At 41.2% G+C, this 57,671-nt stretch carries 58 protein-coding genes, 1 tRNA gene and 1 pseudogene; 33 read left to right on the top strand and 27 right to left on the bottom strand.

Translation table 11 applies throughout. The features are described 5' to 3' along the window. Nucleotides 1-279: 279 nt before the first annotated feature. Together icd and DBT_RS12920 are read left to right on the top strand one after the other, a co-directional pair. A complete protein-coding gene (icd, locus tag DBT_RS10680) occupies nt 280-1,503 on the top strand; it encodes an isocitrate dehydrogenase (NADP(+)) (RefSeq protein ID WP_067620375.1) in 1,224 nt (407 codons plus the stop codon). Further along, nucleotides 1,469-1,600 (top strand): annotated as a pseudogene (locus DBT_RS12920) (hypothetical protein); the annotation flags it as partial. The gene icd and the pseudogene DBT_RS12920, both read left to right, overlap by 35 nt. A 17-nt stretch (nt 1,601-1,617) precedes the next feature. Here the strand turns inward: DBT_RS12920 and DBT_RS12150 are convergent. Continuing rightward, nucleotides 1,618-1,779 carry a hypothetical protein gene (locus tag DBT_RS12150; protein WP_153304067.1) on the bottom strand — a complete coding sequence of 54 codons (162 nt, stop codon included), beginning with the start codon at nt 1,777-1,779 and terminating at the stop codon, nt 1,618-1,620. A 158-nt stretch (nt 1,780-1,937) separates the two neighbouring features. Between DBT_RS12150 and DBT_RS12750 the strand changes: the two genes are divergently transcribed. The 12 genes from DBT_RS12750 (at nt 1,938) to DBT_RS10620 (ending at nt 11,195) form a co-directional block, all read left to right on the top strand. Further along, on the top strand, nt 1,938-2,222 hold the full coding sequence (locus DBT_RS12750; RefSeq protein WP_083186778.1) for a phosphoribosyltransferase family protein: 285 nt from the start codon (nt 1,938-1,940) through the stop codon (nt 2,220-2,222). A 286-nt stretch (nt 2,223-2,508) separates the two neighbouring features. After that, nucleotides 2,509-4,065, top strand: coding sequence for a bifunctional ADP-dependent NAD(P)H-hydrate dehydratase/NAD(P)H-hydrate epimerase (locus DBT_RS10670; RefSeq protein WP_067620397.1), 1,557 nt, complete (start codon nt 2,509-2,511; stop codon nt 4,063-4,065). A 2-nt stretch (nt 4,066-4,067) separates the two neighbouring features. Then, nucleotides 4,068-4,676, top strand: a complete 609-nt coding sequence (locus tag DBT_RS10665; protein WP_067620370.1) for an epoxyqueuosine reductase QueH — start codon at nt 4,068-4,070, stop codon at nt 4,674-4,676. Further along, entirely contained in the window at nt 4,660-4,881 is a 222-nt protein-coding gene (locus DBT_RS10660) for a DUF2905 domain-containing protein (RefSeq protein ID WP_279614890.1), read from the top strand. Before DBT_RS10665 ends, DBT_RS10660 begins: the two co-directional genes overlap by 17 nt. Then, nucleotides 4,878-5,276: a QcrA and Rieske domain-containing protein gene (locus DBT_RS10655; RefSeq protein ID WP_067620367.1), complete on the top strand. Its 399-nt coding sequence runs from the start codon at nt 4,878-4,880 to the stop codon at nt 5,274-5,276. The genes DBT_RS10660 and DBT_RS10655 overlap by 4 nt, the downstream gene beginning before the upstream one ends. Next, a complete protein-coding gene (locus DBT_RS10650) occupies nt 5,273-6,109 on the top strand; it encodes a cytochrome b N-terminal domain-containing protein (RefSeq protein ID WP_067620364.1) in 837 nt (278 codons plus the stop codon). Before DBT_RS10655 ends, DBT_RS10650 begins: the two co-directional genes overlap by 4 nt. Before the next feature lie 321 nt (nt 6,110-6,430). Beyond that, nucleotides 6,431-7,087 carry a YkgJ family cysteine cluster protein gene (locus DBT_RS10645; RefSeq protein ID WP_067620362.1) on the top strand — a complete coding sequence of 219 codons (657 nt, stop codon included), beginning with the start codon at nt 6,431-6,433 and terminating at the stop codon, nt 7,085-7,087. Between the two features lie 86 nt (nt 7,088-7,173). Then, on the top strand, nt 7,174-7,602 hold the full coding sequence (gene rplM, locus DBT_RS10640) for a 50S ribosomal protein L13 (RefSeq protein ID WP_067620359.1): 429 nt from the start codon (nt 7,174-7,176) through the stop codon (nt 7,600-7,602). A 19-nt stretch (nt 7,603-7,621) separates the two neighbouring features. Beyond that, the gene (gene rpsI, locus DBT_RS10635) at nt 7,622-8,014 is read left to right on the top strand and encodes a 30S ribosomal protein S9 (RefSeq protein ID WP_067620357.1); all 393 of its coding nucleotides are present in this window, start codon (nt 7,622-7,624) and stop codon (nt 8,012-8,014) included. A gap of 6 nt (nt 8,015-8,020) precedes the next feature. Continuing rightward, nucleotides 8,021-9,061: an N-acetyl-gamma-glutamyl-phosphate reductase gene (gene argC / locus DBT_RS10630; RefSeq protein WP_244155354.1), complete on the top strand. Its 1,041-nt coding sequence runs from the start codon at nt 8,021-8,023 to the stop codon at nt 9,059-9,061. Nucleotides 9,062-9,206: 145 nt separating this feature from the next. Beyond that, complete coding sequence (gene truA, locus DBT_RS10625; RefSeq protein ID WP_067620354.1) at nt 9,207-9,965, top strand: tRNA pseudouridine(38-40) synthase TruA; 759 nt, start codon at nt 9,207-9,209, stop codon at nt 9,963-9,965. 21 nt (nt 9,966-9,986) lie between these two features. Then, nucleotides 9,987-11,195 carry a pyridoxal phosphate-dependent aminotransferase gene (locus DBT_RS10620; RefSeq protein WP_067620351.1) on the top strand — a complete coding sequence of 403 codons (1,209 nt, stop codon included), beginning with the start codon at nt 9,987-9,989 and terminating at the stop codon, nt 11,193-11,195. A gap of 94 nt (nt 11,196-11,289) precedes the next feature. Here DBT_RS10620 and DBT_RS10615 read toward each other — a convergent pair whose 3' ends face one another. The 3 genes from DBT_RS10615 to surE form a co-directional block, all read right to left on the bottom strand. After that, complete coding sequence (locus tag DBT_RS10615; RefSeq protein WP_067620348.1) at nt 11,290-11,580, bottom strand: PxxKW family cysteine-rich protein; 291 nt, start codon at nt 11,578-11,580, stop codon at nt 11,290-11,292. Between the two features lie 88 nt (nt 11,581-11,668). Beyond that, a complete protein-coding gene (locus tag DBT_RS10610; RefSeq protein ID WP_067620345.1) occupies nt 11,669-11,908 on the bottom strand; it encodes a helix-turn-helix domain-containing protein in 240 nt (79 codons plus the stop codon). A gap of 93 nt (nt 11,909-12,001) precedes the next feature. After that, nucleotides 12,002-12,787, bottom strand: a complete 786-nt coding sequence (surE, locus tag DBT_RS10605; RefSeq protein ID WP_067620342.1) for a 5'/3'-nucleotidase SurE — start codon at nt 12,785-12,787, stop codon at nt 12,002-12,004. 539 nt (nt 12,788-13,326) lie between these two features. Between surE and DBT_RS10600 the strand changes: the two genes are divergently transcribed. The 8 genes from DBT_RS10600 (at nt 13,327) to scpB (ending at nt 22,112) form a co-directional block, all read left to right on the top strand. Beyond that, nucleotides 13,327-14,301: an NAD(P)-binding domain-containing protein gene (locus DBT_RS10600; RefSeq protein WP_067620339.1), complete on the top strand. Its 975-nt coding sequence runs from the start codon at nt 13,327-13,329 to the stop codon at nt 14,299-14,301. Nucleotides 14,302-14,497: 196 nt separating this feature from the next. Beyond that, nucleotides 14,498-15,220, top strand: coding sequence for an RluA family pseudouridine synthase (locus DBT_RS10595; protein ID WP_067620336.1), 723 nt, complete (start codon nt 14,498-14,500; stop codon nt 15,218-15,220). Nucleotides 15,221-15,246: 26 nt separating this feature from the next. Then, nucleotides 15,247-17,589, top strand: coding sequence for an SF1B family DNA helicase RecD2 (recD2, locus tag DBT_RS10590; RefSeq protein ID WP_161939967.1), 2,343 nt, complete (start codon nt 15,247-15,249; stop codon nt 17,587-17,589). Then, complete coding sequence (locus DBT_RS10585) at nt 17,556-18,581, top strand: hypothetical protein (protein ID WP_067620330.1); 1,026 nt, start codon at nt 17,556-17,558, stop codon at nt 18,579-18,581. Before recD2 ends, DBT_RS10585 begins: the two co-directional genes overlap by 34 nt. Nucleotides 18,582-18,598: 17 nt before the next feature. Further along, a complete protein-coding gene (gene iorA / locus DBT_RS10580; protein WP_067620328.1) occupies nt 18,599-20,281 on the top strand; it encodes an indolepyruvate ferredoxin oxidoreductase subunit alpha in 1,683 nt (560 codons plus the stop codon). Between the two features lie 28 nt (nt 20,282-20,309). Beyond that, nucleotides 20,310-20,894, top strand: coding sequence for an indolepyruvate oxidoreductase subunit beta (locus DBT_RS10575; protein WP_067620325.1), 585 nt, complete (start codon nt 20,310-20,312; stop codon nt 20,892-20,894). 329 nt (nt 20,895-21,223) lie between these two features. After that, complete coding sequence (locus DBT_RS10565) at nt 21,224-21,508, top strand: DUF5052 family protein (protein ID WP_067620319.1); 285 nt, start codon at nt 21,224-21,226, stop codon at nt 21,506-21,508. Nucleotides 21,509-21,587: 79 nt separating this feature from the next. Continuing rightward, the gene (scpB, locus tag DBT_RS10560) at nt 21,588-22,112 is read left to right on the top strand and encodes an SMC-Scp complex subunit ScpB (protein WP_067620316.1); all 525 of its coding nucleotides are present in this window, start codon (nt 21,588-21,590) and stop codon (nt 22,110-22,112) included. Nucleotides 22,113-22,182: 70 nt separating this feature from the next. Here scpB and eno read toward each other — a convergent pair whose 3' ends face one another. Further along, nucleotides 22,183-23,457, bottom strand: a complete 1,275-nt coding sequence (gene eno / locus DBT_RS10555; RefSeq protein WP_067620313.1) for a phosphopyruvate hydratase — start codon at nt 23,455-23,457, stop codon at nt 22,183-22,185. A gap of 815 nt (nt 23,458-24,272) precedes the next feature. On the opposite strand from eno, the gene DBT_RS10550 reads away from it, so the two are divergent. Then, nucleotides 24,273-24,464, top strand: a complete 192-nt coding sequence (locus DBT_RS10550; protein WP_067620310.1) for a CooT family nickel-binding protein — start codon at nt 24,273-24,275, stop codon at nt 24,462-24,464. Beyond that, nucleotides 24,461-25,867 (top strand): threonine synthase, encoded by a 1,407-nt coding sequence (gene thrC / locus DBT_RS10545; RefSeq protein WP_067620307.1) that lies wholly within the window; start codon nt 24,461-24,463, stop codon nt 25,865-25,867. Before DBT_RS10550 ends, thrC begins: the two co-directional genes overlap by 4 nt. Before the next feature lie 140 nt (nt 25,868-26,007). Here the strand turns inward: thrC and DBT_RS10540 are convergent, their stop codons facing one another. Continuing rightward, complete coding sequence (locus DBT_RS10540; RefSeq protein WP_067620304.1) at nt 26,008-26,961, bottom strand: DnaJ C-terminal domain-containing protein; 954 nt, start codon at nt 26,959-26,961, stop codon at nt 26,008-26,010. A gap of 37 nt (nt 26,962-26,998) precedes the next feature. Here DBT_RS10540 and DBT_RS10535 point away from each other — a divergent pair, with 37 nt between their 5' ends. After that, entirely contained in the window at nt 26,999-27,904 is a 906-nt protein-coding gene (locus DBT_RS10535; RefSeq protein ID WP_067620301.1) for a S66 peptidase family protein, read from the top strand. Here the strand turns inward: DBT_RS10535 and DBT_RS10530 are convergent. Then, nucleotides 27,862-28,482 (bottom strand): class II aldolase/adducin family protein, encoded by a 621-nt coding sequence (locus DBT_RS10530; RefSeq protein WP_067620298.1) that lies wholly within the window; start codon nt 28,480-28,482, stop codon nt 27,862-27,864. The two genes, DBT_RS10535 and DBT_RS10530, sit on opposite strands and share 43 nt — an antisense overlap. Before the next feature lie 222 nt (nt 28,483-28,704). On the opposite strand from DBT_RS10530, the gene DBT_RS10525 reads away from it, so the two are divergent. From DBT_RS10525 to mnmG, 4 genes are all read left to right on the top strand, one after another. Next, on the top strand, nt 28,705-30,546 hold the full coding sequence (locus DBT_RS10525) for a DUF3373 family protein (RefSeq protein WP_067620295.1): 1,842 nt from the start codon (nt 28,705-28,707) through the stop codon (nt 30,544-30,546). 284 nt (nt 30,547-30,830) lie between these two features. Next, nucleotides 30,831-31,088, top strand: coding sequence for an FmdB family zinc ribbon protein (locus DBT_RS10520; RefSeq protein ID WP_067620292.1), 258 nt, complete (start codon nt 30,831-30,833; stop codon nt 31,086-31,088). A gap of 67 nt (nt 31,089-31,155) precedes the next feature. After that, nucleotides 31,156-31,243, top strand: a tRNA-Leu gene (locus DBT_RS10515). Between the two features lie 163 nt (nt 31,244-31,406). Continuing rightward, nucleotides 31,407-33,281 (top strand): tRNA uridine-5-carboxymethylaminomethyl(34) synthesis enzyme MnmG, encoded by a 1,875-nt coding sequence (mnmG, locus tag DBT_RS10510; protein ID WP_067620290.1) that lies wholly within the window; start codon nt 31,407-31,409, stop codon nt 33,279-33,281. 5 nt (nt 33,282-33,286) lie between these two features. On the opposite strand, the gene DBT_RS10505 is transcribed toward mnmG, so the two are convergent. From DBT_RS10505 to DBT_RS10480, 6 genes are all read right to left on the bottom strand, one after another. Further along, the gene (locus tag DBT_RS10505; protein ID WP_067620287.1) at nt 33,287-33,697 is read right to left on the bottom strand and encodes an EamA family transporter; all 411 of its coding nucleotides are present in this window, start codon (nt 33,695-33,697) and stop codon (nt 33,287-33,289) included. Nucleotides 33,698-33,716: 19 nt separating this feature from the next. Further along, a complete protein-coding gene (locus DBT_RS10500) occupies nt 33,717-34,586 on the bottom strand; it encodes a radical SAM/SPASM domain-containing protein (protein ID WP_067620283.1) in 870 nt (289 codons plus the stop codon). After that, complete coding sequence (locus DBT_RS10495) at nt 34,552-35,730, bottom strand: glycoside hydrolase family 99-like domain-containing protein (RefSeq protein ID WP_067620280.1); 1,179 nt, start codon at nt 35,728-35,730, stop codon at nt 34,552-34,554. The genes DBT_RS10500 and DBT_RS10495 overlap by 35 nt, the downstream gene beginning before the upstream one ends. A 122-nt stretch (nt 35,731-35,852) precedes the next feature. Then, entirely contained in the window at nt 35,853-36,557 is a 705-nt protein-coding gene (locus DBT_RS10490; protein ID WP_067620277.1) for an SDR family oxidoreductase, read from the bottom strand. Between the two features lie 18 nt (nt 36,558-36,575). Next, on the bottom strand, nt 36,576-37,586 hold the full coding sequence (locus DBT_RS10485; protein WP_067620274.1) for an SPL family radical SAM protein: 1,011 nt from the start codon (nt 37,584-37,586) through the stop codon (nt 36,576-36,578). Beyond that, nucleotides 37,587-38,474 (bottom strand): 5'-methylthioadenosine/S-adenosylhomocysteine nucleosidase family protein, encoded by an 888-nt coding sequence (locus DBT_RS10480; protein WP_067620271.1) that lies wholly within the window; start codon nt 38,472-38,474, stop codon nt 37,587-37,589. Between the two features lie 17 nt (nt 38,475-38,491). Here DBT_RS10480 and DBT_RS10475 point away from each other — a divergent pair, with 17 nt between their 5' ends. Next, nucleotides 38,492-39,418 carry a DUF3108 domain-containing protein gene (locus DBT_RS10475; RefSeq protein ID WP_067620268.1) on the top strand — a complete coding sequence of 309 codons (927 nt, stop codon included), beginning with the start codon at nt 38,492-38,494 and terminating at the stop codon, nt 39,416-39,418. A 9-nt stretch (nt 39,419-39,427) separates the two neighbouring features. On the opposite strand, the gene DBT_RS10470 is transcribed toward DBT_RS10475, so the two are convergent. Then, the gene (locus DBT_RS10470) at nt 39,428-39,871 is read right to left on the bottom strand and encodes a hypothetical protein (protein WP_067620265.1); all 444 of its coding nucleotides are present in this window, start codon (nt 39,869-39,871) and stop codon (nt 39,428-39,430) included. Nucleotides 39,872-40,222: 351 nt separating this feature from the next. Between DBT_RS10470 and DBT_RS10465 the strand changes: the two genes are divergently transcribed. Further along, entirely contained in the window at nt 40,223-40,789 is a 567-nt protein-coding gene (locus DBT_RS10465) for a nicotinamidase (protein WP_067620262.1), read from the top strand. After that, nucleotides 40,770-42,101, top strand: coding sequence for a nicotinate phosphoribosyltransferase (locus DBT_RS10460; protein WP_067620259.1), 1,332 nt, complete (start codon nt 40,770-40,772; stop codon nt 42,099-42,101). The genes DBT_RS10465 and DBT_RS10460 overlap by 20 nt, the downstream gene beginning before the upstream one ends. Here the strand turns inward: DBT_RS10460 and mazG are convergent. The 11 genes from mazG to DBT_RS10405 all read right to left on the bottom strand — a co-directional run bounded on the left by mazG (nt 42,088) and on the right by DBT_RS10405 (nt 54,081). Further along, on the bottom strand, nt 42,088-42,855 hold the full coding sequence (gene mazG, locus DBT_RS10455) for a nucleoside triphosphate pyrophosphohydrolase (protein ID WP_067620256.1): 768 nt from the start codon (nt 42,853-42,855) through the stop codon (nt 42,088-42,090). The two genes, DBT_RS10460 and mazG, sit on opposite strands and share 14 nt — an antisense overlap. Before the next feature lie 551 nt (nt 42,856-43,406). Next, nucleotides 43,407-44,573: a TDT family transporter gene (locus tag DBT_RS10450; RefSeq protein ID WP_067620252.1), complete on the bottom strand. Its 1,167-nt coding sequence runs from the start codon at nt 44,571-44,573 to the stop codon at nt 43,407-43,409. Between the two features lie 27 nt (nt 44,574-44,600). Further along, nucleotides 44,601-45,929, bottom strand: a complete 1,329-nt coding sequence (locus DBT_RS10445; protein ID WP_067620249.1) for a TolC family protein — start codon at nt 45,927-45,929, stop codon at nt 44,601-44,603. Between the two features lie 28 nt (nt 45,930-45,957). Beyond that, a complete protein-coding gene (locus DBT_RS10440; RefSeq protein WP_067620245.1) occupies nt 45,958-47,226 on the bottom strand; it encodes an HlyD family type I secretion periplasmic adaptor subunit in 1,269 nt (422 codons plus the stop codon). Nucleotides 47,227-47,633: 407 nt separating this feature from the next. After that, nucleotides 47,634-48,008 (bottom strand): YidH family protein, encoded by a 375-nt coding sequence (locus DBT_RS10435; RefSeq protein ID WP_067620242.1) that lies wholly within the window; start codon nt 48,006-48,008, stop codon nt 47,634-47,636. Nucleotides 48,009-48,579: 571 nt separating this feature from the next. Beyond that, nucleotides 48,580-48,825, bottom strand: a complete 246-nt coding sequence (locus DBT_RS10430) for a DUF5395 family protein (protein WP_067620239.1) — start codon at nt 48,823-48,825, stop codon at nt 48,580-48,582. A 1-nt stretch (nt 48,826) separates the two neighbouring features. After that, the gene (locus DBT_RS10425) at nt 48,827-50,302 is read right to left on the bottom strand and encodes a putative sulfate exporter family transporter (protein ID WP_067620236.1); all 1,476 of its coding nucleotides are present in this window, start codon (nt 50,300-50,302) and stop codon (nt 48,827-48,829) included. Nucleotides 50,303-50,317: 15 nt separating this feature from the next. After that, on the bottom strand, nt 50,318-50,470 hold the full coding sequence (locus DBT_RS12145) for a hypothetical protein (protein WP_153304066.1): 153 nt from the start codon (nt 50,468-50,470) through the stop codon (nt 50,318-50,320). A 172-nt stretch (nt 50,471-50,642) separates the two neighbouring features. Continuing rightward, nucleotides 50,643-50,921 carry a hypothetical protein gene (locus DBT_RS10420; RefSeq protein ID WP_161939965.1) on the bottom strand — a complete coding sequence of 93 codons (279 nt, stop codon included), beginning with the start codon at nt 50,919-50,921 and terminating at the stop codon, nt 50,643-50,645. A 777-nt stretch (nt 50,922-51,698) separates the two neighbouring features. Then, nucleotides 51,699-52,487 (bottom strand): TorF family putative porin, encoded by a 789-nt coding sequence (locus DBT_RS10410; RefSeq protein ID WP_067620227.1) that lies wholly within the window; start codon nt 52,485-52,487, stop codon nt 51,699-51,701. Between the two features lie 577 nt (nt 52,488-53,064). Beyond that, a complete protein-coding gene (locus DBT_RS10405; RefSeq protein WP_067620224.1) occupies nt 53,065-54,081 on the bottom strand; it encodes a sulfurtransferase in 1,017 nt (338 codons plus the stop codon). 186 nt (nt 54,082-54,267) lie between these two features. Between DBT_RS10405 and DBT_RS10400 the strand changes: the two genes are divergently transcribed. Beyond that, on the top strand, nt 54,268-55,167 hold the full coding sequence (locus DBT_RS10400) for a LysR family transcriptional regulator (protein ID WP_067620221.1): 900 nt from the start codon (nt 54,268-54,270) through the stop codon (nt 55,165-55,167). Between the two features lie 130 nt (nt 55,168-55,297). Here DBT_RS10400 and DBT_RS10395 read toward each other — a convergent pair whose 3' ends face one another. Both DBT_RS10395 and DBT_RS10390 read right to left on the bottom strand, forming a co-directional pair. Then, nucleotides 55,298-56,059, bottom strand: a complete 762-nt coding sequence (locus DBT_RS10395) for a Tll0287-like domain-containing protein (RefSeq protein WP_067620217.1) — start codon at nt 56,057-56,059, stop codon at nt 55,298-55,300. 593 nt (nt 56,060-56,652) lie between these two features. Then, nucleotides 56,653-57,671, bottom strand: a 1,019-nt coding sequence (locus DBT_RS10390; RefSeq protein ID WP_067620214.1) for a sigma-54 interaction domain-containing protein, incomplete at its 5' end; no start/stop codon positions are given.

The following is a 57,671-nucleotide window of genomic DNA, read 5'->3' as shown; positions in this document are numbered from 1 at the left end:
ATTTTCCTGTAACTAGATTTTTTGAGGGGAATAGATTTCCAGAAAGGAATCAGGCTGAAAATTTATATTTTTTTGACATCCTTGAGGATTTTAAATATTATCTAACAAGCGGTTAAGAGATTCACTCTCTCTATTTGAGGCTATTAAAATACCTGTAAAAACACTAACTAAGTATTAGACAGGTATAATTTTGGGCCTCAAAAAAGGCTAATTTGAATTTGACTAAAGCCAGGACTTGTTTTAGTTTCTGCCGAATCCAAATTCATAAGGAGTGAGGCCATGGAAGCACAAAAGATTACCCTTAACAATGATGGAAGCATTGTTTGCCCAGACAATCCAATCATACCCTTTATTGAAGGAGACGGTATCGGCCCTGACATATGGAGGGCCACCCAAATGGTCATTGATGCCGCTGTAGAAAAGGCATATGGCGGAAAGAGAAAGATCCAGTGGCTCGAGATCTACGCTGGAGAAAAGGCCAAGGACAAGACTGGTGAATGGCTCCCAAAAGAGACCCTAGATGCCATCAAGGAATATGTAGTTGCCATTAAAGGACCTCTTACAACACCTGTTGGAGAGGGCATCAGGAGTCTCAATGTCACCTTGCGCCAAGAACTCGATCTTTACGCCTGCGTAAGGCCAGTAAGGTACTTCAAAGGGGTTCCCAGTCCTGTAAAGCACCCTGAGGCAGTGGACATGGTCATCTTCAGGGAAAACACTGAAGACGTATATGCCGGGATCGAATGGCCTCAGGGAAGTGATGAGGCAAAAAAAGTAATAGAGTTTTTAAAGGATACAATGAGGGCAAATGTCAGGGAAGATTCTGGTATTGGCATTAAGCCAATAAGCATATTTGGCACAAAAAGGCTTGTAAGAAAGGCCATAAATTATGCCCTCAGCAATGGTAGAAAGAGTGTTACCCTGGTCCACAAGGGCAATATCATGAAGTACACAGAGGGAGCATTCAGGAACTGGGGATATGAACTGGCAAAGGAAGAGTTTGCCGACACCGTAATCACAGAGCAGGATCTATGGGAAAAATTCGATGGCAACCTCCCAGAGGGAAAGATAGTTATCAAGGACCGAATTGCAGACGCCATGTTCCAGCAGATACTCTTACGACCCAGAGAATACGACGTCCTTGCCATGCCAAATCTAAATGGTGATTACATGAGTGATGCATTGGCAGCACAGGTAGGCGGTCTTGGGATGGCTCCTGGGGCAAATATCGGAGACGGATACGCCCTATTTGAAGCCACCCATGGGACTGCGCCCAAATATACAGGGCTAGACAAGGTCAATCCAGGCTCTCTAATCTTGTCTGGGGCCATGATGCTCGAATACCTTGGTTGGACCGAGGCAAGGGATCTTGTACACAACGCCCTGGAGGCAGCAATTGCCAAAAAGCGTGTGACCTATGACTTAGCTCGTCAGATTGAAGGGGCAACAGAGGTAAAATGCTCTGAATTTGCAAGCTCAATTGTGGAGTCCATGGACCAATAAGTATTTAAAAAAAGTAGTTTTAAACTTAATTATACCGCCACGGTGTGCAAACTGCGGTAAGTATCTAGATGTCTTTTGTAATGAGCCCCTTTGCAGTAAATGCAAAGGGGCCATTCATTCAATTGCCCCTCCCCTGTGTGCCTTGTATGCGGAATACCTTTTAGATCCCCGAAAGGACCAAACAGGATCTGCGGAAATTGCATAAAAAATCCGCCGCCTTGGGATAGCCTTAGAAGCCTTTTCCTCTATTCTGATACCATAAAGAGTCTTATCCATGCTTTTAAGTTCAATGGAAAGTGCCAGGCCCTACGGGGTCTTCAATATCTGGCTCAAGATTCCTTTAAGAATCTCAACTTAGAGGCAGATATCGTTTGTCCGATGCCCCTTTCTAAAAAAAACTCAGAGAACGCGGCTTTAACCAGTGTCTTGAACTCATCTATGGGATCAACGCAGTTCAACAGGACAAAATTGATCCTTTTTGCCTCAAAAAGATCAAAGATACCCCTGCACAATCTGAACTTTCTCGAAAAGATAGACTCAAAAATGTCAAAGGAGTCTTTTGGGCAGATCCCAAAAGGATAAAGGGAAAAAGTGTGCTCTTATTTGATGATGTCCTTACCACTGGGGCAACCTCAAAAGAAGCCACTCTTGCCTTGAGAAAGGCTGGTGCAGCCTCGGTCCACGTAGTAACCTATGCACGGACATTGAGTAAAGTTTAAACCTAAATCCTGCAATTGGCGAGTTTGCCCAAGATTCGAGGCGCGAGGGGCGAAGGCGTACTTTGGTACTACGAGCCCCGAGCAACAAAGAAGATTGGGCAAAATCGCCAATCCCGAAGGGCGGCAAAAGGGGCAAAACCAAATGGGTTCCATACTCATTTAAACAGTGAAGTTTAAAGCTATGGTTTTTGTCAAGCAACTGGCTGATATAATGCTTAAAAAAATTTTTGCCCCCTTTTGCCGTGCAGGATTTAGGTTAAATACAATATTTGTTAAGGAGATCGCTATGAAGGCCGTAAATACAAGCCAGATGCAACGTCTTGATCGAGAAGCCATAGAGGACTATGGAATTGCTGGCCTCATACTCATGGAAAACGCGGGAACAGGTGTGTTCGAGGCTATCCAGCGACACTATCCCAGTGAGCTCAAAAAAGGCACGCTCATTGTCGCTGGCCCAGGCAACAACGGAGGGGATGGTTTCGTAGTTGCACGGAAACTCCATCAAAAGGGATATCCCCTCGAGGTCTGGATCCTATCGAGCAGAGAAAAATTTAAAGGTGATGCCCTTGTAAATCTGAAGATTATTGAAAAACTGGATCTCACCATACGATATATTCTGGATGAAGATGTGGCCAGTGCTACTAAAGAACTAAATAGATTCGGCTTGATCATTGACGCCATATTTGGAACAGGCCTTAAAAGACCAGTTGAAGGAAGATTTAAGGCCATAATCAATGCAATAAACGAGGCTCAAATTGCCACTGCTTCTGTAGATATCCCCTCTGGTCTTTCATCAGACACGGGGCTCCCCCTTGGTACCGCTGTAAAAGCAGACCTGACTATTACCATGGCCCTTCCCAAGATCGGACACATCCTTTCTCCTGGTGCTTTTTACACAGGAGAGCTTGAGATAGTGGATATCGGAATCCCTGTTAAAGCAATAAAAGATGCTGATATTAAAGGAGAACTTCTAGACAAAGACACTATAAAGGGACTGATGAAAGAAAGGCCGCCATGGGGGCACAAAGGCACCTTTGGACACGCCGTAATAGTAGCTGGCTCCAGGGGAAAGACAGGTGCGGCAGCACTTGCAGCTCACGGCGCCCTCAGGGCCGGGTCCGGCCTAGTCACTGTTGCGTCTCCAAAGTGTGCACAAGATACCATTTCAAAAATAATTCCCCCTGAAGTCATGACCTTATGGCTCTCTGATGCGGCTCAAACTGGAGAAGTCAGCGAAAAGGCCAGGGACGAACTCATTGAATTCCTCGAGAAAAAGAAATCAGTGGTACTTGGCCCTGGTATAGGACTGAGCCTTGCCTCAAAAGAGCTTCAAAAATGGCTCATAACTGAATGTAGACTTCCAATGGTTATAGATGCAGATGCCCTCACCACCCTTTCAGAAGACCTTTCTATATTGAAAGAGAAAAAAGCACCTAGAGTCCTAACACCGCATCCAGGAGAGATGGCAAGGCTAATGGGTTGTTCCACCAGTGAAGTACAGGAAAACAGATTACATATGGCCACCAGCCTTTCAAAAGATACAGACTCAATAGTCGTCCTTAAGGGTGCGAGGACCATAATAGCAGAGCCTTCAGGGAGATTCTCTGTCAATCCAACGGGTAATTCAGGAATGGGCCAGGGAGGCATGGGAGATGCTTTATCTGGAATTATTGGTGGTCTTCTAGCCCAGGGTTACACCCCTTATGATGCAGCGCGAATCGGTGTATACGTGCACGGCCTTTGTGCCGACATCCTAAAAAAGGTTAAAGGTCCTTTTGGATTCACTGCAACAGAACTGTGTGAAATACTCCCAACAGTTTGGAAACAATTGGTAGGATGCTAAAGATGACTTCGAACAAGATCTTACTTCATATATGTTGTGGTCCATGTGCTATTTATCCTGTTAAGGTATTGAGAGAAAAAGGAATTCAATTTACAGGTTTCTTTTTCAATCCAAACATCCATCCGTTCAGGGAATATGAGCAGAGAGTTCAGGCCCTTGAAGAAATTAAAGAAATCCTTAATTTCTCTGTAGTATTTCACCCAAAGGGCTATGACTTCGAAGAATGGCTAAAAGAGGTGACCAGTGCTGGGCTTGAGCGTCCCAAGAGGTGTCATGCATGCTATTCAATGAGACTTATAGTAACTGCCCTGGAGGCAAAGAGGCTTGGTTTTAAGGTTTTTTCCACTACTCTGCTTTACTCTGTATACCAGGATCACCAAGCAATAAAACAAATTTCAGAGAAGATATCTGAAGAAATTGGAATTGAATTCTTCTATGAGGATTTTAGAGAGGGCTGGAAAGAGGGAAAGGATGAGGCAAGACGGATAGGCATCTACATGCAACCATATTGTGGATGTATTATAAGTGAAAAAGAACGATACCAAAAAAGAATAGATAGGATGAAAAAGCGCTTTAAGGAGGAATACGAGGCATATGAATCCATTGTTTGAAATGGGAAAAGTACTCATTTTTTTGGGTATCATACTAGTCGTTGTTGGGCTTATTTTCTCTTTTGGCGCTAAGATCCCTTTCCTTGGTAGACTACCAGGAGACATAGCATATCATAGGGGCAACTTTCACTTTTACTTTCCCCTGGGCACCAGTATTCTTTTAAGCGTTGTTCTCACTCTAATTATGTGGCTATTAAGAAAATGAATAGAAGAGTCCTCCTAAAAACAGGCATATTTGCACTACTTGGATATCCTGTCTTTGCTTTCATTGAAAAGAAAAGATACAGACCGCCGTTTAAGATCCGAATATTCAAGAAGTTAAAGCCTGGAGATTCACTCATACAGGATGCATTCGTTCTCTTCGAAACACCTACTGGGCCAATTGCGGTCTCAAGGCGCTGTACGCATCTTGGATGTATCTTGAAATATTCAGAGTCAAATAAAAAATTCCTGTGCCCATGCCATCAAAGCATGTTTGAATGGGATGGAAAATACATAAAGGGACCTGCAAAAAGAGATCTAGAAACCTTTGAAGTCAATAAATTGACTGGGAATGAAGGCGGCTATGAGATCATCATCCCGAGGTCAAAGCACGTATGATCCAAACCCTAACAAAAAGATCTGGCGAACTGTGCCTAGCAGCACTATTTGTGTCAGGACTTAGTGGCTTTATTCTCGCCTTTCAATACGATCCATCTACACCCTTTGTCTCTACGGTATCAATAGATGCTCTTCTACCCTTTGGACGATTTCTAAGATCCCTTCATTTTTGGTCCAGTCAGAGCTTTTTTCTCCTTCTCATCTGGCATGCCTACAAAAACATCCCAGAGACCGACAGAATTGGCAAAACTTCAAAGGGAATTCTTTATTGGATGGTCCTGACCTCCACCCTCTTTTTTGGGGTATATGCCCTGTTTTCTGGATACATCTTGAGATTTGATCAAACCGGACAGGATGCTGCTCGCATTGCCGAGCACCTCTTTTTGACCATTCCAGGAATCGGAAATGCAATTGACAGGTTCCTTCTAGCCCTAGCCGATGAAGGAGTCAACAGGGTCTACGTAGTACACATCTTTTTTACCTTTGTACTCTGGCTATTGGGCACATGGTACCATTTGGGAAGGACAATACTTAGAGCCGATGTACTCTTCATCACTTTTTCGCTCACTATCCTTTTTTCATCCCTTGTTCCTGCCCCACTTGATCCAAAAGATATCACAATGGATTTGGTAAAAGGGCCGTGGTTCTTTTTAGGCATTCAAGAACTACTCAGATATCTTCCTCCCTTTTGGGCAGGAGTTGTATTTCCCGGTGTTTCAATAATATCATTTGGCGCACTATGCATACGAAGGGCAAAAAAAGTTGCAGCCTTTATACTGATTTCTTGGTTAATCTCTTATATGCTTTTGACAGTTATTGCTATTCTACGGTAATATTGATAATAGACTTTGCCCTTTGTACTTTGTGTAGTCAAAAATTTAACCTAAATTATGCAATTGGCGAGTTTGCCTAAAATGCAAGGCGGACCGGAAGCAGACGTACTAGGGTACTTCAAGCCCCTGACAACGCAGAGCCCCGGTTAAAATCGCCAATCCCTAAGGGCTGCAAAAGGGGGAAAAAATACATGATTTTGTTTCACCCAAAAGGTGAAAGTTTCCCGATACGCTATGAGCGAGCAACAACTTTGCTCAATAGAAAAAATCATTTTTACCCCCTTTTGCCGTGCATAATTTGGGTTTAAAAATGGGGACTGAATGCTGATGACCAACTTCATTGAAGCATTATATGAATTTTATGATGATTTTTTAAAAGGATATGCCTTTTCATGTGCGGCAGGCTGCAGTACCTGCTGCACGACAAATGTAGTGACCACAACCATGGAAGTAGATTATCTAATGGAAAAAGCTGGTAACCGCGTTAGAGATGCCTTAAGAGAAATTGATTTAGATGATACATTTGGTTACAGGCCATCTATCTCCATCAACGAAAGTGCTAGTTATTATCTTAAGGAACAATATCCACCAGAAGATACTGGAGTTCACACAAAGGGCATCTGCCCCCTACTCTCCCAAGAGGGATTGTGCAGTGTATACCAATTTAGGCCTTTTTCGTGCAGGGCCATGACGTCGACCAAGCCGTGCGATCCAGGAGAGGGGGCTGAAATGGATCCATTTCTCATTACTGTCAACCTTTCTATTCAGCAAATTATTGAACATGTCGACTCAAAAGGCTTTACAGGAAACCTATGGGATGTCGTCAATTACCACGAGACCAAAGCTACCCTTAATCTTATAAGAAATAGGCCATTTCCTGGATTTCTCGTCCCTCCACAGGAGAGAGGAAGATTCTTGGCCTTCACAAGAAGACTCAAAAAAAGGACTGGAATAGAATTGATGCTTCAAACCCCTTGACATTTCATCAGTTTTCATTTAGAAGACTTTGTCCCTGATAAATTTAGGAACAAAATGTAATTTTACATTAGAGGCAGGAGAGCCCAATGAAAACGCCATTACCACAGGTAGATAAGATAGAGAGAAATTGGTACGTAGTTGATGCCCAAAATAAAGTTTTGGGTCGACTCGCAACTCAAATTGCAATGAGACTGAGGGGTAAACACAAACCCATCTTTACACCTCACCTCGATACTGGCGACTTTGTCATAGTCGTCAATGCAGAAAAGGTGCGCCTCACCGGCAAAAAGCTTGAGAAGAAAATGTATTACAAGCATACTGGCTACATCGGAGGTTTAAAATCTTTTACTGCCAAGGAAATGCTTAAAAGAAAGCCGGAAGAGGTAATTAGGCTTGCTGTAAAGAGAATGCTTCCCAAGAATCGTTTGGGAAGAAAGCAGCTCAAGAAGCTCAAGATCTATAGCGGTCCAAATCATCCTCATGCAGCACAAAAACCTCAACCATTAAATATATAAATTACGAGAGGAAGAGTAAATGGCAGATATACGCTATTACGCAACTGGGAAAAGAAAGAGTGCAATAGCAAGAGTCTGGATCTTTCCAGGTGACGGCAAAATGGTTATCAATGGCAAGGACTTTGACGAGTACTTTGACGTTGATACCGCAAGGATTATTGCACAGCAGCCATTTGTAGTAACTGGTACCCTGGGCAAATATGATGTCTTGGCAAACATCAAAGGCGGCGGGAAAAACGGCCAGTGTGAAGCCCTAAGACATGGAATTGCCAGGGCACTCTTGCAGGCAAATGAGGAATTCAGGCTTCCTCTCAAAAAGGCCGGTTTGCTTACCAGAGATGCCAGGGTCAAGGAGAGGAAAAAATACGGTCTTGCTGGTGCCAGAAAGAGGTATCAGTACTCCAAGCGTTAAAGAACAGTGGCTATTCAGTGTGCCATAATTGGCGGCTCTGGCTATACCGGAGGGGAACTGCTTCGTATTCTTTCCACTCATCCAGGAGTGGAAATTACATGTGTAACCTCGCGGAAATACGCGGGGATGCCGATATCTGCTCTTTTTCCCAGTCTTCGAGGGATTGTTGATATAAATTTTGAAGACTATTCACCAGAGTCTTTAAAAGAGAGGGCACAGATAGCGTTTACGGCAGTTCCCCATCAGGCAGCAATGCCTGTTGTGAGGGAGTTACTGGATGCTGGCCTAAAGGTCATTGATCTTTCTGCAGACTTTAGATTGCACGATGCCGACGTATACGAAAATTGGTACGGTGAACATAGTCAAAAAGAATTATTAGAACGCGCAGTTTACGGTCTTCCTGAAATCTATAGAGAAAAAATAAAAGCAGCAGAGCTTGTGGCAAATCCAGGTTGTTACCCCACAAGCGCTATTCTTCCACTCTACCCCATTCTGAAAAGAGGCATTGTAGATTCTAACGGCATAATTATAGACTCCAAATCAGGAGTAAGCGGAGCTGGACGGACAAGTTCTTCCGCATTCGGCTATTCTGAGGTCAATGAAGGCTTCAAGGCCTATAAGGTCTGCGAACACAGGCACACACCAGAGATAGAGCAAGAACTTTCCATGGCATGTGGCGCCCCCTTGACCCTCAATTTTACGCCTCACCTTGTGCCAATGACAAGGGGGATCCTAACAACCAGCTATTCTAAACTTAAAGAGGATGTGGACGAACAGGAGCTAATTGATATCCTGAGGGATTTTTATAATGAAAGTCCCTTTGTAAGGGTACTTGATCAAGGCCTCTTCCCAGACTGTCATAATGTGCGCGGAAGCAATTTCTGTGACATTGGGGTAAGGGTATGTAAGAGGACCAATACACTCATACTCATTTCTGCAATAGACAATCTGGTTAAAGGTGCATCAGGCCAGGCAGTCCAAAACATGAACATAATGGAAGGCCTTGATGAGACCATTGGTCTACAGAGCCCACCTCTTTTCCCATAACCATGTTGAGGGTTCTATGTTCTACGTTCTATGTTCCTTCAACTCAAAACTCAAAACCTCTGAAATGCTCAACACTCAAAACTTCCAAACGCTCTTTCTTCCGCCAACTCAAAACTCAAAACTCAAAACTCAAAACTTCTCTTAAATGGGCTCGTACACTCGAAACATACGGCTCCACATCCAGTACCTTGGTACAAACTATTTTGGGTGGCAAAGACAGTCAGATAAGAGAACAATCCAGGGAGAACTGGAAAAGGCGTTAAAACGACTTACAAAGGAAGATTGTAATATTATCGGCTCTGGCCGTACCGATGCCGGAGTCCATGCCATTTGTCAGGTAGCAAATTTTAAAACTAACTCTACCATTCCTATCACAGGTTTTTTAAAGGGTCTCAATAGCATTCTTCCTGAAGATATTGCCATTGTCCATGTAGAGGAAGTAGCCCTTGATTTCCATGCGAGAAAACATGCTAAGAAAAAACTCTATCTATACCGCATTTATGAATCTGAAATCAGGCTTCCAATGCTACTCAATAGGGCCTGGATGGTCCGGCCACCTCTAAACAGGGACGCAATGATTGAGGCATGTCACTTCTTTCTTGGTACTCATGACTTTAAGGGCTTTCAAAAGACTGGTAGTTCGGTAAAAACAACTGTAAGAACCGTAACAAAGTGCGAAATTATTGACTCAACAGTGGGAGAAGAAAGATTTCTAGAAATACGAGTTGCTGCAAATGGTTTTCTGCGCTATATGGTCCGAAATATTGTGGGACTTTTGGTGGAAATCGGGAGAGGAAAGAGATCACCGCATGATGTCAAGGATGTTCTTGATGCAGGTATTCGTCTTTTTCACTGGCAAACGGCTCCACCATATGGACTCTATTTAAAAAAGGTCTATTATTGAGAAAAAGGAGGCCAACAGAAAATGAGTTCGAATTTAGAGCTATCACAGAGGGTAAAAGCCCTAAAACCAAGCCCAACACTCGCTACTGATGCCAAGGCCAAGACACTTAAGGCCCAAGGAGTAGATATCGTAAATCTGAGTGCTGGAGAGCCAGACTTTGATACTCCCACCCATATTAGAGAGGCTGCCAAAGAGGCAATAGATTCTGGCTTTACTCGCTATACTCCTGTAGGTGGTATCCCTGAACTTAAAGCTGCCATTTGCATGAGACTTGAACAAGACTATGGCCTAAAATACAACGAAACAGAAGTCATGGTCTCTACTGGTGGGAAACAGGTACTTTACAATTTAGCTCAGGCAATTTTGGACCCAGGTGACGAAGTCATCATACCTGCACCCTATTGGGTATCCTATCCACCAATCGTTGAACTTGCTGGAGGTGTTCCTGTAATACTTCCAACTGAACCTTCAGATAACTTTGCAATAAACATAGACAAATTAGCTGATCTCATTACTTCAAAAACAAAAGCTATAATCTTGAATTCGCCATCAAATCCAACTGGTGCGATCTATGATCAAGAGACCGTGAAAAAGATAGCATTACTTTCTGTAGAAAAGGGCATCTATATCATAACTGATGATATCTATGATCGAATAAGATTTGACGGAAAAGAACCTTATAACTGTGCTAGCCTAGTTCCAGAAGCACGACAAAATTGCCTTATAGTAAATGGTGTTTCAAAGGCATATGCCATGACCGGTTGGCGAATTGGTTATCTTGCTGGACCAGAAAACGTAGTAAAAGCATGCACAAAGATTCAGAGTCAAAGCACCTCAAACCCCACCTCTGTTGCCCAAAAAGCAGCGGTGGCAGCTCTCACAGGGCCACAGGATTGCGTTTTTGAGATGCAGAAGGCATTTAAAGAGCGCTGCCATGCATTCGTAGAGAGCTTAAGAAATATTCCAGGGATCAGCTGCCCAATGCCAGACGGCGCATTTTATTGTTTCCCTGACATGAGCGCATTTTATGGGAAAAAGACCCCAGAGGGCAATATTATCAAGGGCTCATTAGACTTAGGAGATTACCTCTTAGAACATGCCAGAGTAGCCTGTATCCCTGGAATAGCCTTTGGAGACGACAGGTGTATAAGATTCTCCTTTGCAACAGATCTGCAGACTCTGAATAAGGGGTTGGAACGAATTAAAAACGCACTGGAAAAACTTTCTTAACTGGAGTTTGGAGTGCGGAGTCTGATGTATGTCACTCCGCACTCGACCCTGATATTCAGCCTTAAAAAGTCAGTACTAGCCCAGTCTGAAATTATTATCTCATTCTTGCAGCCCTCTTGGCAGCCTTCAATGGGTTTATCTTCTTTCCTGACTCGTCTTTTTCTACTTCGCGTTTAACGTGGGTGGCAAAATTACAGGGCCCCTTACGCCATTTCATCTCTGGATGGGGGTAAACTGAACAAAATTTACCAGTCTCATACTCAACCACCTTGGCACAGCCTTCACACTGTTCCACTATTGTGTAGCATGCGCCACCCTCAAAACTGCAGCCATGCCTAGTCATAAAATTACAATTAACTCCAGGTTTATTGGTCTGACATTCCACGTCAATGCTCCTCCTAACTTGATGTGATTTTCTCAGCTAATTACACGAAATAAGCAAAATCTTCAAGGAGCTTTATAGAGGGGGGTGACTATTTTTTCCCTTTTTTTCCCTTTAACTGCTCTATAAAGGCATCCACTGGATTTTTGCGTTTTGCTGTCTTCTTAGGTATTGGAATACCTTTCTTTCGAAGTTCTGAGACAATCTTTGCGACTTGAAACTTGCTGAGTCCTCTCTCTTCAGCAATTTCCTGAGCAGTCATTTCAGCATAATTTTCATAGACAAATTTAACATCTTCAACATTATAAGGTCTGTTCCTTTTTCTTGCCATAATACACCTCTCTTTTTTATTTAATTTTAAATTGGATAAGTTATTATTTTAGTGATAATGTTTCAAAATTTATTTGTCAAGGATTAGATTTTACTAGATTAACAATTCTGTTTCATCAAGAGAATCAAAAGTATTTGGAAGCTCAAAATTTCCTAAATGTTCATAGGATGTTAGATCATATTTTAATGGAGTGATAGTAATAAATCCATTATTTAGAGCAATACTATCAACATCCTCTCCTTCAATTACTGCAATTTTTTGACTGGCTTGCCAATAATAAACATTTCCTCTTGGATCTATTCTCTTATCAAATTCTTCTTTATATGGCGAAAGGCCTTGCTTTACCCATTTGAAACCACGTATTTTATTTGGTGGCACAGCTGGTATATTTACATTTAATGCTATGCCTTTTGGAAATGAAATAGCTGTTGCCCATTTCACGAGTTTTAGTGAAACAAATGCTGCAGTACAAAAATCAGGATCTTTCAATGTATTTAAAGAAATAGCCATGGATGGTATTCCGAGTATGGCCGCTTCTGTGGCGGCAGAAACAGTTCCTGAATATAAAATATTTATACCAACATTTGCACCAATATTGATACCAGATACAACAAAATCAATATCCTCTCTTATAATCTCATGTATGCCCAATTTTACGCAGTCAGCAGGTGTACCATTGATAGCCCAACCAAAGTGATGACCGTTTCTCTTAATTTTCCGTACTCGTAATGGGTCTACAAGGGTTATGGCATGTCCGACTGCGCTTCTTTCAGCGTCGGGGGCAATTACATATAAATTGAAATCTTCTCTTAATGCCTCATAAAGGGCACATAATCCATGGGCATGAATGCCATCATCATTCGTTAGAAGTATGTTCATTGACTACTTTGACTGTTTCCCTTTTTCTTTGATTCCTCTTTTTCTAAAAAATATATGATACATGACTGTCTAAACTGACAATAATCATGTGGATGCCTACAGCCTTTTGAAATTTGAGCATCACAATTGTCTTTTTGACAAAACCCTATTTCTTGCATTTCTCACTCCGTAGGTTAAATAGTGTAAGATTAGGAGTGTTAATTTTGAATCAATAGATAGCACCTAGTATTAGGAGAGTAAAGTGAAAAACCTAAATCCTCCACGCTGAACGGGATAGAATATGGATTTTAATATTAATAACAGAACGTTAAACAATCAAGTCTTAAAAAGAAAATTCTCTCTTTTAAAAGAAATGGTCTTTGTCACACACTCTCCCCTTCCGCGCCATCATGGGTTGTCGATTTTGCCGAATTTCTCATGTTATCAATTAGTTAAATGCCAATGCGATATCTATGCACCTTTTAGTTCTATGGGGGCGGGCATTTCGACAATTGAAGGATTTAGGGAACAAGCTTTTTTTGAAAGGAGGTAAAAAATTTATGGAACAGGCGAATTTGGTGATAATCGGAGCTGGACCTGCAGGCATTGCCACTGCAGTTGAGGCTAAAGAGGTTGGGATTGAAAACGTAATCCTTTTAGAAAAAAAGGGACACATTTGTGATACAGTGGTAAGCCTATACCACGAGGGGAAAAGGGTGGATCCAGTCTATAGAAAAGTGAAGGTAGAACCTCTAGGAAAACTCTCTTTTGAAACAGAATGTAGAGAAGAATTCTTAGAGCGTATGAAAAAAGTGGTCGAAGACCATAAACTCGATATACGCTACTGGAACGAGGCCCAGAAAATAAAGATACTAGAGGATTCGTTCATAGTCCAAACAGGCGGTGAGCTTGAAGTTAAGGCCCCAATAGTAGTAGTTGCTATTGGGGTTTTTGGTAAACCTGTAAAGCCAAGTTATCCAATTCCAAAAGAGATAAAAAACAAGGTCTTCTTTGCCCTTCCAAAAGAACCCCTAAAAGGAAAGAAGATACTAGTTGTAGGGGGAGGAGACACTGCGGCTGAAACCGCTTGCTTCTTGTCAAATGACAATTCCGTTGATCTATCCTACAGAAGAGAAAAATTCTTCAGAATCAATCCCACCAACATGTGTAGCCTGGAAGGATGTTGCGATGCAGGAAAGATCAACCTCTTGATGGGGACAGACATTGAGGGATTAGAAGGGAAAGGAGACAGGATTTTAGTACATTTCAAAGATGGAAAAGGCCAAGAATATGACGCTGTCTTTTACTGTTTAGGCGGAATGACTCCAAGGACATTCCTCGAGGGGGTTGGGGTGGAATTTGAGGGCAATAAGCCCAAGATCGATGAGTATGGAGAGACCAATATTCCAAGGCTTTTTCTAGTTGGAGATCTTGCACTCTTAAAAGGCAGCATCATGGCGGCATTTAACACTGGGAAAAAGACTATTGATGGAATAGTCAAAAAATACAAAGATGTTGTAGGACTTACAACTTAAATGAGGTTTGCAATCAGCATGTCTGTGGAGTCAAATTAACCAGTAGAAAAATATTTCATTTTTTTCAAAATACCCCTCAGTCCAAAACACCAATTTCCCTCTCTGGTCCTCTGGCCAGAGAGGGAAATAGTACATTAATCTGAGGCTTTCTTTATATATATAAAAAACCCCAAACAAGTGAGTGGCTATTTAAAAGATGCAACAAGTAAACACTGGCGAACATAATTCGGTTCTCTGCGATCTTTTACGCATTATTTATGAAGATAATCACCTAATAGTAATAATAAAACCGCCTTGTATGCCTTCTGTACCAGACATTTCAGAAGATCTTTCAGCCTATGAATGGGTTAAGACCTATATCAAAGATATTAAAAAAAAGCCGGGAAACGTGTATCTTGGAATATTTCAGAGGCTTGATAGACCTGCATCAGGGATACTTGCCTTTTCAAAGACTTCAAAGTCCTCTAAGAGGATGACAGATGCCATGAAAAAGGGCCTTATAAAAAAGCAATATTTAGCTCTAACAGAGGGTACGCCTAAAAAGACTGAAGGTGAAGAAACCCTCTGGTTAAAAAAAGATCGTCGAAAAAATGTGGTAACTATTGGTCGGAATGGAAATGGACAACGTGCTGTGACAAAGTGGAAGGTGCTTAATATCAAGAATAAAAAGACCCTTTTCTTAGTAGAACCAAAGACTGGCAGACCCCATCAGATAAGGGTTACACTCTCACATCTTGGTTGCCCCATTCTTGGAGACGTTAAATATGGGGCAAGTGCTCCGCTACGGGATCGTTCCATTGCACTCCATGCCACAAGGCTCTCTTTTCCTCATCCAACCCGAAAAGAGCTAATGACTTTTACAGCCCTTCCCTACAGATCACCATTTCCAAAAATCAAGGAAGATGAGGTCAGCTTTTGACCATGAAAAGGATTACCGAAGACTCTATGAAACATATTACAATAAATGCCAGGGTAGAGCGTGTTACCTACCAGAATCCTGAAAATGGTTACGCTGTACTTAAAGTAAGACCCAAACGGGGGAGTCTTTTCACCGCTGTAGGTTATATTCAAGAATTAGCGAACCAGGCAGGACTTGAAGGGACTGAATTTGCCTTTACAGGCTTTTGGAACACGTCAAAGTACGGCAGGCAATTTGAATTTCATTCAGCCCAACTCGTTGGAAGCGAACTCCTTTTTTTCCTGACAAAGGTAGTAAAAGGCCTTGGAGAGCGGCTAGCAAAGGATCTCATCAGAAAGTATGGGGAAAAAGCTCTAATCGACATTATGGAAAGGCGTCCAGAGGAACTCCTAAATGTTAAGGGAATAAAAGAAAAACGCCTTTCCATGATAATGAAATCCTGGCAAAAACATAAGAGTCTGAGAGAACTGTCGAATTATCTAGCCTCTAGTGGAGTAAAGCTTACACCTAACCTCCTCATCAGGATTTACAATCACTTTGGAGAAGAGGCAGTAAAGATCCTTAGAGACAATCCCTATAACCTAACAGAAATACGGGGGATAGGATTCAAGACTGCAGACAAGGTTGCCATGGGGCTTGGGATCGGGCCGACGTCCATTGAACGGATCGGAGCAGCAATAGAACATGTGCTCGCAGATAACGCAGAGCAAAATGGACACTCCTTTCTTGAAAAGGAAATAGTAGAAAAAGAGGTAAAGGAACTCTTAAATCAAAACTATCAGAATCCCCAAGATGAAAGCAGCACCCCAATCCCAGGCAAAGATATTGAAAAAGCATTCAATACTCTGATATCAAAAGGGAAAATAGTCATAGACGATGATAAAGTAGGACTCTATTCCTATAGGTTCATGGAAGAGTGGCTCAGAGACTTTTTTCTTGAAAAGAGTAAAGAAACAAAACGAACTATCATCCCAGAAGATGATCTCAACGAATTTATTCAAGAATATGAGGATAGAGAGGGGATTGAGCTTTCCCAGGAACAAAAAGAGGCCCTTCAAAGGATTGCCACTGAACCAAGACTCCTATTTGGGCTAGCTGGCTATGCAGGAACTGGAAAGACAACTGTTTCCAGAGCAATCCTTGAACTCCTTTCTCGCTTTTATGCCAGCGCCCAGGATATCATCTCATGCGCCTTCACTGGCATGGCATCATCAAGGCTGAGAAAGATCACGGGCTTCGATGCCATGACAATTCATAGTCTGTTAAAATTTAAAGGTGAAGGCCAGTTTGAGCACCATGAAAAAAATCCACTCCCCCATAAAGTAGTCCTCCTAGATGAGGCATCAATGGTAAATCTCACCCTCATGTACAGACTCTGTAAGGCCCTCAAAGAGGACACACTTTTTATACTCGTGGGGGATCCTGCCCAGCTTCCGCCTATAGGAGCGGGAAATTGCTTTGGAGATGCCCTTCAAACAGGGCTCATTCCATCTGTTACCCTAAAACGCATTTATAGGCAGAGTGAAGACAGTGTATTGACGGTGTTTGCAAACGAAATTCGCATGGGAAAGGTGCCCAATGGCATAGAGCAGCCTGGCTGGAAAGACTTTTCCTATGAACGCATCGAGCCACACAACATTTTTGTTGCCAAGGCCAAAAAGGCAGATGACAAGACGCTGAAACGCCTGAGAGAAGAAAACAATGAGGCGATTTTTAAACGGATACTTCAGCTTGCCAGATTCTACAAAAGCGCCCTTACACACCCTGTGTGGGAATTTCAGGTCCTTACCCCCATGCGTGTTGGCCAGTTGGGTACAGAGACTCTAAACTTGGCTCTACAGAATGTCCTCAACCCCAAAGGGGACAAGCCAAGCATAAAGGTACGGGGAATCGAACTCAGAAAAGGAGACAAGGTGGTCCACCTTCAGAATAGAGATATGCCTGTAATGCCTTGGGGAAAATGGCAAGAGGCCAAGGGCGAATTCAATTCATATGAATTTCAGAGGATATTTAATGGCAACGTAGGACTTGTAGTTGACATCAAACCAGATTTAGAGGAATTTTATGTAGTCTATCCTGAAAAAATCGTGGTCTGCTATGATTTTGACCACCTGGGGGACATCGTAGAACTTGCTTACGCCCTAACAGTCCACAAGGCACAGGGAAGTCAGTACCGAATAGTGGCAATTCCCCTTACAAACTCGCACTTTATAATGTTAAATAACAAATGGTTTTATACTGCCATTACGAGAGCAGAGGAAAAGGTATACATAATAGGACAAGAGTATGCACTCAAGCGGGCATGTACAAACAAATCTAGCATAAGGAGAAAAACATGGCTGAGTTTAAACACACAAATTATACAATAATAACAATATGTTTTACAGTTATCCTCTTTGCATTTCTTTTTTCAGGTTGCGCAAAGAAAACTGGAGTAACCGCCCAAAAATCCGCTAATGCCAAAGAACAAAGGACTGTCTCAGAGGATAAAGAACTTGAGAGAATGGAGCAGGAAATTCAGGATTCTCCTTTTCTCATAACTGCTGAATACTTTAGGAAGACCGCTGGCAAAGGGGATAATATAAAGCTGTTCGGGCCGACAAAAAAGGACAAGGAACTCGAAGAACGTCTTCTCCGCCTAGAGCAAAGGATGAAAGGACTCCCCTATAGAACCAAGGATTCAAATGGAATGCCTGTTTTAAGGAGAAAGGTAGTGCTCCTTTCACTCCTTGGAGATCTGGGCCTTGAGGTCCTAACCCGTCTTCCCCAGGCCCTGCGATCCACCGACGGAGTAATACCTGTGGATACATCTCGCCTATCACGTCTTCTGGAATCCCAAGGCCTTAGTGTTGGAGACCTGGTAAAGACATCTGTAAGGCGCGAGGTCGCAAACCTTGCAGGTATCCAGGCATATATTCTCGTCTCGTTCCCAAGCGGAAAGCCGATTCAAGGGAAAAAGTCTTTACTCAGAATAGATGTAATTCATGCAGTGGAAAGCGTGCTAATAGGTTCCTACCTAGCCACTATAGATGATTTTGACAAAGTCGCACCCAAGATCTCCCGAGACATTGTACAGGCTACAGAATGGTCTTGTAGGATCATAAAAATTGACGAAAATTCAATTTATTTGAATGCAGGACGACTTTCAGGAGTTCAACCTGGTGATAGATTCCAAGTTTATGGTAAAGGCGCAGAGATCTTCGACCCCGTGACCAAGAGATCTCTGGGATTTGCACCAGGCAATTTTAAAGGGGTAATTGAAGTGGAAACCCTGTTTGGATCAGATGCCTCCAGAGCAAAGATTATTTCTGGGGGTGGATTTAAAGTTGGAGATCAGGTAAAGATACTGGAACTTTCATAAAGGGAGGGGAAATAAAGATGCATCCATTACTCCAGGACAATCCCGGCCACAAGATGCTCCTTCTTGGAAACGAGGCAATCGTTAGAGGAGCCATTGAAGCAGGCCTTAAGGTGGGGTCCACATACCCTGGAACCCCGTCGTCAGAGATTGGCAACAACCTTTTTTTGGCCTCACAGGATGAGAACGCAGGATTTTACTTTGAATTTTCCACAAACGAAAAGGTTGCAATGGAAGTGGCAGCTTCTGCTTCGGCAGCTGGCCTTAGAAGTCTAGTATGTATGAAACACGTAGGGCTAAACGTAGCATCAGATGCGCTCATGACCCTTTCATACATAGCGACAAAGGGCGGAATGGTCATCGTTACAGCAGATGATCCTTCGATGCATTCAAGCCAAAATGAACAAGACAACAGGATTTTTGCCAAATTTGCAAACCTGCCAATGCTCGAGCCAAGATCTCCTCAAGAGGCAAAGGATATGACCATAGAGGCCTTCGAGCTTTCTGAGCGCCTTGAACTGCCCGTAATCCTGCGAACTACTACTAGAACTGCCCACGTAAGAGGGCCTGTAACCTTTGGGGAACTTTCCAAGGATACTGCATCTATAGGAAAGTTTGAAAAAGATCCTAGGAGATGGGTACCAGTACCTGCCGTTGCCAGGGTTAGACACAAGGTACTTTTGGAGCGCATGGATATTGCGAGTTCACTCTGTGAAGAAAGCAGATTTAATCATGTAATAGGCAATGGTAAACTCGGCATAGTGAGTTCAGGTGTTGCCTCAAATTATGTGGCAGACTGCATAATGGAGCTTGGTCTAGAAGATAAGGTTCGTTTTCTTAACCTGGGCTTTACCTTTCCACATCCAAGGAAAACGATAATCAACTTTTTGAATTCAGTTGAAAAAGTACTCGTTGTTGAGGAACTCGAACCTTTTATTGAAGATGCCATAAAATGCATAATGGTTGAAGAAGGGATACAGAAAGAGATCTTTGGAAAGGCAAGCTCACACTTTTCAAGGTGTTATGAGTTTGACCCAAAGATGGTAAAAAAGGCCATTTTAGATGTACTTGAATTAGACGAACCTGACCAAAAGACACTCCCTGATCTTTCATGGGTGCCTGAACTCCCCATGCGCCCACCATCACTGTGTAAGGGCTGTCCCCACAGGGAAACCTACAACGCAGTAAAGGAAGCCCTAAAGGCCATTGGTAAAGAAGAGATAACTATTTATCCTACTGATATTGGTTGCTATACCCTTGGATTACTACCACCCATAAATATGGCAGATTATCTCATTTGCATGGGTTCAAGCGTAGGGAGTTCTTGTGGCTTCTCTGTGGCAACGGAACAAAAAATTGTGTCATTTATTGGAGATTCCACCTTCTTCCACTCAGGTATCTCTCCATTAGTAAATGCAGTACACAATGGTCATAAATTCTGCCTCGTAATTCTGGACAATAGCACAACTGCTATGACTGGACACCAGCCCAATCCTGGTATCCAGCTCAAGCCACAGGGTTTTGACAATCCAACGGTCCCTATCGAAGACGTAGTAAGGGGATGCGGGGTAAAGACTGTCAAAAAGATCAATCCATATAAGAAGAACGAGGCAGTGGAAATCCTTAAAGAAGTCCTTCAAAAGGATGAACTCTCTGTAGTGATCTCAGAATCCCCTGTGTGCCTTGTATTTAAAAAGAGTTAAAAAGTAATTCTCAACAATGGAGGGAAAAATGAATCCTTTACGCATATTATTTACCGGAGTTGGCGGCCAAGGCACCCTGACTGCATCGAGTCTTCTTGCTCAAGCTGCTCTTATCGAAGGTAAAGAGGCCATTTTAAGTGAGGTACATGGAATGGCCCAAAGGGGAGGTGTCGTAGAATCCACTGTAATGTTGGGAGGGCTAAAAAGCCCCCTGATATCACAAGGAGAAGCAGATATACTAGTTAGTTTCGAACCACTCGAAGCTATAAGGGCCCTTAATAAATGTCACAGCGATGCAACTATTATTACAAATATCACTCCAATAGTACCTTTCACTGTGGAATTAGGAGGCCCATCCTACCCAGACGTTGAAAAAAATATCGAGAAAATGAGGACAGTCTTCAAAAACGTCATAGCCATTAATGCAGATGACCTGGCCAAGGAAGCAGGGACTCAAAGGGCAGTAAATGTCGTGCTATTGGGAGTGCTACTTGGAACAGGCCTTGTGCCAATATCACCGGATTCCATGAAGGCCACTATCCAGCAAAGGGTGAAGCCCAAGTTCATAGAGGCAAATCTCAAGGCGTTTGAGCTTGGATTCAGTGCTGTGTAGCTACACGGTTGCTTTGCCAACTCGCTCGCCTATAGTCATGGACAGACATCTTTTCTGGCCATGACTATAGTAGCGATCATAACAGCCTTTGGAGGCTCTTTTTCTGAATTGAGAAAATTTTGGAGTCTGAGTGAGAAGCGAATTATTTGACTAAATTTCTTTTGAGTTTGATCAACACCATATTCAAGCTCGTTGATCAAAAAACATTTATTAATATCTTGAGCAGGACAGGATCTCTTTAACAAATAATCCAGTTAAAAAGGGACTGTCCTGCTTTTTACAAAAAATAATTGGCATCCAGAAAAAACTACACTTAGGAGGTCATTAGCGTGAATTCATTATTTTTTAAACGGGGCTTCTTTCTGTTCATTTTAGTTATTGCCTTGATCACAACATCTGGGTGCACCGAAAGGCAACGAAAGAATCTCAAGCACTTCAAATCCGATATTATTGGTCTAAAAAGAAAAGTCACACTCTATGATGCTCAGGGCAAGATCATTAGACAGTGGCAGGGAAGATTTAAAATTGAAATCCAGGGCAACTACATCTCTTTTATAGACGATAACGGTAAGGATGTGAAAATAAGCGGAACAGTTGTGGTGGAAGAGCTTTAGTCTCGAATAAAAACTGTGAGGACCGAATTCCAGCTATTAAAAGACGCTATCTTAGAGTCTATTTATTATTGTTATCCCTATGAGTAATTATAGTCTTGAGGCAATAATCGAGGCATTATTATTTGCCAAAGGGGAGGTATTGTCCTTTAATGACCTAGCAACCATCTTAAAGAGTAGGGATCCACAAATAACAAATGAACAAATTCGACAGGCTTTTTCATCACTGTCTAGAAATCTTGAATCTCAAAATCGAGGAATTGAATTAATAGAGGTCAAGGGCGGATTCAGGCTACAGACAAAACCAGAACTCAAAGACTGGATTCAGGAGATAAGACACCTCGAAGCCCCAAGACTAAGCAAGGCCTCTATTGAAACCCTTTCCATTATTGCCTATAAGCAACCTATTACAAAGGCCGAACTCGAGGAAATCAGAGGCGTGGACTCAAGCGCTCCATTGAGGTTTCTATTGGAAAAAGGTTTAATACGTATTTCAGGGAGAAAAGAATGCCCCGGACGCCCGCTTCTCTACAGGACGTCCGGGAAATTTTTGGAACTGTTTGGACTTAAGGATTTAAGAGATCTTCCCAAACCCAAGGAGGCCTAATCCCATAAGCGATCAAAGCCAGTACTATATTGCACTGGACATACATACAGTGCCTAAGGAACTAGAACGCTTATAACGGATTTTCAAAGATTGCAGCCCTTCCAAGCTCGCACTCTATTTCAAATAGCCTATTATATTTTGAAAGCCTTTCACTTCTACATGCAGAGCCTGTCTTGATTTGGCTTCCACCCATGGCCACTGTAAAGTCTGCAATAAAGTCATCTTCTGTCTCACCGGACCTATGAGAGACCACAAAATTCCATCCAGCTTTTTTACAGAGTTCAATGGCCTCGATTGTCTCTGTTACCGTACCGATCTGGTTCAGCTTTATGAGCACTGAATTTGCTGCACCCTTTTCAATACCCTTCTTAATAAATTCAGTATTGGTCACAAAAATGTCGTCTCCAACTATTTGGACCCTGTCTCCTAACTCCTTTGTAATGAGTCCAAAACCATCCCAATCATCTTCTGCCAAGCCATCTTCAATACTAATCACAGGATACTTTGAAGCCCACGCCTTGTAGAGCTCAACCATCTCTTCTGCAGACTTTTCTCCTTCTCCTGAACGTTCAAGCACGTACTTTCCATCTTTGTAAAAGGAACTTGCTGCGGCATCAAGGGCTATTGCGATGTCTTCACCTGGCTTGTATCCTGCCATTTCTATGGCCTTTACTATAAGTTCAACTGGCTCTTCATTGCTCTTCAATAGATTTGGAGCGAATCCTCCCTCGTCTCCTACACTGGTTGGATTGCCAGATTCCTTGAGAAGTTTTTTTAGTGCATGAAAGGTCTCTGTACCGTATCTCAGTGCCTCCTTAAAATTTGGAGCCCCAATAGGCATAACCATAAATTCCTGTAGATCAACAGAACTATCAGCGTGTTTTCCACCGTTGAGGATATTCATCATAGGTACAGGAAGGCGCCTGGCATTTACCCCACCAAGATAAGAATAAAGCGGGATGCCAAGACTTTTTGAAGCAGCTCTAGCAACTGCCATAGATACAGAGAGGATTGCATTTGCCCCCAAACGCCCTTTGTTATTGGTACCATCAAGCTCAATCATGATTAGGTCGATCTCCGCCTGAAGCCTTGCATCCATACCCTTGAGTCTAGGAGCAATTATGTCTGTCACATTTTCTACTGCTTTCAATACACCCTTTCCATTATATCTGGATGGATCTCCATCCCTCAGCTCCACTGCTTCATTTTCACCTGTGGATGCGCCAGATGGTACAGATGCTACTCCAACACTTCCATCCTCAAGGATTACCCATGAACGAACCGTTGGATTCCCTCTGGAATCCAGGATCTCCATTGAACGAATTTCTTTAATAGTGGTGTTCATCTTCTCCTCTCCTTATAAAAGGACAATTTTGAAATTTGGTATTTGCTCACAGGGTACCGCATCTACTGCGTTGTTGGCCACTCGACGTACAGGGAGTACGACTTCGTGCCCTCCGCCTTGCATCTACGGTACCCTGTAAGCAAATACAAATCAGCACTTTACCCCTTATTTACAGAACTTATCCTGGAACCAATTATGAAATTTGTGGTTATTGTTATACTTGTCTCCATTAGTGCAGTCAATCCTCTAAATATTTCTCTGAATATTTCATATAAATCCGAATATCGAAATTCAAAAACATGCACTTTGGAAGTTTTGAGTTTTGAGTGTTGAGTTTTCAGGGGAAGGAAAAACTTAGCAGGCCTCAGTAGCTTCTACCTTCTACCTTCTACCTATTTGGGGCTTTGGCCCCGCTTTCTTATGGAGTTTTGAGTGTTGAGTTTTGAGTTTTGAATTGAAGGAAAAAAGACCTTTATAGAAGTTTTGAGTGTTGAGTAAAAGGAAAAACGTAGCAGGGTTCAGAAGCTTCTACCTTCTGCCTTCTACCTTCTACCTATTTGGGGCTTAGGCCCCACTTTCTTATAGAGTTTTGAGTGTTGAGTTTTGAGTTTTGAGTTGAAGGAACAATCCATTATTAGTTTTGAGCGTTGAGTGTTGAGTTTTGAGTTGAAGGAACATTGAACCTTGAACTTTTTACTTTGACACGTCCCTGGGGTATTTCTAGTGGAATTGACTATAATGTCAACTTGGCTTAATCTTCTTTAAAAAGAGTTTGAGTTCTTCAAAAAAATTAGAGACAAAAAGAGGCAGCATAGATGTGTCAGTCAAGTGTATTTTTGATTAAAGATGGCAATGAACAAGAAATCCTCAAAGACGCCATACTGGTTGAACCAGTAGAAGATGGTGTTAAGATTCAGGCCCTTTTTGAGGCACCGCAAGTGGTAAAGGCAAAAATTGAAAAGATCGATCTTTTGAAACACAAAATAATATTAAAAGAGGTCCCATGAAATACATAAGTACAAGAGGCGGCATAGATCCTATTGACTTTAGTGATTCAGTAATGATGGGCCTTGCAACAGATGGAGGCCTTATTTTACCGGAGAACATACCTACAGTTTCTGAGGATACCCTTAAACACTGGGCACGGCTTCCATACCAAGATTTGGCCTTGGAAGTAATGAAACTATTTGCCTCAGACATTTCCGAAGAACTGCTTGAAGATCTTATTAAAAGATCCTACAGCACTTTTGACCATGCAGAGGTAACACCTGTAGTCGAATTTGGAGATCTTTACATACTAGAACTCTTTCACGGTCCAACGTATGCATTTAAAGATGTAGCCCTCCAGTTTTTGGGAAATCTCTTTTCTCATCTACTTTCCCAAAAAGGTTCTTTTATGAATATCCTTGGGGCCACCTCTGGAGATACAGGAAGTGCTGCAATCTATGGGGTAAAGGGAAAAGACAACATAGATATCTTTATACTCCACCCCCATGGAAGGGTAAGCCCTATACAGGCCCTTCAAATGACTACAGTTGAAGACGAAAATGTCTTCAATCTCGCTATAGAGGGGAACTTTGACGACTGCCAGACAGTGGTTAAGACCATTTTTAATGACCTTGATTTTAAAAATACATATAGACTTGGGGCGGTCAATTCTATTAACTGGGCCAGGGTCCTTGCCCAGGTGGTCTACTACATATACGCAGCACTAAAGCTCAGAGAGGCAGGCACTGAAGATCCTATTCACTTCTCAGTACCTACTGGGAACTTTGGAGATATCTTTGCAGGGTTTGTGGCAAGGGAGATTACAGGAGATCTCATCGGAAGACTAATTCTTGCCACAAATGAAAACAATATCCTTACACGCTTCGTCCTTGAGGGCAGATACCAAAAGGGCAAAGTAGTCCCCACTTTAAGCCCCTCTATGGATATACAGGTGGCAAGTAACTTTGAAAGATACCTTTATTATCTCTTCGGTAGAGATGGTAAAATAGTAAAATTGACCATGGACGAATTTTCTAGAACTGGGATTATTACCATTGACAAGGAACAACTGTGTTTAGTTAGAAAGACCTTTTCAAGCGCATCAATCAATCAGGATGAAACCGTTGATACTATTAGACGATTCTATAAACGTTATTCCTATGTCATAGATCCACACACAGCTGTAGGCGTAGCAGCAGCCCAGAGGCTAAGGGCTGAACTACCTCCTGGACCAATTGTGTGTCTTGCCACTGCTCATCCTGCCAAATTCCCAGGGGCAGTTAGAAAGGCAATAGGGAGGGAGCCTCAAAGACCATATGGACTCCAGGGGCTTGAAGGTAAAAAGCAGAGATATAAGGTTTTGCCTCCAAATGTCGATGAAGTAAAAAAATATATAAAGTCAGTGGGTCTCAAAGACCTTTAACCCCAAATTATGCACTACAAAGGGGGCAAAGCTGCACTGCAGATTCTAGGATTATGCCCTGACAAGCTCTGTCAGGGCATAATGGATCTGTCTAAACTCAGTAGGGGTAAACTCAGATAGGCTACATTCAGTTTACGTCTCTATAGACCAACATTTTTCAACTCTTCTAAAACTCGTTTTTGTTCTCTAGTCAGTCGCTTTGGTACATCTACTTTGATCTTTACGTAACCATCACCCTTTACGCCAAATTTGCCAGGAAGTCCCTTACCTCTAATCCTTAATCTTTGTCCGCATTGAGTTCCAGGAGGCACCTTTAGTTTTACAATTGATCCATCATAAAGTGGGACCTCTATTTTGGTACCAAGACACGCCTCTGAGAATGGAATGGTCTTTTCAAGTTCCCAATCAAGGCCTTCTAATTTGTACGGCTCATTGGGATCATGCTTAACTAACAGGTATAGGTCCCCTCTGCCTCCAGGTCCAACAGCACCTTTTCCAGGGATCCTGATCTTCTTCCCAGGCTGAATGCCCTTTGGTATTGTGACGGCAATCTTTTCTGGGGCGTTTCCAGTCCTAAGAGATATAATCTTCTTGCCGCCACTGACCATTTCCATAATAGTCAAAGGGAGTTCAAGGACTACGTCCTGGCCTTTAGGGTTTGCATACTTAAATGAAGGATCCCCTGTAAAGCCATATCCCCCTTCCCTATTGGTTTCGAAGATCTGACTGAACACGTCATCAAGGCCAAATCCATGGCCTGTTCCGCCGAAAAAAATCCTGCTAAAGCCTACCCCGCCAATACCTAGGTCCTTAAAGAGGTTGGTAAAATCAAAGTCTTTAAATATATCTTCCCTTGAAAAATGCTGGTGGAACTCATTGGTTCCAAAGGTATCATACTGACGCCTCTTTTCAGGATCACTCAAGACGGCGTAGGCCTCATTGATTTCCTTAAACCTTTCTTCTGCTTCCTTATCACCTTTATGCCTGTCGGGATGATATTTTAAAGCCAACTTTCTAAAGGCCTTTTTTATTTCTTCTGGCGAAGCGTCCTTTGAAACACCTAGTATCTTGTAATAATCTTTTCCTTGCGTCATAGTCCTTTTTGTTCAACCTCCAAAAAGGAATTTTGCTGTGAAGAATCTAATGCTGAAAATGACAGAGTCAAGGACCCTTAGGACCATCCCATTTTGGCCATCTAGCCCATCAGATTTACTTGAAGAGGAACTCGACCTTATAAAAACATACCTGCCATATGTGGAACTCTGTGTTCACAAAGATCTTTTACCATATCCACCAAAAGGCCTTCCCTTTCTAGCCCATGAAGAAGATTTTCAATTCAAATCCTTTTTAAGACTGATATCCAAAAATGGAATTAGCGTGCTGTGGGCAGTACGGGGAGGATATGGAGCTATAAGGTGGACACCCAAACTCCTTAAAGAGAAATTGCCCCAAAACATACCAATGGTGGTTGGTTTCAGTGATCTAACGTTCCTCCATTTAGCCTTAACAAGACTTGGATATCAATCAATACATGGTCCCCTTATAACGACCCTAAAAAACACCGACACGAATTCCATTAAGGCACTTGGTCTAGCCCTTCATTCTAATAAATTTCCAAAGCTTTATGGTGAATCGCTTAAGGGAGGAAAATCACAGGGGAAGTTAGTGGTTGGCAATCTCACATGTCTTGGCACATCTATTGGAACACCCCTTGAACCACAATGGGACAATGCCATTATTGCCTTTGAAGACCACAATGAAGACCCATACAGAATAGACAGAATTCTCTCTCAATTCTTACACGCGGGAATTTTTGAAAGAGTCAATGGGGTAGCAATTGGGACCATTACCCCAAGAAAAAGAAATGACAATAAAGATGTAGAGACAATGAAGTTCGTACTTAGAGATAGATTATCTTCTCTCAGTTGCCCAGTAGTTTTTGACCTTCCATTTGGTCATGGCAGCATGAATATGCCCCTTCTAGTCAATGGCGACTATTTCTTGGACGGTGATTCAGGTATACTGATGAAACTTTGAGGCCCTCCAAGAAGATGAGTAAAAACCGTCACCTTAGAACAGTTCTCTAGGGACTCCATGAGCATAAAGGCTTCCATCAGATCACAGCCACATGTTACAACCCCGTGATTCATTAAAACGCACACACGTGAATCCATGAGGGCATCAGCCACCTTGTCAGCAAGATCTTTGGAACCAGGAGCAGCATAAGGAATTACACTGACCTTGCCAATAACCTCATGTGCCTCGGTTAGAATTGGAGGATCATTCACCTCTTTTCCAGCGAGATACAGTGCAGTCGTCCATGGGGGATGAGCATGAACTATACCAAACACATCTGGACGCCTTTCATAAACCCTAAGGTGAAGCTCCAATTCAGAGGTTGGCTTAGGACCAGATAACACACGTCCTTCATGATCTACTACTACAAGGTCATTAGGCTCCATGAGTCCCTTATGGTATCCACTGGGTGTTACGATAATTCTATCAACACCCTTTATTCTTATACTCACATTTCCATCGCCGCCTGAAATTAAGCCTCTGTGGTAAAGTAACTGAGATATTTTGCAAATCTTTTTTCTTACTGAAATATAGTCCATTTCCCTCAAAAACCTAAAGACTTTCATTAGTACACTAATGAAACCTAACTTATCGTTATCACTATGTAAATAGCCAAATATCAAAAAAAAAGATGCTTGACAGATAAAAGTTTTAAATTAAGCTTTCTTTGAGAAAGATTTCATAAAATCTTTTAGATCATTGGGGTGAAAAATGCAAGGTCACTCCTTGCAAAAAAACAAAATCAAACGGAGGGGTTACTTATGAAACATTTTCTCATTGGGGTATTGTTTTTCTGCTTAGTCATTCCCCAAATGGCCTTTGGAGGAGGGGCTGCAGCTCCTAGTACAGACGAATTGCTCCAAAGAATTGAGGAACTTAGCAAAGAACTCCAAAGGGTAAAGCAACAACTCAAGGAAGTAAAGGCAAAGCAGGACGAACAGGAAGAGGTTGCAGATACAGTTGAAGAACTTGCCGAGAAAATGGAAAGCGTAGCAGTAGATGGTACTGGCCGCTTTGATCTTTCTGGGGATTATAGATTTAGACTGGATTCAACAAGGGCACATATAAAAGGCTTTTGGGATGGTAAGTTACTCTTTAGTCCAATCAGCTCTGCCTTGAACACCTTTTCAGCAATGGATGCTCAGACCCTCGGTACCACTATGCAACCTGCTCTTGCTTCACTGCCACAGGATCTCCAGGTCCAGTTAGGTCAACTCATGGGCGTATGGGACCAGCTGGGCGAAGAGGCCAGAAAGGCAGCGCTCTTCAGTATGCTGGGAGCCCTCAATGATGAGGCGAGAATCGGACTATTTCAACTAGCCGGAATCGATCCAAATGACGTCAATGCTGCAAAATTTTCCAGCAGAGACATTAGAAATGATACACTCTATACCAATAGACTCCGCTTTAACATCCAAGTAAAGGCCACTGAAAACATTAAATTCAAAGGTCGCCTTGCCATGTACAAGGTCTGGGGCATGGAGACTTCAAGTGTTACAGCAGTGCCCTTTGGGATGAACGGCTTTATCTGGGATCCCAATATCTCTAGACGTCCAAATGACAACACCCTCAGAGTAGAAATGGCATATGTCAACTTCACCAACATATTTGGCCTACCTATGTGGATTTCAGTAGGACGTAGGCCTACAGTTGATGGCCCACCACTTCAGCTCAAGTACAACTATGACAAGAGGTATGCAACACCTGTTGCCCTCGGTGTTGACTGGACCTTTGACGGCGCTACCATTGGATATATGTACACCGATCCATGGCCTGGTAAGATCCGTGTATGCTACGGAAGAGGTTATGAATCAGGATTCGGTGATGCATATGACTTGTTCGGCGGCAATCGCTTAGATGATACTGATCTCTATGGAATTAGCTGGGATGTGATCAACGATCCTGACCGCGAAATGTTTGCAAATATTCAGCTCTTCAGAGCAGCTGATGTGCCCAATTATATGGAATTTTATTCACTGTTAGTGGTAAATCCCGCTGATCCAAACAATGCCCTCAACAACATGGATTTCCTCACAAACGGCCTTTTTAAAGGCTATCAGGTAGGAGACATTTACCACGCAAGCGGTGTCTTTATGCACAAATTCAGAGGAATTGATTACTTCATCAGTGCTGGTCTCAGCCGTACTGACAGCAATTTTGTTGATCCAACCGGCCTATTCCCAGGTCTTTTGAATGCTCCTGGCGAAAATGACAATCACTGGGGCTGGGCTGCATACGTGGGAGTCAGAATTCCAGTTGAACAGCTCAACAGCAAGATCGGACTTGAATACAACCATGGATCCCGTTACTGGATCAATTTTACCCCTGCAGCTGATGACCTGTATTTGTCCAAGCTTGCCACAAGGGGTGATGTTGCTGAGGTTTACTGGATTTGGGATATACCAGATACACCTCTTAGCAAATACGGCAAGGCCTTCATGAGATTCGGCTATCAGTACTACTGGATCGACTACACAGGAAGCGGCAACTGGATGGGTAAACCAGTGGATATGGATGACCTCGACAATATGCTCAATGCCCAGCAGTTTGCCCCTGTGGATAGAATGGATAACTTCTACATGACCTTTGAAGTTTACTTCTAATTGGTGTATAAATAATAGCAAATAAAAAAAAGGGAGGGGGCTTGACCACCTCCCTTTTTTTGTTCATTTCCACTCTCAGGCCAGTGCAATCCCCTATAGGAAAATGTAATTACGCTCCCTCCAGATAACCAAAAGCCTTGGACCAATGTGACTAATAAGACATGACAAAACTTAAAAAGTCGAATACCATAGCTTTAACCCCTTGCAAAATTTAGGTAAAGTTCAATTTTATCCTTAAATACAACATTGATCCTAAAGACATTTTCTTTTCAGGAGGATGTAAAATGCCAATACATGAATTTAAGTGTGAAAGTTGCGACTATGAGTTTGAACTCCTTATAATGAATAAAGAAGAACTAGAGGCTGTACGGTGCCCAAAGTGTCAGAGCCCTGAATGTAATAAACTTATGAGTGCGTCAAATTTTTCCGTTGCTGGTGGAGGACAAGGTTCTTCCCGTGCTGAATCCACAGGTCCCAATGTAAAACAACATTCCTGCGATACAGGAAGCTGCACCAGTTTTAATCTACCAGGTTACAAATAATTTTCTAAAAGCCTATAAGAGGGCCTTTTCAGACACAATTTTTTAGGGTAATTTATGGAACCCACAAGCCCGGGTGGTGGAATTGGTAGACACAAGGGACTTAAAATCCCTTGGAGCTTTGCTCCGTGCGAGTTCGAGTCTCGCCCCGGGCACCAATTTTATTTGAAATCCATTTCTTTAAATTAGAGAATACGGCCGCTTTTCTCTTGAGTAAAAATGATTCAGTTTCTTTGGTTCCATAGAAACCATAGGACGGTCTTTTTAAGAATGGATTAAAACTTTCTTCTCACAGACTCTTAACGGACTTCAAACTTAGCAATGAGTATATATCCAAAGGAATATGATGTAATAGTAGTCGGGGCTGGACATGCCGGATGCGAAGCCGCTTTAGCTGCTAGCAGACTCGGCGTAAAGACCTGTATCCTCACAATCAACCTCGATGCAATCGGTGCCATGAGCTGTAATCCCGCTATTGGTGGTCTTGCCAAGGGGCATCTTGTCCGGGAGATAGATGCCCTTGGAGGGGAGATGGCTAAAAATATCGATGAAACCGGCATCCAGTTCAGGCGCTTAAATATGTCCAAGGGACCTGCAGTAAGGGCAAGGAGGGCCCAGGCAGATAGACTTTTATATAGACTTAGGATGAAACAGGTCCTAGAGCAACAAGAGAATCTGGACATCATTCAGGCAATGGTGGCGCACCTTCTGGTAAAAGAAGGCCGTGTGTATGGAGTGACAACCACCATTGGCCAAGAAATCCATGGCAAGACCGTTGTTGTCACTACAGGAACATTTTTAAGAGGCCTCATTCACATTGGACTACACAACTTTCCTGCTGGCAGGCTCGGCGACCCACCCTCAAACAAGCTCTCACAGTCTATTAAAGATCTGGGTTTTGAGATGGGCCGTTTGAAGACGGGGACGACCCCTAGGCTACATGCAAATACAATAGACTACACGAACCTCGAGATGCAGCCAGGGGATACACCTCCTCCCTTGTTTTCATTTAGCTCAGATCCCAAACCAGTTGATCAGGTCCCATGTCACATCACATACACAACAGAGAAGACCCACGCAATCATAAAAAAGGGAATTGAGCGTTCTCCACTATTTACAGGGATTATAGAAGGGGTTGGAGCAAGGTATTGTCCATCAATAGAGGACAAGGTACACCGTTTCCCTGAGAGGCCAAGGCACCAGATATTCTTGGAGCCTGAGGGAAGAGATACTGTAGAGGTTTACCCCAACGGCATTTCCACAAGCCTACCAATTGACATACAGATTGAAATGGTGCGTTCTATCCCTGGACTCGAAAATGCAGTCATACTGAGGCCAGGATATGCTATTGAATATGATTATAGTGATCCAGTGCAACTTCGTTCAACCCTAGAGACTCATCTTGTGGAAGGACTCTATTTTGCCGGCCAAATTAATGGCACAAGTGGTTATGAAGAGGCAGGAGCACAGGGCCTGATCGCCGGTATAAACGCCGCACTAAAGGTTAAAGAAGAGCCTCCACTCGTTATCAAACGCTCAGAGGGCTACATTGGTGTGCTTATTGACGACCTTGTTACCAAAGGGACCAAAGAGCCCTACAGGATGTTCACATCGCGTGCTGAATATAGGCTCCTTTTAAGGGAAGACAATGCTGATTTGAGGCTCATGCCAATAGGAAGAAAGCTTGGTCTAGTTGGCGATGATGCCTGGAGAAAATTTGAGAGGAAAAAGGAAGCCATCGAAAAAATTTTAAAAGAGCTCTCTTCAATACGTCTATATCCTGATCACGACACAAATGTCTGGATTGAATCCCTAGGTTCCTCTCCAATTAAGACACCTCTTAGCCTAAGAGAACTTCTAAAAAGGCCTGAAATCGGACTCGATCAGGTAAAGGAAAGATATACTTTTCTTAAGGATTCTCATGAAGAAGTCCTCTCCCAAGTAGAGACAGAGATAAAATATGCTGGATACATACAGCGCCAGATCCACGAAATCGAACAATTGAGACAGTTAGAAGCCCTTAAGATACCCTCAGACTTTGATTATTCGACTATTCCAGGGCTTTCCACAGAGGTAAAGGAAAAACTCTCAAAGGCCAGGCCAGAGACTCTTGGAATGGCATCCAGGATTTCAGGGATTACCCCAGCTGCCCTCTCAGTTATTAGGATATATCTTAAAAAACAAGGGATTGGATAGTCCGTTCACGAGCTCATTAGATAAATTGCAAAAAGGGCTATTGCCATTCCCACGAACTGACGAAATGTTATGGGCTCTTTTAAAAAAATGGCACCAAGGATTATTGTGATGAGGGGATAGAGGGCTGTTAGACTCACCACAACTGAGACAGGTCCTCCCTTAGTGGCTTTAAAGAAAAATAGGGTCCCTACCATTCCAGAGATGCCTGTAAGAAACGCAAACAAAAATCCTTTTGGGCTAAAATCGACCTTAAATCCCATAAAAAGGATGGTAGTGATCCCAACACATAAGGCACCTACAATTTCATAGACAAGGGCACTTTCTGGGCTTATTTCTTTTACCGCCAATTTTGGGAAAAACCCCCAAAAACCATATAACAACAATGAGAGCACCGCATAAAAAAACCATATCTTCATTTTATACTCCGAGTCCTGGTCATTTTTCTAAACTCAACCTTTGAAAAGACCTTAGGAGAGAACCCGATGGACTTTTTAGTTCTTCATCACATCTTGAGCAAAGCTCAAAGTGTGGCCTTCTTGAAAAAGCCATTCTCCTCACCTTGAAGATCTCATCTTGCCTGGATTCAAGTACATTGATCATGGATGTCTCCCCTTTTAAATCGTGACAGCACGAAAGCATATCGCCGTTCCAGGAAAAAAATGCATGTACTTTAAAGAGCCAACACATACCATTGGGCTCTGAAGCTACTCGCAAGGGGAGTCCATTTTTTAAATTTCCTCCTCTTGAATGACACCTCCTTACCCAAACATTTATTCCTCTTTTCTTCCAAAACGAAATAAATTCTCCTCGTTCCGAGGAATTCATACTTGTAAGGAGTCCAGACACCCTGAGACCAAATCTCTTGGCCTTTGAAAGTTCATGTAATATCTTGACCAGCTCTACAGAGTCTTCAAAAGATGCCCCTGGTATCAGTGACTCAAAGACTGTCTTTACTATGCTAGGAAATGAAACAGTGATTACACCTGGTTTGACCCTGGCTAAGTCCTCTAAAGCGCCCTTTCTTTTTATGAGACTCAGTGGATTTATTACAATGCCATTCTTAATGCCTTCATCATTCAATTTTTCAATATATTCAAATAAACTTGGGTGTAACAGGGGATCTCCCATACCAGAAATAGTGACCAGTGCATCCCATGTCCGTATAAAATCCTTTATTTGATCAAAGACCACTCTATCCATCATGCCCTTAGGACGCAAAATTGCATCTCTTGGGCACATCAGGCAATTATTTTCACAATAATTTGTTATCTCAAGATCTATTGAGTGAGGTATGAACTCCTTCAATTCTCTGTTTTGCCTCCAGAACTCCTCTTAGCCAACCAAAACCAAATCTTGAACAGGGTTCAAGATAATGCCCTTCACTCCATTCATTCATTGAGGCCACGAAACTAAGACCAATAGGATTTTCCTTTAAAGAAAATTTTAAGGCCTTAACAAGGTACTTTGAAAAGAGTTCTGGGCTATTTCCTAAAACTATAGGCCACCAGGGATAACGTTTAGGACGCTTCTTTTCAAAAATGGCGCCCCTTGGAGTGGCATCCCATCCAGTAGCAACACTTGGAAAATATGGCATGTTTGACCTCTCCCTAAAAAGCTGCCACTGGCTGGACCTTTCTATCATAAGTTCTTCATAGTCTTGTACATATGGCCCTTTCCAGTGGGGAAGAAATACATAATGGGTTATGGCATCGAATCCTGCCTCCTTATATAAGGCCATAAAATCTGGTTGGCCCTTTGACGAATTGAGCACAGGGTTTACAGCAATGATATAGAGCCCACCTTCATAGCCACAGGCAGCAAGATACCTCTTTGCTTCTAGTATGGCAGTCCTTGCGCTGTCTATTCCGAGTTCTCTCAAGAAAAAAGTGCTGTCAAAGATGAGGAAAAGAGGTGCCCCTTTAAATTTAACATAATTTCGTCTTCTGAAATACAATTTTTCAAATGTTTTTATGAGGTTTAGAAAATCGTCAATATCGGTGGTAACCCTCCTCGATTCCTCGATGACCTCTTTAGGCCTGATCTTTACAGGAAGGACCTTTCTAGGGAGCCTGTTTGCCCACATTACGCAAAAGGGAAAGCCTTCTGCCCCCCCATTTTTCAAAAAGGCGTCATCAAGAGGAGCTTCAAAAAAACGTTCTCCTCTTGACCAAAAGGCCCCAAAGCAAAAAAAATCTATGCCAAAGCTCCTAGCAAGAGACTGTTGTAACCTAAGGGTCTCAGGCCGTCTATCATCGTATGGCCCTAAAAGAGGGATCTTTGGTTGGTCGTGGCCATCAAATCGAGGTGGGGCATTGAGAACGAGCTCCCATTCTGTCCAATTTGGACCAAGGTGTTTTTCCCTTTCTTTTAATGGATGCCAACCAGTATAATAATATGCACCTATTATTGGTCGCTTCGAATAGTAAAAAAGATCCATTGGTTCAACCACTCACATGATCATTAATTGCCTTTGTGGCCCCCCATGTCGCTACCAAATCCGTGTTGCACAATGGCAAGTCTTCTTCCAAACGCTTTTCCCCTTCAACTCAAAACTCAACACTCAAAACTTTTTTAAGGTCTCTTTTCTATTTTGAAAACCTGTGGTTTTATTACAATCTCCTGTACCACTACAGGTTCCCTTGAAAAACATGCAAATTCCACTGCATCGGCTACGTCCCCTGGCTCGAGATAGGATTCTGGGTCTTTAATAAAGGGGCCAAAGGATAGGGAATCAAAAAAGGCGGTATTGGTAATATCTGGGGTTATAGTGTGAACCTTTAGACCTGACCTACGATTTTCTTCAAAGATGCTCTTTGCAAAGTGGCTGAGCCCCGCCTTTGTTGCGCCATATACGGCTCCCATTGGGCTTGGACCAGTGCCAGCTACAGAGGAAATGAAGACTATATGCCCTCTGTTTGCACGAAGAGTTCCAAGAAAGAGCCGAGTGAGCAAACATGGGGCAAGGAGATTTACGTTTATCATCTCTTCTATTTGAAGAGGGCTAAGGGAGTCATGATGGCCAAAATGGCCAATACCCGCATTGTTTATAAGCACCTTAACCCTCTTTTCTCCTTCAAGTACACGCCTGGAGGCCCTTAGAATGTCTTCTCTATTTCTTAGGTCACATGCTATAGGTTCATAATTTGATTGATCTTTAATAGGGGCTTTATCAGGTTCTCTAGAGAGTCCGTAGACTTTAAAGCCCCTTTTTAAAAAACGATTCGCCAGCTCAAGACCTATTCCGGATGATGCACCAGTGATCACACATGCCTTCATTATGGCCCACTATGCTCCTTATCCCTGCATGCCGACAATTTTTATTTTTTTCTTATCTACATAATGAAAAAGCATTCTTCTCACTTCCTCAATCAACTTGGATGTAATGGCCTCAGGATATGAAAAGGTATCATCTATTAATTCATAAGGATAGTGTAAAAGAGCGGATGACGGAAATCGCTGTCTGGCCTTTTTTAGATGCCCCTTTGCCATCCTAAAGATACCGACTTGGACCTCTTCCACGCCTTTTGGATCTAAGAGCGAAAATGCATCATCAATACACGCCCTATAATGCCTATCCCAGGCATCTACATATAAGATTGGATCGATACAGAGTCTGACCCTCCACCCCATTTCAATAGCCCTTTTAGCAGCATTCAGACGGGCCTTTAAAGGAGGTGCACCCCTTTCAAATGCCTTTTGAATTGCATTTGGAGTAATGGTCCAAGATAAAATGAGGTTTTTCAATGGAGGTCTATTCGACAGACTTCCTAAGATACCTGCCTTGGTCCTGAGTTCAAAAAGTGTACTAGGGCACTCACTTACAAAGTCAAGCCATGGATCAAGGCAGTGCAGTACAGGGTCTAAGAAAATGAGGTCTGATTCATAGGAGAGGGCCACAAAGTGTGCCTCATATTCGTCAATATCATGCTGCAAACCTTCAAACATCTCTTTGAAATTCACAAAAAATACGATATTTCCAGTGGGATACATCCCCCTTAGAAAACAATATTCACAATTCATTGGGCAATTCATCAAAGGAAGGGCGTAGAAATCTCTTTGGACTCCATTGGTATCTGTTAGAGCCTTACACCTCTTTGACCCCTTATAAAGAAAAGGAGGACGTTTGGCAGCGAGTATGAGGCTGGGACTCTCCTTTTGAAGATGATATTCTTGCCTTTCTCTTGAAAAGACGTCTTTATAGTGGCTTATGATCACACTTGGCGTACTATCTCGCCTCTTTTCAAGCAAATCTTTCACGTAGGAGTGATCCTCTAAAGCCTTTTCCACATATATTCGCTTAAACATTTAGTTACTACTCAAAATGATTGGAATTGTCTGAAGCCTATCTTTCAATTCTCTTAATAGGCGTTTTTGAAGACGCTTGGAGCGCAATGACTCAATGGATTCTGCCTCAAACGTCTCTATAATATATCTTTTTGCTGTGTCATTTAATTGTCCATACCTCAAAAGCCCCTTTAATTGGGAAATCATGGTCTTGGAAAAACCAAGCTCTTCAGCTTTATGAATAATTGATGTAAAAGGCCCTTTGATTTCTTCGCCAAGATTCTTTTGAAAAGGCATTTTTGAAAGGACACACCGAATATTCTCTAAAAAGACGAAGAGCTCTCTGACCCTGTCTTCTATAAGTCGGGTCAGTTGATCTCCTGTAACGCTCGACGGTGAAAGGGCATCCAATACCACTTTAAGGACATGGGTTCTGGAAGGAGGGAGGAAATATTCTGATGCACTTAACATCCCATATGCCTCCATATCCACTAAATCATGGAATTTAAATGGAGATTCTCCTCCCTTTGCTACAGGTTGGATGCTTGATATGAGGCTCCCCTCCTGAAATGGGTGTTGAAAGAAGATATCTGGATGAAATGTACGTTTCCCCATTATACCCGACACTGTGTGACAGAGGATGAGATCCCCTATTGCAAATCGTTCTTGACCGATTGGTGTCACCCCGCAACTTCCCACATTTATAAGGAAGTCAACGGTTCCATCCAGTCTCTCCAGGAGCTTTGAGGTAAATATTGCAGAGGCCAGACTACCCACACCAGTCACACCCAAAAGGATGTCATCTGAGGCATAGACCTTAAACCTACCCCAATTTTCCGAAGATCTGAGTCCCAAGGCCTTTACAAGGGGAGCTGCTTCCTTATAGAGTGCACATATAATTACGATCATATAAAGAGAACCACCAAATGAAAAATTTTTTGACTGCTCTTAAACTCAGACAAAGCTCCTTTATCCTAAAGCTCGTACCAGTAAGCGCTCGCATGGCACCCTCAATACTGCTCATATGGCCTGATGGATGCAGTTCTGTTGGGCGGGGCCCAGACAACAAAGCCGACGGGGTTCCATATAAACACTTACAAAACTATGTGGTATTGCTCATTATTTTAATAGGCCTTTTTGTCCCATCAATCTTAAATGCGAGCACCACCACGACTAAGACTATAACCTCACCTCCTGAGTTTGAAAGATTAAAATACAGGATCTCGTGGCAAGGGCTTTTAAAGGTTGGTGAAGGAACAATTTCTCTCCAACACAAAACCAAATCATATCTACTTGAAATGACCGCAAAAAGCATTCGCGCCTTTGATCTTTTTTTTAAGGTACGCGATTATTTTAAGTCCGTTGTACCAGAAGATTTCTCATCTTTTTCCATCTATGAAAAAAGAATCAGAGAAGGCCGCTATAAACGTCATGACCTAGTATATTATTCTCCACAAGAAGAAAAAGTCACCTACAAAAAGAATTCAGAACCCATGCCAGAACTGCATGCGTCTCCTCCTGTCTTTGACCCATTCTCTATCCTTTTTGCCTATCGCTTTACATGCGACAAGAATCATGAGTCGTGCACCCTTAGTGCAACAGACGGAAAACACCTCGATAAGGTAATAATTAAAAAGATAAAACGAGAAAAATTAGAAGTGCCCTTTGGATCTTTTGACTCAATAAAGGTTCAACCCATCTGGGAAAGAATGCATGGAGTGTTTAGAAAGAAGAAAGGAGGCCACATATATGTATGGTTTGATTCGCGACCTCCTTTTATTCCTTTGAAGATGGAAGCAGAAATATTTATTGGAAAAGTAGTAGCAGTTTTAATAGATTATGAGTCTCATTAATCTAGATTTTTAGGCAATTAACGCCCTTCTCCACCCTTCTTTCTTGAGCCTTTCAATACGTGCATTTGCCCACCGACTCATCTCCTTGAAATAGCGTTTTGGATCATCTTTTAAAATAGCTACTATCTTTTCTTTCTCCTCTTTTATATCATCCTGTTCTCCAGGATACATTTCTCTCCAGGTTGCGTACCCGTTATCAAAAATAAATTCAGGAGTCACTTCTTCTGGATCAATACCGAGTTTTTCTTTAATGAGTGCATGGGAAAGTACCATGTCATAATGAATGACCCAACCATTATCGTTTAACATCGTCATAGGATCAAAGTGAATATCTTGTGAACAGTCTGGACAATATAAGGCACTGATACTTTCTGGAATCAGTATATTGTCCCTGAGATTAAAGAATGCATCTCTTTTACCGCATTGACAGGTTATCTTAATTTCCACACACATGATAAAAACTCCTTTTTAAGAACTATTATCAATAGTATAAATGAATATTCTGATCAAGTAAAGCCCCATTTGAAAATTAAATCTTAATAGGCCAACCCTGGACCGGATTTAATGAATGAGACATCAGATTGTTTTGTTAGCTAGATCGAAACATGAATATACAAATACACTCTTGCAGACTCATAAGACTATATATATCATTTTGGAACCTAAGGATTCATTTGGATCTTTAAACGAGGCACTTTTTTCGGCCCATTGGCCAGAGAGTAATATATCTGTATCCATCTTAATAGGTCTGTGGATCATTAGTTTAACTTAGGTACACAAAAATAAGAGAAAAGGAGTTTTTTAGTGTCTCATTTAGCCATAAAAGATCACGATGCCCTTTTAATAGTAGACGTTCAAAACGACTTTCTTGATTCTGGAGCCCTTCCGGTCCCAGAAGGTAACAAGGTGATCCCAGAATTAAATCAGTGGATTGAAAGAGTGTCTGCCAAGGATTTACCCATATTTGCCACGAGGGACTGGCATCCCCCAAATCATACATCTTTTAAGGATTACGGTGGGATTTGGCCGCCCCACTGCATCCAGGAATCCCATGGGGCAGAGTTTCCAAACACCCTGGCATTGCCCAAATCAGCCATAATCATATCCAAGGGAACTGATCCCAACAAAGATGCCTATTCAGGATTTGAGGGAACAGATCTCGGTCCTCTGCTCACAAAGATGTCTATAAACCGACTTTATATTGGAGGACTTGCCACTGACTATTGTGTTAAAGCCACTGTAATCGATGCCCTTAAACTTGGGTTTGAAGTCGTAGTGATTAGATCAGCAATAAGGGGGGTTGATGTAAACCCCGGGGATTCAAAAAAGGCCATAGAAGAAATGGAAAAAAATGGTGCAGAATTCATTTGATTCTCCCCTATTAACAGATCTCTATCAGCTCACAATGGCCCAGGTATATGTAGAGAAGGGCCTTACGGGTACGGCCTGCTTTGAGTTTTTTGTCAGAGAATTACCTGCGGAAAGAAATTTTCTTGTAGCCTCTGGGATTCAAGAAATCATCAATTTTTTAAAAAATTTCAGTTTTTCCTCAGAAGACCTAAAATTCCTGGAATCAACAGGCCTATTTAACAAAGATTTTCTTGAATATCTCTCCGAACTACAATTTAAAGGTGACGTTTATGCCATGGACGAAGGTACTGTCTTCTTCCCCATGGAACCAGTTCTCCAGGTAAAAGCCCCTCTTCCACTAGCACAACTCCTTGAGACAAGGATAATAAATGTCCTACAGTACTCGATCCTCATCACCAGTAAAGCGGCCAGAGTTTCATTGGCTTCAAGAGGAAAAACCGTTGTAGATTTTGGACTCAGACGTGCCCACGGAGGCGAGGCAGGACTTTTGGCAGCCAAGTCATCATACATAGGCGGCTTTAATGGCACGTCTACAGTACTTGCTGGAAAACTCTACGGTATCCCAATATTTGGGACCATGGCACACTCATATATTCAGGCCCATAGAAACGAGCTTGAGGCATTCTTAAACTTTGCAAGGACCTACCCCCAGAGGCCAATTTTCCTTGTAGATACATACGATGTGAAACAGGGAGTAGAGACTGCTATTAAGGCCACTCAAATACTAAAAAAGGAAGGCATTAATCCCTTTGGAATTAGGATAGATAGCGGAGACCTTTCTGAGGAATCACGCATGGCAAGACTGCTTCTTGATGAAGCCGGTTATAACGACATCAAAATAATTGCCAGCGGTGACCTCGACGAATATTCAGTGGCAAGATTGGTAGAATCCAATGCCCCAATTGACGGTTTTGGAGTAGGGACAAGAGTGGTCACTTCAGTAGATGTACCTTATTTAAACTGTGCCTACAAACTCGTTGAATATTCGGGTAAAAAGACCTTTAAACGCTCCAAGGGCAAGGCAACCCTTCCTGGCCAAAAACAGGTAATAAGGCACTTTGACGAAAATGGAGGCATGATCTTCGACGAACTAGTCCTTTGTGATAAGACTATGAACACATCAGCCACTGCCAAGTGCCTACTCAAGCCTATCGTCGAACAGGGGAAAGTAGTTAATAGTGCCTTCGCCATTGAAGATGCAAGGCAACGACTTAGGACATCCTTGAATATGCTTCCGAATCACTTAAAGGCCCTTCACAAAGCCCCTGTCTATGAGGTACGTATCAATCCAAAACATTTTAATCTTTCTTGACTCTTGCCCACACCTCGTCCATAAGCTCAATATCTGCATCTTCTAAGTCAATATCTTTCTTTCTAAATTCATCTTCCATACGTTTAAAACGATCTTCAAAGCGGCGTGTGGTCTTAAAAAGGGCCTCTTCTGGATTGATGCCAAGGTGCCTGGCAAGATTAGCAATTGTAAAAAGAATGTCTCCAAGCTCCTCTTCCACATGGTCTCGATTGGCAGTGGCTAGGGCCTTCTCAAATTCGAGTCTTTCCTCCTCAAATTTTTCCATGACTCCTTTTACATCTTTCCAGTCAAACCCTACCCTCGAAGCCCTCTCTCCCAACCTGTACGCACGTTGTAGGGAGGGAAGTGACCTGGGAATTTCTCCGAGAACACTTGGTCTCTTTCCTTTTGACTTTGCCTCCTCAGCCTTTATGGCCTGCCAATTCTGTTTGACTTCATTGGCACTGGATACGGTTGTCACACCAAAGATATGAGGGTGTCTCCTGATCATTTTATCTCTTACATGACTAACGGCCCCCTCAAGAAATCCCTCTTCCTGTTCTTCATACATAAATGCCAAAAAAAGAAGCATAAAGAGGAGGTCTCCAAGTTCCTCCTTGACCTCGTGTGAACTCCCGCTATCAATGGCATCTAGTAATTCACAAGTCTCTTCCAAGAGGTATTTTTTTACGGACTGAGGAGTCTGTTCTCTGTCCCAAGGGCAACCATCTGGTGCCCTTAATGTCCTTATAATTTCCCACAGTTTATTGATCATGCTGTCCCCCTACTTAGTAAAAAATTTGTGCATACCTCTAAAAATTCAATGCAAAAATCTAGTATTTATTAATATCTATAAAAGTAAAGCCAGTGATTATGCCATTGTATAACAATATAAGGAAGGTTTGAAGAATGGACGAATCAATACCGCCTTCTTCTGCAACGATCTGAGGACTCCCATTGCTCTATCCTTCAAATGCTCTTTTGATACCGCCAATGACCGACTGACTTTGCGCTTTACATGGTTCCAAACTTACTCATCTGGCTTCAAATAAGAGATCTCTGAGGACTAAAACCGAGGGGCTTTAAAATGCGACCTACTGATACCTCGCTTAAACGCGCACCAAACTTCCAAAAAAATCAGTTCTTTCACCATTGTCAACATCCAAAGTTCAAATGGAAAATCTAGTTGACTTGGCTCCTACCCTCTTAGCGCTCTGACCAACCATTGCAACTGACTTGCATCAAACTTGATGCGGTCTTCATGGTACAGACTTTATCTTCAATGAAGATATCATTTCGGCAAACTTGAGAACTGCATAATTTGGGTTAATTATTTACCTTATTACAATCTTCTAGAGGTTTCGGTAATCCAGTTTCTTTAGATAAACATGGTGCTTGGAAAAGATATCCAGACCACATTCCTTTAAGCGTTTTAGTAAAAACAAGTATCCAAAAGATAATTAACTGGAAGGAGAAAATTAGTCCAAGAATTTCAAATATTGTATAATCAGTTACTCTCCAAAGTTGAAATGTTGCAGCTGTAAATACACCAACTGGGAAAGTAAACCCCCACCACCCCATATTAAAAGGTAATCCTTCATTAAAGTACTTAATAGTAAAAAGCCAAGCCATAACGTACCACCATAAACCATAACCCCATAGCAAGAGTCCTGTAATAAACCCGAAGGAAGCCAAGAAATCAGAAATTTGAGAAATATAAATACCTATATATGTTGCTTTAGTTGCACTACCTAAGAGAAGCATTCCCAATGAACCTGTTCCAAGTGGTCCCAGTGGTAGCCAGCTAGTAGTTGCCATTGCTCTATGCGGAAGTTTATGTGTGGCAAGTCTCAAAAACAAAATAACTAAAATAGAAAATGCTAATGGTACAGAAAATGTCCATAAAACATAACTGACAATTATAATAGTTTTGGCAGTCTCTCCGCTAAAATATGGAGCAAGTACCCCTCCGGCTGAAGCAGTAACCTCTGAAGCTACAATTGGCAAAAGCCATACTGCTGTCATATTTTCAAGTTTATGCTTTTCTTGTGTAGTAGACATTAAATAAGGTAAAAGCCAACCAACTCCAACGGCGAGAATTACATCAATCCACCATAGAAATAATGCAATATTGATTGCTTGTTCTCCCAAAAACGACGGTCCAAAAATAGCGAAGCCCTCGAGAACCGGTACCAGTGCCATGGGAATGGCTCCTAAAAACATAGATTGAACAGGATGTTGAAGCATAGGTTTTATAGTATCAGGGAAAAGTATCATTCTATATATAAATAAGAAGGAAAATAGTACGAAGAAAAAGATATCTACAAACCAAATAACTTGGCCCAATAGCAATTCCCCCGGAAATAGATCAGCTCTGATGTTGAATAATGTCAGAAAGGATATCCCCGTTCCCATGTTTACAGTAAACCAGTTAGGAGTAAAGTTGCGAATGATTTTCTTTAACTCTTTGTTAGCGAAAGGTTTTAAACTCATAGTTACTCCTCTACGTTAACACATACCTTATTGAAGATATTTTGATTCGAATTTGCCAATTGTGTCACAATTTGCCATGGCAATATAGTAATAAAGATCGGTAAGCGATTGAAGCATAGTTGCTTCTGCATTGATTAGCTGCACTTTGGCGTTATAATAACTTGCTTCTGCAAGCTGAACGTCTGTCAAATTTTTAATTCCATTTCGGAATGATTCTATTGTTGTATCAAGATATACTTTCGCAGCTTTTACTGCAGCAATTGTTGAATTAATCGTACTGATACTTGAGATAATTTGCTTCCAATCGGTTTCGAAGGAAACATTACTTTTTAAGCGAACATTTTTATAGTCTTCTTTTGCTGCCTCATAAAGCCATCTTGCTTTATGAACCTGATCAGATATCTCTCCACCTTGATAAATTGGGAACTGTAATTGGAACATAAATGTGTAAGAATTTCGACGTTTAATAGCACTTTCTTCTTGAGAATTTCCATAGCTCAGATCCAAATTAACTGTTGGATAGTGTTTAATTTTTTGTTTTTGAATGTTATTTTTTGCAATATCCAAGTAAAGTTTATAAATACCAATTTGAGTATTTTGATCAATTTTCTTTTTTTGCGAGTTATACAAATCAGGATTAAAGTATTCTACAAGTTCTTCAGGATTAATATGAAATGACTTTTTAAAGTATTTTTCGGATATTTCTGAGGTATTCACAAGAGATTTTAATTGATTTAATGTAAATCGGTATATTTGATTAATATTAACTAAATCACTCTGCACTTTCTTTAATTGCGCCTTTGCCTGAAATAGAGTTGGTTTATCGGAATATCTAATATCGTACTTTGCTTGAGTAATCTCTAACAAATTTTGATACATTTTTTTCTTCTTTTCTGTGATAACTTTAATTTGATTTAGCCGAATCAATTCAATAGCTGTTTTAGCAATCTGGACAATTAGCTTTGCCCTTCTATCTTCTTTTTCCAATCGAGAAAGTTTCAGCTTCAATTTTGCATCAGTAATAGAGTTTATAATTTGAGGTTCATAAATTGGTTGTTTTAGATCAACAAAGTATTCATACAATCCTCTTTTATATGAAAGTGTTTGAGACGAAAATTTATTGTCATATTGTTCATATCCTACGTTTCCTCTAAAAGTAATATGGGGCTTATATTTATCAGTAGCTTGTTTATAATGATATTTACTTGCAAGAATACGATAGTCTAATGCCTTAATACTAGGATTTTTTTGAGAACCCATTTCACACAAAGATTTCAAACTAAATAACGATTGTTGTGCCAAAGCTGGATGAGAAAACAACACAACTACTAATACAATGATGAATTTAATATTCATTGAATACCCCTTTAATATTTTCTAAAAATTAATGTTTATATGTATTTATATAGACTACTGCTGGCTGTAAGCCTGGAACAATATGCATGTTGTTCTTTTTGATTGTTTCCATTCCTTTACCCGTGATTTCTACAAGAATTTTATATAAGTTTTTCTTAGGTAAGACGTCTGGTGATATGTAGACTATCTTTCCTTCTATAGGTACATGTGAATGAACAGCATAAGTTGGGAAAAGAATAGAAGCTTTTTGTCCGATTTGAACTTTATCGATATCAATTGGTTGAATATAAGCTTCAACCATAACAAATTGTGTTGATGCAATAGTCATAATTGGTTGATGAGGATCGACCACTTCACCGATAGCATGGACGCGCATATCCATTACAATACCATCTTCTGGCGCCTTGAGAATGGCCAATTCGTTAATATGACGCAAAGCTTCTATCTTACTTCGTAGTGCGACAAGTTTGATACCAATCTTTTTAACTTCTTCCTGTGCACGATGAATATACTCAAGTTTATAAAATTTAATTAAACTATTATTGGCCTGAATTTTTTTTGAAGCTTCATCAATCTGAGATTGTGCTTTAGCAATTGATGCTTCAAATTTATTAATTTTTCGCTCAAGATCAAATATAACCAACTGACTTACCATATTTTTTTTATAAAGCTTTTTATATTTTGCCAACTCTTCTTTGTAAGACTGCAATTGATGATGATCAGATAAAACAACTTGTTGCAATCCTTGAATTTTTTCTTCTAGTGCATGGTTTTGATCTTTTATAGATCTAATCTTCGCCTTAAGTAATTTTTTTTCTGTTTCAAAAAGTTTGCGTTCCTTTGCTATTAAAGCATCAGCTCGCGACTTATCCATAAATTTATTTTTTATATCTTGAAAATCTACCGTTCTTGACAGTTTAGCTTCTGCTTCATATCGTACTTTTTTTATAAAATACTCATCATATTCATTAATGGCAGTTTGCAGTTGCTTATCAGTTTCTGTATGATCTAGTACGATAAGTGGAGTATCCTTTTTAACAAATTCTCCTTCCTTAACGTAAAGTTTGGCAACAAATCCACCTTTTGGATGTTCAATAATCTTATCGTAATTCTGAGAAACGATTTTTCCTTTAGCTACAACCACTGTAAGATCCTTAATGAAAAAGGAATAGATACTAATAAAACCAAAAAGCATTACAAAGATTAGCCACTTTAATGTATGATGATCACTGTTTTTTTTGGACTGTTCTTTAGATGGAATGGTGCTATTCTGATCTTTCATTGTTGTTCCCTTCATTTTTTGTCCTTAAATAACTTGAGTGCGTATATTTAAAAATGGATCTACCTCTAATGTATTTTGTTAGTTTATCCTAATTTTATTTTTCTAGTTTGTTTCATTATATCCTCTTCAGATTATACAAAATTACAGTCTTTTTCAACCACTGGTATCCGTAAAACAGATAGCAATGTCCTTTAAAACTTACCAAAATTTAGTATTAACACCTTAAAAAGTAAAACCAATCATGGCTATTAATTTTATAAATAGCTAATGGTACAACTAATGTATTCACTTTTGTATGCGTCAAAATATAACACAAAAAGTCCTGGTAGTCATATTTAGAGTAAACCAGTTAGATGTAAAAAATCCTGACTACTTCAGTTATATTTTTATTCCCCAATGATTTAATATCCATCATCTTCTCCTTATAGAAAAAGCATTCCTCCAAATAACGCTACACCCAATACCATGATGAATAAACTAATAGCATAAAACAAATATTCATCGTCATGTGCCTTACCTTCTTTTAATAGTTTTAGCTGCCTCTTATAATAAAAAATCGTATAGATACATAATACAATACCTGCCAGCGTTGTCGATAAACCCATATAGTGGTATAAAGCCTCACTTTGATAAATATCTTTTGATGAAATCTTCAGTAAATTTGATGAAATTTCCTCAAGAAAAAAATCAAATTTTTTTATTACAAATCCCAATACTATCATTGAGATAGAAGTTCTACAAAGTGCCAAAATAGTCCTATTTAAGGCCCACAAATCTCTTGGATTTATATCTCTCATTAGATTCCTCTATAATATTTTTTATTTTTTTTGAAATCGTCTTTAATAGTTCTTTTTTATTCGTTTGTAAATAACTTAAAATTAGACAATAACAAGTAGTTAGAGTCTCCAATTTGGATCTACCTTTACTGTATAGAAAACTATCTTTTACATAAAATACAGTTTTATCGGAAAAATTCGCCTGAAAAAGGGATTAGAATGACTGACTATCCCTCTCAGTATGGACTCCATTAATCCAGATTATGATGCTCCAAAGCCTTGCCGAAGATGCAAGCAGGTAGTCAAAATGCATAATTTGGGATAAAGATAACCGACAAATCTTCCATCTGAAATAAAAATCTGGATTATAAAAGTTGTGTGGTTGAACCTTGAAGAAAAGACCTGAAAAAATACTCTAAAAAAAGACCAACTAACTAAATGAGGAGGGATTAAGCAGATAATAGTTGGAGGCGGGCACTTTGGCTCGCCTCCAACTATTATTTAGCTCTTCAAGAGATCCTTAAAATCCCATTTACTGGATTGATCTCTTTGTTTATCGATGACCTCAATCACCCTACTTCCATCATCTTTTTTAGACTTGTAAGCTCCAAACCCTTTCAAAATAATAACTCTGATATTGCCATAACCATTGAGGCAATTTTTGCCAGTCGTAACTCACCGTTACTTCAACATTGCCCCGAAGTCCAGTTTTTTGAAAATGGTGGGCAAGACCATTTTTAAGCCCATCCAGACTTTTGGAACATATTTCCTCTTTCCCTAGCCTTGCCCGCCAGAGACCTTCCTTGAAGTCAAGGGCTACGGCTATTCTTTTTTGCACTCTACCCTCCTATCATGTTTTTAACTACTGGAGGCATCATGCCGTGATGGAACACCCAGGCAATAAGGAGTGCCAACGGGGTAACAATACAGAAAATCACCAGACCATAAGCAACAGCAAGTTTACCTAAACCGGCTTTCCTAAGTTCGCGGAAGTCTGTCACAATACCAATACTTGTAAAGGTAAGTAAGAAGAAAAGATGCCTAAGAGCGCCCTCAACCGGCTTTACACCGGCAATGAGATCTTTAACTGGTACAATATTTCCAAAGCCCAGAATCATTACGATCAACATTGCAAAGAAGTAACCCAAGACAAACTTTGGAAAGCGGAACCAGATTTCAATCTTAGGAATCTTTTCCCCGGCCTTACGTTTTTCAAAGTAGGCCACCCAAATAACAGCCAGGATAAAGGCCCAAAGACCGATAAACATATCTATCCAAATCTTGGTCATGATGGACGAAAGGGTAATCCACCCTTCTTCCCAGATCACGCCTAGTTTGAGTTGGGCCGCAGAACGCATAAGTTCATCTAAAATAGCTCCAGAAGCCGCATCGGCACCGTCAGTTTTAATTGCCAATCCTAGGCTAGACCCTGCTACAATAGGCTCATGAAGTAAAAATTTGGTGAGAATGGGGGGATAGAGAATGAGCTGAACTGTAGCGTAAACTACTACCAAGGTGGAAAGCAGAACTGGGATAATCGGCTTAGCTCTAACAGCACCGGCAGTTGCGATAGCAGCCGAGACTCCACAGATGGAGCTTGCAGAAGCAAAACAGGCCGACCATTCGCGTGAATAGCCAAATCCCCGACGCAACAGCAAATAAGCGAGGGGCCAGTAAAGGAGATAGCCTGCGATCGTGGCACAAATACCGGAGATAATAAGGTGAGCTGCAAAGTGGGCACTCTCCAAGGCCTTAACTCCAAGCTTGGCTCCCAAACAGACAATAGCTATCTTGATAAACCATTCTGGCCTTGCTCCTTTCTTCATGAAATCTATAAAACTTTTTGGAGCAAAGTTTCCGATAATGAGACCAATTACCAAAGCAAAGATGTAATAAGCTCCTCCGAGCTGAAGTCCACTTTCTAGGCCAAATTTGTGCCATTTGGTGGCGGGCGCACTGATATAAGCGTGTTTACCAATTATGTATGCAACAACTGTCAATACAAAAATAATAGTCCATGCCGCTATATAATCCTTAACATTCCATTTCATAATAGCGGCTGCAGCCGCTGTGACAGCGGTAAAAATTATGTAGGATACAATAAGACTGGCCCAAGGCCCCATGAGCCCTTTTTGTGCTGAGCCGAAAGCATGTGAAATATCCACCCAGCCTTTGAATTTTACAATCCATCCTGTCAAAGGTAAGTGGGTAACTGCGGCCAAAATCCCTAAAATTACAAAAAAGCCCCCCAACCAAAAGGCCCACCAATCCTCGGTACTGAACATACCGTCATACCATTTGCGTTTGTCAGTCATGCTATCACTCCCCTTCTATTTTAATAAAAAGGTGTTTATCAGTATGCCTAAGACAACCAATGAGATTACTCCCGAAATCACAGAATATTTTACCAACTTTCCCTCAATAGGATCCCAAGGTTGAGTTTCTTCCATACCTTCTGTCATTTCCTTATTCAGCTTTTCCATAGTTCACCTCCTTATTTTTTCGTCTACCTATTGGTACGATAGATCTTTACCAAATCATCAATTCCATTTTTTTACAGGTATTCCATGAGTTACCTCCTTTTTTTTATTTTATTCACCTCTTGTGATGGTGTTTTCGCCAAACCCTTTTTTCTTTTTAGATCTCTTCCATAGTTCACCTCCTAATCATTTTTTTAAAACTAGTCCTAATGGGATGAGTAAGAACCAGCGAATAAAAAGCCATGTTGGCCATTATCTCTGAATAAGTACCGCCCCCTAACAGAGGCCAGTCCACCAGCTGAAGGTAGTGCCTCCCCTTGTGACGCCGAGGATTTGTAATTAAGACATCTTTGTAAAATAGTATTGGGTCGTTATATGTCCTAAGTAGCTGCTCATCTTCTAATATGGCCTTTAAAAAACGAAATCTCGCACCATCAACAAACAACCCTCCCACCCTAACCTCGTCCAGCAGCTGCCTAAAAGATATAAAGAAGGACGTAATTAATTTGACCATATAACTAAAAAACAGCATTAGGTTTGTCTTCATTTTTAAGGAACAGAAGATTTAACCTATAACTTACTTTTATCATTAAATATTTTAGATGATTAACTACAAAATCTGTCTCAATTTGTGCCCTAATTTTCCACTCATCATAAACACCTCCACAGCTCAATTTAAAATTTTTTTGAATTTTATAATCAATATTTTTGATAAAGACGAGTGCAAAACATGTGCCCAAAGATTCAATCTAATGAGAAAGACTAATTACAAATTAGGGAACAGGACTTTTGAGCAAAAAAGAACTCGAATTTCATAAATAACTACTTGTGATTTTATGCATTTACAGAAACGACAAAAAAAATAGGAGTTCATCCTCCCCTTTATAAGAGAATAAACAAAAAGTGTTATTCAAAAAAATCGGAGCTGTGGATTTTTTTATGTTACCAAATAGGAACGTTTTTACCTTTTTTTGTTCCGAAATAGGAACATACTAGGAACAATATAAGACACTTTTTAAATAACGACTCCCTCCGGTCTTTGGGACTCATTGTCAAACAATCTAAAAGTCATTGCTGGTATGATAGTGAGACTCTTAAGGAAATAAATTTAAAATTGGTAGGATTCGAGTTAGTTGGAGAGGAATTTTTAAAAGCTGACTTATTTTTAGTTTACAAAAATGTATCTTTGGGCGCCTCAGGCGCCCAAAGAATTAAGTTGAATATCCCTAGCTTAAAAAGAGAGATTTACTGTTATGCCCCCATAAACAAAATTGTCCTTTCCTGCGTGATCTGCATTGTGTGCTTGCATATCATCTGCAGCATCACTACTGAGAGGAAAAGACCAGTAAAGTTCTGGGGAAACCGATATATATTTTGCCACAGGAATATTTAGTGATATGGATGCAAGACCATCATGGAAATTATTGTACTCATCCCTAGGATCATTGGGGTCTGCATAAACGCCATTGTCACTTGAGATGAGATAGCTTCCCTGCAACCCCATATCCAGGCTGGCATTTCTCCATGGCAATGCAAAAGAATGGGAGATGCCAAGTGTAATATATGTGCTGGGTGCGTGGGCAACTTCCCTGTAAATAGTAAGTCTTGGGTTTAAGAACATATTTAACCCAGCGGTTACGTACACTTCATGGCTATCGTCAGTGCCGGGAAGTGCATACCAAATCCACCCTGCACCAACAGAAACACCATTAATTTCAGTATCATATGATAGTTTAAAGTCTGTTTCATTCAGATTCTCAAGGGTTGTATCATAGGGATTAGTGTCTATATTTTGCCATATACTTGCCCCAAAGCCCTTGTAGTTCAATCCAAAATAGGGTTGTACCACAAGACTGTCTTTTGAGCGTTCATAGCCTCTCCATATATATTGGCTTGTTAGGGTAAGAGAGGCATCTACACTAGGTTTTGCCTCTTCAGCCCTTACAAATCTCGGTGTAAAGACAGTTGCACACATCATTATGCATAAGACTAATATATTAATACTTTTGCAGTTTTTCATGAATTATCCTCCTTTACATGTTTTTAATTTCTTTATTCTTTTTTTAATCTTCTCCCCTATCTCTCCACCTATATCACCTCCTTTCTTTATTAAATTATTGTTTGGCACATTTATCTAGATAGCCCTTTCTCCTATTTCGCCACTTCTTATTTTTAAGGCATTTACTACCGGATCAGGTAAAAGTCTTTCGGTCCTCTATTTAACGAATCCTTGGAGTCTGCCTAATGGCAACTACTATCTTTTTTTGCCTTTGGAATAGGATCTACTTAAATTCTCTTCCTCATACTCATCTACAGTCCCTTTGCAGGGGGTGAAAAACGTCGGCATCCCTTCGCCGTCAGCACCCTCAGGTTCAATATATATGTAAAAGGGCTGTCAAGGATGCGCCAAGGACGCACCCTGAGGGCTTGCCCTTGACAGCCCTTTGAAGTGGGTTACAGACAACTACCTTTTGATACTATCAATAATATTTGTCGAAAATTGTGTCTAAAAATTCGGAGAGCTTTACATGAACTGCTTAATTTAGCATTATGTACAATGCTACTCCACTCGAATACAGCGACTAGCCTCAGGCACTTTAATATCTACTCAATACTCCTATCTTTTTATCGTGTAACTCTATATTACACTTTGCCAATCTTTGATGACCGCTCCAGGCACTATCCTTTAGAACGGCTAATTTAGTCCTAGCATACTGAGCCATGGAGCCATCATAAATCCACACCGATCCCTTACGAAGATAGTAATTGGCAACAAACCAAATTCCAGAGGCCAGGTGTCCGGTATTGCAGTAACTGATCCACGGACGTCCATCATCAAGACTGAGCCCATGTGACCTGAGAATCTCTTTAATCTCTGACATAGGTTTAAGTGTATAGTAATCCCCTTCATTTTTAGCAAATAGCGAAACAGGAATTAATATAGCACCAGGTATATGACCATGCCTTACAAGACGGGGATCAGCATCTTTTCCTTTAAAGTAATCCAGATTGCGAGCATCTATAAAATAGGCGCTCTCCTTTCCATCAAGAATTTCTTTTACTTTGATCAAATCACAGAATATCGGCTGATCTTCCAAACGATGAATCTTGAAATTAGTCCTGTTCACTCTAACAGCACCTTCTTCAAGCGGCCGTTCCTCAGCATCCCACTTGGCCAATCCTCCGTCCATATAAAATGTATTCTTAATACCTGAATAGTTAAGTATTGCTATAACACGTGCGGCATCTACCCAGTCCTTAGGAGTCTCTCCTGCTGAATAAACCACCACATTTGAATCCTCTGACAGGCCTGCGTTAGCAATGACCTTTTCCAGTTCTCGATCTGGAAGAAGCATCCCAGGGACATTTCCCTCCACCCGAGTGAGCATATGGTTGTTCAATCTTATTGCACCAGGAAGATGCTCGTCCAAGTAATCTTCTTCTGAAATATTTCGAGCATCAATAACAGTAACTATGCCTTTTTTAATGGCATTCTCCACTTGAGCTGTTGACAATATTTTACTGTCAACATTAAGATTCTGTGCAACAGATCGACTACACGTCAAAATAATTGACAGGAGACAAACAAACAGAATCTTATTAATTGTAGCCATTTTCTTCACCTCTATTCATTGTATTTATATGTCATGCCTTTAGTGTTGTCTTGTCTCCCCCGGGGTACTAAAATAAGTAATCTTATTTTTTTAGTCTCTAAAAACAAAATATGTTGCACAGATCAAAAAGTCCAATTTATAATTTCTATTTTTTCATTCAATTCATTTGATAATGGAGTTTAAATTATGGCAATTACCCTAAGACAGTTGGAAATCTTCTTGGCAGTAGCACAGACTCAACATGTTACTAAGGCCAGTAAGAGACTCTTTCTCACCCAATCAGCAATTAGTATGGCAATATCAGAACTGGAACATCAGTTTGGAACGCCACTTTTTGACCGGCTTGGTCGACGATTAGTCCTAAATGACAGGGGAAGACTCCTATTACCCCATGCTACTGAGATACTTCGGCAGGTCAAGAACGTCGAAACATTGCTAACAGAAACAGGCGGTTCCATAGCCGGAGAACTAAAGGTGTCTGCAAGCACTACCATTGGCAACTACCTATTGCCATATTTACTGGGAGCCTTTGTTAATAAGTATCCTAATATTGTGCCTACCCTTCAGGTGGGCAACACAGAGCAGGTTGAGAAGGGCATCCTTTCAGGTGACTATGACATTGGTTTCATAGAGGGCTATTCCCATCATAAAGAAATAGAAACCATTCCATGGCTCGATGACGAACTAGTGGTGATCGCAGGTCCTCGTGACCCACTGTGCAAGAAAAGCGAGCTTACCAAGCGGGATTTGGAAGAGGCCAAATGGATAGTACGCGAACAGGGTTCAGGTACTGAAGAGATATTTGAGTCAGAAATCACCAAACAAATAAGACAGTTTAATGTTCTCATGAGACTAGGACACACCGAGGCCATAAAAAAGGCTGTGGAGTCTGGACTAGGAATCGGATGCCTTTCCTCATTGAGCGTTGGGAGAGAGATCGAGGAAGGATGGTTAGTTCGTCTGCCAGTCCCCTTTCTAAAGCTACAACGCAAGTTACTTATAGTCCTGCATCGCAAAAAAAACAGAACAGCCCTATTGAACGAATTCTTAAGCTTTTGTGAACAGTGGAAATCTGGAAGCAGTTAATTAAAAATTGCATAGATTTTTTGATTTTCAATTCAATAAAGGTACACCCTTGAGAGGCCGGAGATAAAGATTGCTATTTGTTTTGTGACCTCAAAATTGAAATACTCCGGCCCCCGTTTTTATCTACATTCTAAGCTGTTACTGGAATTACCACACTAACTGCCCCACGCAATTCGCCTATTTGGTATCCTTCTTTTTTAAAACCTAAAATATCTGTTGTAGCCTTGGGCCCACCATGACATTTCATACAAAAGGCCTTTGTTTTGATGGCAACCATGTAACGATAAACTAGTTGAGAACCCAAAGAAGACCAAGCAGAAAACTCACTAAGCCCATTTTTTTTCATTTTCGATAAGGCCTTTATTTCAAAAGGATCTGGACGGTTACATGGATGCCTGTATTTTAAGGCTACCTGCTTGATGATTATCCCTGTTTTTGCCTGAAAGATAGACGCTGTCTGCCTAGCCCACGTAGCTGGTAAAAAATACTTAAACTTTACTCCCTTCAGATTGATTCTATCTTGATTGATAGATATCGCCTCTTTGGAGGCATCGATATAATCTTCCCATATTTCCTTCTGTGCCTGGGTCAATTTTGCCTCAAATGCAGAAAGACTTTTTCGCAATTCCTTCTCGAAGTATTCAGGGGTAAAACCTTTATCCCCAAGCTCTGGATTATTGATCTTACCCAAACTTTTAAAGACAATCCTTCGGCCTGTAAGTGTGGCCTTGACTAAAAGTTCAGCCAATAGAGGAGCTTCATTTTTAGAAACCTTCTTTACAAAACAGTACTCAGGAAGACCACCTTCGGTATTTTGAACGTTTTGTTCAGCAAAGGCCAAAGAAAAATTTGAACAGAGCAAAGCCATAATGAACAAGAGTCTTAAAAACATTTCATCCTCCCTATTGTAAATTAAGGCCCAAAGAGATTAGTCTTAGAAACATCTTATTTTTAAGATGATGAAGTTATATTTCTTTTTTTAAAAATTACAAGAAAAATTTTTTCTTTTTTAACCAAAAGATTTTAATATATAAGTGGGGTAGTACTAGGGAGAAGTTAATAAAAAAAGATACGCTATTAGCGAAATCTAGCTGAACATAAAAGGACTTTTTATCCCAAAGTATGCAGGTCGAAAGCTTTGTCGAAGATGCAAGGCGGATGGTACATAGAGACTTACTTAGGTAGCTCAAGTACCCGACAATACAAGCCCATTCGGTAAACTTGCGAGCCCGTTGTGACTTCAAATGTCTGAGATATAAACGCTCGTATTGAGCAGCGCCTTAAAAATCCTTTTCTCAGGCATTTAAAGCGCATAATTTACCGTGAAAATACCTCTCTCATCCTATGCAGGGCCGAGAGAGCACCTTCTAACTCACCCAAAGATGGGGAGCGTAACCACACCCCTTGGCGATGGTTAAGGAGGAAGGCTAGAGGATTTTATTTCGTCATGAAATTTTAGGTTTATATCTTCTTCCAGCGCTGTTACTAAATATCAATATTGAGTTCTTTTAATTTTTTCCATAGGACCTTACGACTTATTCCCAGCTTTGCAGCTGCCTCTATCTTTTTCCCTTTGGTCTGCTCCAGGGCCTTGAGGATCCTCTGCCTTTCATAACATTTTACCCCCTCTTCCAATGGAAGATCTTCAGATATGCAGGGAAGGTCCTCGGCCATCTTTCTAAATACAGAGGGAAGATGGGTTACGTGAATATGACTTCCAGTGGATAATAATACCGCCCTCTCTATGGCATTCTTGAGTTCCCTCACGTTTCCAGGATAATCGTAGGCCAGAAGGCTCTTATATGCATCAGGAGAAATGTCTAGCCCCTGCTTACCGTATTTCTGAGAAAATATCTTTAAAAAATGTTCGATCAGAGCGGTTATGTCTTCACCCCTCTCTCTTAGAGGAGGCAGGTGTATTGGCACTACATTTATCCTGTAAAACAAATCCTCCCTAAAAGTCCCCTCTTTGATAGCCTCTTTCAGGTCCTTGGCAGTAGCGAATATCGTCCTGACGTCTACCTTTATGCTCTTATATCCTCCAAGCCTAGTTATTTCCTGGTCTTCTAACACCCTCAAAAGCTTTGCCTGCAGGCTAAGTGGCATGTCTCCAATTTCATCAAAGAAGATCGTCCCACCATCCGCAGCCTCAAATTTTCCTTTACGGGCCTGCACTGCTCCTGTAAAGGCCCCCTTTTCATGACCAAATAGCTCTGATTCAAGAAGATTTTCAGGGATGGCTGCACAATTTATCTTTATAAATGGCTTATCCTTCCTCTCACTCAGGTTGTGAAGCGCATTGGCTACCAGCTCTTTACCGGTTCCACTCTCACCGCGAATAAGCACTGGGACATCTGTTGGGGCCACTGTATTTATCAGATCAAAAACCGCCTTCATGGCAGAACTTTTGCCAATAAAATTATCGAACTGGGCCTGTTCTTTTATGGTTTCCCTCAGGCGTACGTTCTCAAGTTCGAGTTCGCGGTAATTGAAATATCTTTGGG

It is taken from the genome of Dissulfuribacter thermophilus, assembly GCF_001687335.1.
Taxonomy (GTDB): domain Bacteria; phylum Desulfobacterota; class Dissulfuribacteria; order Dissulfuribacterales; family Dissulfuribacteraceae; genus Dissulfuribacter; species Dissulfuribacter thermophilus.
The sequence above is the reverse complement of the archived record's forward strand: the minus strand, read 5'-3'. Positions and strand labels throughout refer to the sequence as shown.

Bases quoted from the DNA above. Each gene is read 5' to 3' on its own strand.
- recD2 (WP_161939967.1), top strand. From the start codon at position 15,247: ATGAAACATATTACAATAAATGCCAGGGTAGAGCGTGTTACCTACCAG.
- rplM (WP_067620359.1), top strand. From the start codon at position 7,174: ATGAAAACGCCATTACCACAGGTAGATAAGATAGAGAGAAATTGGTAC.
- icd (WP_067620375.1), top strand. From the start codon at position 280: ATGGAAGCACAAAAGATTACCCTTAACAATGATGGAAGCATTGTTTGC.
- DBT_RS10460 (WP_067620259.1), top strand. From the start codon at position 40,770: ATGGTGCAGAATTCATTTGATTCTCCCCTATTAACAGATCTCTATCAG.
- surE (WP_067620342.1), bottom strand. From the start codon at position 12,787: ATGAACATACTTCTAACGAATGATGATGGCATTCATGCCCATGGATTA.
- DBT_RS10440 (WP_067620245.1), bottom strand. From the start codon at position 47,226: ATGAAGGGAACAACAATGAAAGATCAGAATAGCACCATTCCATCTAAA.
- DBT_RS10425 (WP_067620236.1), bottom strand. From the start codon at position 50,302: ATGACTGACAAACGCAAATGGTATGACGGTATGTTCAGTACCGAGGAT.
- DBT_RS10610 (WP_067620345.1), bottom strand. From the start codon at position 11,908: ATGGCAAGAAAAAGGAACAGACCTTATAATGTTGAAGATGTTAAATTT.
- DBT_RS10660 (WP_279614890.1), top strand. From the start codon at position 4,660: ATGAATCCATTGTTTGAAATGGGAAAAGTACTCATTTTTTTGGGTATC.
- DBT_RS10655 (WP_067620367.1), top strand. From the start codon at position 4,878: ATGAATAGAAGAGTCCTCCTAAAAACAGGCATATTTGCACTACTTGGA.
- DBT_RS10450 (WP_067620252.1), bottom strand. From the start codon at position 44,573: ATGAGTTTAAAACCTTTCGCTAACAAAGAGTTAAAGAAAATCATTCGC.
- mnmG (WP_067620290.1), top strand. From the start codon at position 31,407: ATGAGTATATATCCAAAGGAATATGATGTAATAGTAGTCGGGGCTGGA.
- DBT_RS10395 (WP_067620217.1), bottom strand. From the start codon at position 56,059: ATGTTTTTAAGACTCTTGTTCATTATGGCTTTGCTCTGTTCAAATTTT.
- DBT_RS10475 (WP_067620268.1), top strand. From the start codon at position 38,492: ATGAAAAATTTTTTGACTGCTCTTAAACTCAGACAAAGCTCCTTTATC.
- mazG (WP_067620256.1), bottom strand. From the start codon at position 42,855: ATGATCAATAAACTGTGGGAAATTATAAGGACATTAAGGGCACCAGAT.
- truA (WP_067620354.1), top strand. From the start codon at position 9,207: ATGGGCTCGTACACTCGAAACATACGGCTCCACATCCAGTACCTTGGT.
- DBT_RS10470 (WP_067620265.1), bottom strand. From the start codon at position 39,871: ATGTGTGTGGAAATTAAGATAACCTGTCAATGCGGTAAAAGAGATGCA.
- DBT_RS10400 (WP_067620221.1), top strand. From the start codon at position 54,268: ATGGCAATTACCCTAAGACAGTTGGAAATCTTCTTGGCAGTAGCACAG.
- DBT_RS10665 (WP_067620370.1), top strand. From the start codon at position 4,068: ATGACTTCGAACAAGATCTTACTTCATATATGTTGTGGTCCATGTGCT.
- DBT_RS10410 (WP_067620227.1), bottom strand. From the start codon at position 52,487: ATGAAAAACTGCAAAAGTATTAATATATTAGTCTTATGCATAATGATG.
- DBT_RS10480 (WP_067620271.1), bottom strand. From the start codon at position 38,474: ATGATCGTAATTATATGTGCACTCTATAAGGAAGCAGCTCCCCTTGTA.
- DBT_RS10485 (WP_067620274.1), bottom strand. From the start codon at position 37,586: ATGTTTAAGCGAATATATGTGGAAAAGGCTTTAGAGGATCACTCCTAC.
- DBT_RS10435 (WP_067620242.1), bottom strand. From the start codon at position 48,008: ATGAGAGATATAAATCCAAGAGATTTGTGGGCCTTAAATAGGACTATT.
- DBT_RS10405 (WP_067620224.1), bottom strand. From the start codon at position 54,081: ATGGCTACAATTAATAAGATTCTGTTTGTTTGTCTCCTGTCAATTATT.
- DBT_RS10445 (WP_067620249.1), bottom strand. From the start codon at position 45,929: ATGAATATTAAATTCATCATTGTATTAGTAGTTGTGTTGTTTTCTCAT.
- DBT_RS10505 (WP_067620287.1), bottom strand. From the start codon at position 33,697: ATGAAGATATGGTTTTTTTATGCGGTGCTCTCATTGTTGTTATATGGT.
- DBT_RS10645 (WP_067620362.1), top strand. From the start codon at position 6,431: ATGCTGATGACCAACTTCATTGAAGCATTATATGAATTTTATGATGAT.
- DBT_RS10550 (WP_067620310.1), top strand. From the start codon at position 24,273: ATGTGTCAGTCAAGTGTATTTTTGATTAAAGATGGCAATGAACAAGAA.
- DBT_RS10525 (WP_067620295.1), top strand. From the start codon at position 28,705: ATGAAACATTTTCTCATTGGGGTATTGTTTTTCTGCTTAGTCATTCCC.
- rpsI (WP_067620357.1), top strand. From the start codon at position 7,622: ATGGCAGATATACGCTATTACGCAACTGGGAAAAGAAAGAGTGCAATA.
- scpB (WP_067620316.1), top strand. From the start codon at position 21,588: ATGAGTAATTATAGTCTTGAGGCAATAATCGAGGCATTATTATTTGCC.
- DBT_RS10540 (WP_067620304.1), bottom strand. From the start codon at position 26,961: ATGACGCAAGGAAAAGATTATTACAAGATACTAGGTGTTTCAAAGGAC.
- DBT_RS10600 (WP_067620339.1), top strand. From the start codon at position 13,327: ATGGAACAGGCGAATTTGGTGATAATCGGAGCTGGACCTGCAGGCATT.
- DBT_RS12150 (WP_153304067.1), bottom strand. From the start codon at position 1,779: ATGGATAAGACTCTTTATGGTATCAGAATAGAGGAAAAGGCTTCTAAG.
- eno (WP_067620313.1), bottom strand. From the start codon at position 23,457: ATGAACACCACTATTAAAGAAATTCGTTCAATGGAGATCCTGGATTCC.
- DBT_RS10530 (WP_067620298.1), bottom strand. From the start codon at position 28,482: ATGGACTATATTTCAGTAAGAAAAAAGATTTGCAAAATATCTCAGTTA.
- DBT_RS10490 (WP_067620277.1), bottom strand. From the start codon at position 36,557: ATGAAGGCATGTGTGATCACTGGTGCATCATCCGGAATAGGTCTTGAG.
- DBT_RS10585 (WP_067620330.1), top strand. From the start codon at position 17,556: ATGGCTGAGTTTAAACACACAAATTATACAATAATAACAATATGTTTT.
- iorA (WP_067620328.1), top strand. From the start codon at position 18,599: ATGCATCCATTACTCCAGGACAATCCCGGCCACAAGATGCTCCTTCTT.
- DBT_RS12145 (WP_153304066.1), bottom strand. From the start codon at position 50,470: ATGGAAAAGCTGAATAAGGAAATGACAGAAGGTATGGAAGAAACTCAA.
- DBT_RS10575 (WP_067620325.1), top strand. From the start codon at position 20,310: ATGAATCCTTTACGCATATTATTTACCGGAGTTGGCGGCCAAGGCACC.
- DBT_RS10620 (WP_067620351.1), top strand. From the start codon at position 9,987: ATGAGTTCGAATTTAGAGCTATCACAGAGGGTAAAAGCCCTAAAACCA.
- thrC (WP_067620307.1), top strand. From the start codon at position 24,461: ATGAAATACATAAGTACAAGAGGCGGCATAGATCCTATTGACTTTAGT.
- DBT_RS10650 (WP_067620364.1), top strand. From the start codon at position 5,273: ATGATCCAAACCCTAACAAAAAGATCTGGCGAACTGTGCCTAGCAGCA.
- DBT_RS10520 (WP_067620292.1), top strand. From the start codon at position 30,831: ATGCCAATACATGAATTTAAGTGTGAAAGTTGCGACTATGAGTTTGAA.
- DBT_RS10595 (WP_067620336.1), top strand. From the start codon at position 14,498: ATGCAACAAGTAAACACTGGCGAACATAATTCGGTTCTCTGCGATCTT.
- DBT_RS10670 (WP_067620397.1), top strand. From the start codon at position 2,509: ATGAAGGCCGTAAATACAAGCCAGATGCAACGTCTTGATCGAGAAGCC.